At 57.5% G+C, this 53710-nt stretch carries 45 protein-coding genes (1 of these 45 running past the window's edge); 31 read left to right on the top strand and 14 right to left on the bottom strand.

The features are described 5' to 3' along the window. The first annotated feature begins 189 nt into the window (after positions 1 to 189). The 3 genes from E8K88_RS04875 (at position 190) to E8K88_RS04865 (ending at position 3086) form a co-directional block, all read left to right on the top strand. Positions 190 to 1632, top strand: coding sequence for an NAD-dependent succinate-semialdehyde dehydrogenase (locus E8K88_RS04875; RefSeq protein WP_136405520.1), 1443 nt, complete (start codon positions 190 to 192; stop codon positions 1630 to 1632). A 208-nt stretch (positions 1633 to 1840) separates the two neighbouring features. Further along, entirely contained in the window at positions 1841 to 2419 is a 579-nt protein-coding gene (locus E8K88_RS04870) for an NAD(P)H-dependent oxidoreductase (protein ID WP_136405519.1), read from the top strand. A 118-nt stretch (positions 2420 to 2537) separates the two neighbouring features. Continuing rightward, complete coding sequence (locus E8K88_RS04865) at positions 2538 to 3086, top strand: YaeQ family protein (protein WP_136405518.1); 549 nt, start codon at positions 2538 to 2540, stop codon at positions 3084 to 3086. Positions 3087 to 3235: 149 nt separating this feature from the next. Here the strand turns inward: E8K88_RS04865 and E8K88_RS04860 are convergent, their stop codons facing one another. Both E8K88_RS04860 and E8K88_RS04855 read right to left on the bottom strand, forming a co-directional pair. Then, positions 3236 to 4147 (bottom strand): phosphoribosylaminoimidazolesuccinocarboxamide synthase, encoded by a 912-nt coding sequence (locus tag E8K88_RS04860; protein WP_136405517.1) that lies wholly within the window; start codon positions 4145 to 4147, stop codon positions 3236 to 3238. A gap of 251 nt (positions 4148 to 4398) precedes the next feature. Beyond that, complete coding sequence (locus tag E8K88_RS04855) at positions 4399 to 5247, bottom strand: 3-hydroxybutyryl-CoA dehydrogenase (protein WP_136405516.1); 849 nt, start codon at positions 5245 to 5247, stop codon at positions 4399 to 4401. 253 nt (positions 5248 to 5500) lie between these two features. Here E8K88_RS04855 and E8K88_RS04850 point away from each other — a divergent pair, with 253 nt between their 5' ends. Then, entirely contained in the window at positions 5501 to 6067 is a 567-nt protein-coding gene (locus E8K88_RS04850) for an adenine phosphoribosyltransferase (protein ID WP_136405544.1), read from the top strand. Between the two features lie 123 nt (positions 6068 to 6190). Here the strand turns inward: E8K88_RS04850 and mltA are convergent, their stop codons facing one another. Next, positions 6191 to 7363 carry a murein transglycosylase A gene (gene mltA / locus E8K88_RS04845; RefSeq protein ID WP_136405515.1) on the bottom strand — a complete coding sequence of 391 codons (1173 nt, stop codon included), beginning with the start codon at positions 7361 to 7363 and terminating at the stop codon, positions 6191 to 6193. A gap of 464 nt (positions 7364 to 7827) precedes the next feature. Here mltA and E8K88_RS04840 point away from each other — a divergent pair, with 464 nt between their 5' ends. After that, a complete protein-coding gene (locus E8K88_RS04840; RefSeq protein WP_136405514.1) occupies positions 7828 to 8505 on the top strand; it encodes a YiaD family glycine zipper/OmpA-like lipoprotein in 678 nt (225 codons plus the stop codon). A gap of 139 nt (positions 8506 to 8644) precedes the next feature. Here the strand turns inward: E8K88_RS04840 and E8K88_RS04835 are convergent, their stop codons facing one another. Beyond that, the gene (locus tag E8K88_RS04835) at positions 8645 to 13285 is read right to left on the bottom strand and encodes a YhdP family phospholipid transporter (RefSeq protein ID WP_136405513.1); all 4641 of its coding nucleotides are present in this window, start codon (positions 13283 to 13285) and stop codon (positions 8645 to 8647) included. A 464-nt stretch (positions 13286 to 13749) separates the two neighbouring features. On the opposite strand from E8K88_RS04835, the gene glnE reads away from it, so the two are divergent. Beyond that, on the top strand, positions 13750 to 16491 hold the full coding sequence (gene glnE, locus E8K88_RS04830) for a bifunctional [glutamate--ammonia ligase]-adenylyl-L-tyrosine phosphorylase/[glutamate--ammonia-ligase] adenylyltransferase (protein WP_136405512.1): 2742 nt from the start codon (positions 13750 to 13752) through the stop codon (positions 16489 to 16491). 16 nt (positions 16492 to 16507) lie between these two features. Here glnE and E8K88_RS04825 read toward each other — a convergent pair whose 3' ends face one another. Beyond that, positions 16508 to 17389 carry an LpxL/LpxP family acyltransferase gene (locus E8K88_RS04825; RefSeq protein WP_136405511.1) on the bottom strand — a complete coding sequence of 294 codons (882 nt, stop codon included), beginning with the start codon at positions 17387 to 17389 and terminating at the stop codon, positions 16508 to 16510. Positions 17390 to 17848: 459 nt separating this feature from the next. Continuing rightward, on the bottom strand, positions 17849 to 18730 hold the full coding sequence (locus E8K88_RS04820) for a lysophospholipid acyltransferase family protein (RefSeq protein WP_136405510.1): 882 nt from the start codon (positions 18728 to 18730) through the stop codon (positions 17849 to 17851). Between the two features lie 158 nt (positions 18731 to 18888). Here E8K88_RS04820 and metK point away from each other — a divergent pair, with 158 nt between their 5' ends. The 13 genes from metK (at position 18889) to E8K88_RS04755 (ending at position 32809) form a co-directional block, all read left to right on the top strand. Beyond that, the gene (gene metK, locus E8K88_RS04815) at positions 18889 to 20076 is read left to right on the top strand and encodes a methionine adenosyltransferase (protein WP_136405509.1); all 1188 of its coding nucleotides are present in this window, start codon (positions 18889 to 18891) and stop codon (positions 20074 to 20076) included. Between the two features lie 592 nt (positions 20077 to 20668). Continuing rightward, positions 20669 to 21736 carry a Holliday junction branch migration DNA helicase RuvB gene (gene ruvB / locus E8K88_RS04810; RefSeq protein ID WP_136405508.1) on the top strand — a complete coding sequence of 356 codons (1068 nt, stop codon included), beginning with the start codon at positions 20669 to 20671 and terminating at the stop codon, positions 21734 to 21736. Positions 21737 to 21812: 76 nt separating this feature from the next. After that, positions 21813 to 22388, top strand: coding sequence for a YceD family protein (locus E8K88_RS04805; protein ID WP_136405507.1), 576 nt, complete (start codon positions 21813 to 21815; stop codon positions 22386 to 22388). A gap of 268 nt (positions 22389 to 22656) precedes the next feature. Continuing rightward, the gene (gene rpmF / locus E8K88_RS04800; protein WP_136405506.1) at positions 22657 to 22842 is read left to right on the top strand and encodes a 50S ribosomal protein L32; all 186 of its coding nucleotides are present in this window, start codon (positions 22657 to 22659) and stop codon (positions 22840 to 22842) included. 148 nt (positions 22843 to 22990) lie between these two features. After that, positions 22991 to 23995 carry a phosphate acyltransferase PlsX gene (gene plsX, locus E8K88_RS04795; protein ID WP_276606649.1) on the top strand — a complete coding sequence of 335 codons (1005 nt, stop codon included), beginning with the start codon at positions 22991 to 22993 and terminating at the stop codon, positions 23993 to 23995. 96 nt (positions 23996 to 24091) lie between these two features. Beyond that, complete coding sequence (locus tag E8K88_RS04790) at positions 24092 to 25069, top strand: beta-ketoacyl-ACP synthase III (protein ID WP_136405505.1); 978 nt, start codon at positions 24092 to 24094, stop codon at positions 25067 to 25069. Positions 25070 to 25123: 54 nt separating this feature from the next. Beyond that, entirely contained in the window at positions 25124 to 26077 is a 954-nt protein-coding gene (gene fabD, locus E8K88_RS04785; protein ID WP_136405504.1) for an ACP S-malonyltransferase, read from the top strand. Continuing rightward, a complete protein-coding gene (gene fabG, locus E8K88_RS04780) occupies positions 26074 to 26805 on the top strand; it encodes a 3-oxoacyl-ACP reductase FabG (protein ID WP_136405503.1) in 732 nt (243 codons plus the stop codon). The genes fabD and fabG overlap by 4 nt, the downstream gene beginning before the upstream one ends. Positions 26806 to 26984: 179 nt before the next feature. After that, positions 26985 to 27224: an acyl carrier protein gene (gene acpP, locus E8K88_RS04775; protein ID WP_136405502.1), complete on the top strand. Its 240-nt coding sequence runs from the start codon at positions 26985 to 26987 to the stop codon at positions 27222 to 27224. Between the two features lie 91 nt (positions 27225 to 27315). Next, positions 27316 to 28560 (top strand): beta-ketoacyl-ACP synthase II, encoded by a 1245-nt coding sequence (fabF, locus tag E8K88_RS04770; protein ID WP_136405501.1) that lies wholly within the window; start codon positions 27316 to 27318, stop codon positions 28558 to 28560. A gap of 856 nt (positions 28561 to 29416) precedes the next feature. After that, positions 29417 to 30046: an RNA polymerase sigma factor RpoE gene (rpoE, locus tag E8K88_RS04765; RefSeq protein ID WP_136405500.1), complete on the top strand. Its 630-nt coding sequence runs from the start codon at positions 29417 to 29419 to the stop codon at positions 30044 to 30046. Positions 30047 to 30198: 152 nt separating this feature from the next. Continuing rightward, positions 30199 to 30957 carry a sigma-E factor negative regulatory protein gene (locus E8K88_RS04760; RefSeq protein WP_168797247.1) on the top strand — a complete coding sequence of 253 codons (759 nt, stop codon included), beginning with the start codon at positions 30199 to 30201 and terminating at the stop codon, positions 30955 to 30957. A 286-nt stretch (positions 30958 to 31243) separates the two neighbouring features. Continuing rightward, positions 31244 to 32809, top strand: a complete 1566-nt coding sequence (locus tag E8K88_RS04755) for a DegQ family serine endoprotease (RefSeq protein WP_240754325.1) — start codon at positions 31244 to 31246, stop codon at positions 32807 to 32809. Between the two features lie 127 nt (positions 32810 to 32936). Here the strand turns inward: E8K88_RS04755 and E8K88_RS04750 are convergent, their stop codons facing one another. From E8K88_RS04750 to E8K88_RS04725, 6 genes are all read right to left on the bottom strand, one after another. Further along, positions 32937 to 34325: a GspE/PulE family protein gene (locus E8K88_RS04750; protein ID WP_136405542.1), complete on the bottom strand. Its 1389-nt coding sequence runs from the start codon at positions 34323 to 34325 to the stop codon at positions 32937 to 32939. An 8-nt stretch (positions 34326 to 34333) separates the two neighbouring features. Beyond that, positions 34334 to 36712 carry a type II secretion system secretin GspD gene (gspD, locus tag E8K88_RS04745; protein ID WP_136405497.1) on the bottom strand — a complete coding sequence of 793 codons (2379 nt, stop codon included), beginning with the start codon at positions 36710 to 36712 and terminating at the stop codon, positions 34334 to 34336. Between the two features lie 136 nt (positions 36713 to 36848). Next, on the bottom strand, positions 36849 to 37679 hold the full coding sequence (gspN, locus tag E8K88_RS04740; protein WP_240754324.1) for a type II secretion system protein N: 831 nt from the start codon (positions 37677 to 37679) through the stop codon (positions 36849 to 36851). A gap of 63 nt (positions 37680 to 37742) precedes the next feature. Further along, positions 37743 to 38321 carry a type II secretion system protein GspM gene (gene gspM / locus E8K88_RS04735; protein WP_136405496.1) on the bottom strand — a complete coding sequence of 193 codons (579 nt, stop codon included), beginning with the start codon at positions 38319 to 38321 and terminating at the stop codon, positions 37743 to 37745. A gap of 34 nt (positions 38322 to 38355) precedes the next feature. After that, positions 38356 to 39603 (bottom strand): type II secretion system protein GspL, encoded by a 1248-nt coding sequence (gspL, locus tag E8K88_RS04730; protein ID WP_136405495.1) that lies wholly within the window; start codon positions 39601 to 39603, stop codon positions 38356 to 38358. Between the two features lie 226 nt (positions 39604 to 39829). Then, entirely contained in the window at positions 39830 to 40780 is a 951-nt protein-coding gene (locus E8K88_RS04725) for a Bug family tripartite tricarboxylate transporter substrate binding protein (protein ID WP_240754323.1), read from the bottom strand. Positions 40781 to 41077: 297 nt separating this feature from the next. Between E8K88_RS04725 and E8K88_RS04720 the strand changes: the two genes are divergently transcribed. The 4 genes from E8K88_RS04720 to E8K88_RS04705 all read left to right on the top strand — a co-directional run bounded on the left by E8K88_RS04720 (position 41078) and on the right by E8K88_RS04705 (position 44169). Beyond that, entirely contained in the window at positions 41078 to 41944 is an 867-nt protein-coding gene (locus E8K88_RS04720; protein WP_136405494.1) for a M23 family metallopeptidase, read from the top strand. A gap of 66 nt (positions 41945 to 42010) precedes the next feature. Then, complete coding sequence (locus tag E8K88_RS04715; protein WP_136405493.1) at positions 42011 to 42634, top strand: LemA family protein; 624 nt, start codon at positions 42011 to 42013, stop codon at positions 42632 to 42634. Positions 42635 to 42649: 15 nt separating this feature from the next. After that, positions 42650 to 43609: a TPM domain-containing protein gene (locus E8K88_RS04710; protein ID WP_136405492.1), complete on the top strand. Its 960-nt coding sequence runs from the start codon at positions 42650 to 42652 to the stop codon at positions 43607 to 43609. Further along, positions 43603 to 44169 (top strand): TPM domain-containing protein, encoded by a 567-nt coding sequence (locus E8K88_RS04705; RefSeq protein WP_136405491.1) that lies wholly within the window; start codon positions 43603 to 43605, stop codon positions 44167 to 44169. The genes E8K88_RS04710 and E8K88_RS04705 overlap by 7 nt, the downstream gene beginning before the upstream one ends. Positions 44170 to 44191: 22 nt before the next feature. Here the strand turns inward: E8K88_RS04705 and tenA are convergent, their stop codons facing one another. Together tenA and E8K88_RS04695 are read right to left on the bottom strand one after the other, a co-directional pair. Next, positions 44192 to 44872, bottom strand: coding sequence for a thiaminase II (gene tenA / locus E8K88_RS04700; protein ID WP_136405490.1), 681 nt, complete (start codon positions 44870 to 44872; stop codon positions 44192 to 44194). Positions 44873 to 44888: 16 nt separating this feature from the next. Continuing rightward, a complete protein-coding gene (locus tag E8K88_RS04695) occupies positions 44889 to 45557 on the bottom strand; it encodes a TenA family protein (RefSeq protein ID WP_136405489.1) in 669 nt (222 codons plus the stop codon). Positions 45558 to 46338: 781 nt separating this feature from the next. On the opposite strand from E8K88_RS04695, the gene E8K88_RS04690 reads away from it, so the two are divergent. From E8K88_RS04690 to E8K88_RS04655, 8 genes are all read left to right on the top strand, one after another. Continuing rightward, positions 46339 to 48171 carry an acyl-CoA dehydrogenase gene (locus E8K88_RS04690; RefSeq protein WP_136405488.1) on the top strand — a complete coding sequence of 611 codons (1833 nt, stop codon included), beginning with the start codon at positions 46339 to 46341 and terminating at the stop codon, positions 48169 to 48171. Positions 48172 to 48176: 5 nt separating this feature from the next. Then, positions 48177 to 48497: a Dabb family protein gene (locus E8K88_RS04685; protein ID WP_136405487.1), complete on the top strand. Its 321-nt coding sequence runs from the start codon at positions 48177 to 48179 to the stop codon at positions 48495 to 48497. Positions 48498 to 48581: 84 nt separating this feature from the next. Next, positions 48582 to 49379: an SDR family oxidoreductase gene (locus tag E8K88_RS04680; RefSeq protein WP_136405486.1), complete on the top strand. Its 798-nt coding sequence runs from the start codon at positions 48582 to 48584 to the stop codon at positions 49377 to 49379. A 73-nt stretch (positions 49380 to 49452) separates the two neighbouring features. Further along, positions 49453 to 49851 carry a PaaI family thioesterase gene (locus E8K88_RS04675; protein ID WP_136405485.1) on the top strand — a complete coding sequence of 133 codons (399 nt, stop codon included), beginning with the start codon at positions 49453 to 49455 and terminating at the stop codon, positions 49849 to 49851. After that, positions 49848 to 50561: a VOC family protein gene (locus E8K88_RS04670; protein ID WP_136405484.1), complete on the top strand. Its 714-nt coding sequence runs from the start codon at positions 49848 to 49850 to the stop codon at positions 50559 to 50561. The genes E8K88_RS04675 and E8K88_RS04670 overlap by 4 nt, the downstream gene beginning before the upstream one ends. 74 nt (positions 50562 to 50635) lie before the next feature. Further along, on the top strand, positions 50636 to 51655 hold the full coding sequence (locus tag E8K88_RS04665) for an NADP-dependent oxidoreductase (RefSeq protein ID WP_136405483.1): 1020 nt from the start codon (positions 50636 to 50638) through the stop codon (positions 51653 to 51655). Positions 51656 to 51988: 333 nt separating this feature from the next. Beyond that, the gene (locus E8K88_RS04660; protein ID WP_136405482.1) at positions 51989 to 52906 is read left to right on the top strand and encodes an SDR family oxidoreductase; all 918 of its coding nucleotides are present in this window, start codon (positions 51989 to 51991) and stop codon (positions 52904 to 52906) included. A 295-nt stretch (positions 52907 to 53201) separates the two neighbouring features. Next, positions 53202 to 53710, top strand: partial view of a LysR family transcriptional regulator gene (locus E8K88_RS04655; RefSeq protein WP_136405481.1) — the 5' portion only. It continues 409 nt past the right edge of the window; 509 of the gene's 918 nt are visible here — the first part of the coding sequence; its start codon is at positions 53202 to 53204; its stop codon lies off the right edge, out of view.

Here is a 53710-nt window from a genome sequence, read left to right as displayed (position 1 = left end):
CCCCCTGTGCCATTCGGCCAGGGGGTTTTGCTTTGCGCGATCGATTGCTAATTTGATCGACTGCTAGCAGGCAAATTATTAATCTGATGTCAAAAACCTAGTTGGTTTCAGATTTCACATTCTTTGAGTGCACAGATTCGACTTAGCGGTTAAAGTCAAAGCTATTTCTTTTATTAACAGGAACGAGACATGGCCTTGCAGTATCCAGATACCCGCTTATTAATCAATAACACATGGCACGATGCAGCCGATGGTCGCACGATCGATGTGATCAACCCGGCCACAGGCAAAGCGGTGGGTAAGGTTGCCCATGCAAACAAACAGGATTTGGATGCTGCGCTGGCCGCTGCGCAAAAAGGCTTTGAGGTATGGCGTAGGACCTCAGTGGTCGAGCGTCAACGGATCATGCGCGAGGCCGCAGCGCTGCTGCGCCAACGTGCCGATGAGATCGCGACGATCATGACGATTGAGCAAGGCAAACCAGTTGCAGAAGCCAAGGCTGAAGTGCTCAATTGCGCGAATATGACGGAGTGGTTTGCTGATGAAGGCCGCCGTGTTTATGGCCGCATCGTGCCAGGCGGCAATCTTGCCAGCCACCAAATGGTGATCAAGCAGCCCATTGGTCCAGTGGCTGCGTTCACACCTTGGAACTTCCCACTTAACCAAGTCACACGCAAACTGGGGCCTGCATTGGCAACAGGCTGCTCGTTCCTCTGTAAAGCACCTGAAGAGACCCCCGCATCGCCAGCAGCGTTCCTGCAATGCTTTGTCGATGCAGGCATTCCTGAGGGTGTGATCGGTTTGGTTTATGGTGACCCTGCCGAAATTTCCGAGTACCTGATCACCAGCCCAGTGATTCGTTTTGTCACGTTCACTGGCTCTACGCCTGTGGGTAAGCAATTGGCAGCCAAAGCTGGCGAGCACATGAAGAAAGTGGTGATGGAACTGGGCGGGCATGCCCCGGTGATCGTCGCAGAAGATGCCGATGTTGAACAGGCTGTCAAAGCCATTGGCATGGCCAAATACCGCAATGCTGGTCAAATCTGTATCGCACCCACACGCTTTTTGGTGCACGAGTCTTTAACCAAAGCCTTCCAGGACGCCTATGTCAGCTACTCAGAAAGTCTGAAGGTGGGTGATGGCTTGGCAGCAGAGACCAAGATTGGCCCTCTGGCCAACGAACGCCGCTTGTTTGCCATGGAGAAAATCATTGCCGATGTCAAAACCAAAGGGGGTGATATCGTCACTGGTGGCCACCGAGTTGGCGAGGTTGGCAACTTTTTTGCCCCAACCTTGGTGGTTGATCCGGCCAAGGATTCGATGCTGTTCAATGAAGAGCCGTTTGGCCCGATTGCTGGCCTGCGCAGCTTCAAACAGCTGGATGAAGCCATCCAGGAAGCCAACCGTTTGAGCTTTGGTCTCTCGGCTTACGCGTTCACGCGTTCATTTAAGAATGTTCACACCTTGGCAGAGCAGGTTGAAACTGGCATGTTGTGGATCAACCAGCCTGCCACCCCATCGGCTGAATTCCCGTTCGGTGGTGTGAAAGATTCTGGCTTGGGTACCGAAGGCGGTCATGAGGCTTTGGAAGAGCATTTGATCAGCAAGGCTGTTGCGGTCACTGGTATTTAATAGGGCAGGTTTATGTGCTTGATCACGTTCTAAGCGGGTAGGCTCGTGTGATGGGCGCTGACCCAATCTGTGAATAATGCATACAAAGCGCCACCGGTGTACCGCCGGTGGCGTTGTCACATCTGCCATTCGATTTTCGGCTTCTGGTGAAGCGTTTTGCAGCTTGTTCTAAGATAGTGGGTTTATACAAAGATCAAAGGGAGAATCTATGGGTGAGCGCGTATTGGTGATTTTGGGCCACCCAGCAGGCGATAGTTTGTGCGCCAGTTTGGCTAAGGCCTATGTGGCTGGCGCGCAATCGGCAGGGCGCGAAGTACGCTGCCTGGAAGTAGGGAGTTTAGACTTTGATCCCATCTTGCACCACGGCTACCGCCAAGTGCAGCCATTGGAGCCGGACTTGTTGCAGGCCCAAGAGTCGATGACCTGGGCCAATCACATCGTGCTGGTCTACCCCACCTGGTGGGGCGGCATGCCAGCGATTCTTAAAGGGTTTTTTGATCGTGTATTTTTGCCAGGTTTTGCTTATCAATACCGTAAAAATTCACCATTTTGGGATAAATTGCTCAAGGGTAAGACGGCGCAATTGCTGGTTACGATGGACACGCCGCCGTGGTATTACCGGCTGATCAATCGCGCGCCAGGACACAACCAAACCCGCCGTACGATTTTGGAGTTCACCGGCATCAAGGTGAAGAAAATCACTACCTTTAGCCCGGTACGGTATGCCGATGAAGCGAAAAAGGCCAACTGGCTTGCCAAGGCCCAGCGCTTGGGACGCAATGGCTAATGCGGTTATTGCGCGCAGCTTCTTGGGGCAGGTCCTGTGATAAGCAATACACTCTTGGCCTTGTGTCTGGCATGTCCATATGCAGACCTTGGCCCCTTGATTGAAAGAAACGCGACCCATGGCTTTGAATGCCACCATTTATAAAGCACATCTGCATATCGCAGACAACGACCGCCATTACTATGGCAGCCACCAGCTGACGGTGGCCAAGCATCCGTCCGAAACCGATGAGCGCCTGATGTTGCGTTTGCTGGCATTTGCTTTGCACGCCAATGCCGATGAACGGCTGGCACTGACGAAAGGCTTGAGCGATGTGGAAGAGCCTGCGCTATGGGAAAAAGACCTGACTGGCGCAATTGATATGTGGATTGAGCTGGGCCTGCCTGAAGAGCGGCGCATCCTCAAAGCCTGTGGCAAGGCCGGCCAAGTCTGGATCTATGCCTATGGCCGTACCCAAAGTATGTGGTGGAAAGCGGTGGAGTCTAAAGTCGCCAAGGCGCGCAATTTACATGTGCTGTCCGTGGATGTGCAAGAGAGCCAAGCGCTTGCCCAATTGGCGCAAAGAAGCATGGAACTGAACTTCAATGTGCAAGATGGCACGGTCTATATCAATAGTGCGCAAGGCGATGTGGCTGTGACACTTTCCACATTGCGTGCGCAGGACTGAGCGTCTGGGCACAGCAAGGTAGTTGTGTGATTGATAACGGCCATGTAAAGCAAAAGGCAGATGCTGAACATCTGCCTTGTGTGTGAAGTCTGAGGGCTGCCGCTAAAGCCGCGCTGCGCCGCAGGCGAGCAGACTATGTTGTCCTAGGCTTAGCCTTGCAGGCGCTCGAGTGCCTCACGGTATTTGGCTGCGGTATTGTCGATCACTTCACGCGGCAGGCGCGGTGCTGGTGGCGTTTTGCCCCAAGGCTGGCCGTTGATACGCACTTGCTCTAACCAGTCGCGCACAAACTGCTTGTCATAGCTCGGAGGGTTGTCGCCGGCACGGAAGGCCGCTTCATAGCCTTCAATCGGCCAGTAGCGTGAGCTGTCGGGGGTCAGAACCTCGTCCATCAGTGTCAAGGTGCCGTCGGCATCCAGACCAAATTCAAACTTGGTGTCGGCAATGATCATGCCTTTGGTTTGGGCAAATTCGGCGGCTTTTTTGTACAGTGCAATGCTGATTTCGCGAATCTGGTTGGCCAATTCTGGGCCGACGATTTCGACGGTTTTCTCAAAGCTGATGTTCTCGTCATGCTCACCCACTTCTGCCTTGGCTGCAGGCGTGTAGATTGGCTCTGGCAAACGCGCAGCATTGCTCAAACCCGCAGGCAGGGGGACGCCGCAAACCGATTGGCTTTCTTGGTATTCCTTCCAACCGCTGCCTGCCAAATAGCCTCGCACCACGGCTTCAATCGCAATGGGCTTGAGGCGTTTGACCAGCATTGAGCGGCCTTGGATTTGCGCTTTCTCTTCAGCGCTGGAAACGGCCGACTCTGGCGCGTCGCCAGTCAGGTGGTTGGGGCAAATGCCGCCCAGCTTGTCAAACCAGAACAAGGCCATTTGCGTGAGCAAAACGCCTTTGCCAGGAATTGGCTCACCCATGATGACGTCGAATGCAGAAATACGATCGCTGGCCACCATCAGGATGCGGTCATCGCCTACGGCGTAGTTATCGCGAACTTTACCGCGTGCCAGCAGCGGCAGCGAAGAGATAGAAGAGGTGTGCAGAGCAGAGGTCATGGAGATGAGAAACACTAATCAAATATGCGCCCATACAGGCGCGGTATACAGGCGCATTGAGCATGCGCACACAAGGCCAATGCCCCGACCCTGCCGGAGTGACAAAGGCAAACGGCTGCATTATTGCCCATTTGAGCCATGCAGCCGTCTATTATCCGTCAACAGGCCGCAGGCAGCACGGCGCACGTGCAATCCAGCCCTGTACGTGGAGCATCTGTGCGTTGCAGCCTTGCTGAACGCACGCTGGATGCTTAATACGCGTAAACGCCGCGTTTGGTTTTGCGGCCCAAATAGCCTGCTGCTACCAACTCACGCAATAGCGGCGCTGGGCGGTATTTGCTGTCGCCAAACTCTTCCAAGTACACCTCCATCACGGCCAGGCAGACATCCAGACCAATCAGGTCCGCCAGTGCCAGCGGCCCAATCGGGTGGTTGGCTCCCAGTTTCATCGCCTCATCAATCGCTTCGGCCTCGGCCACGCCTTCGGCCAGCACAAAAAAGGCCTCGTTGATCATGGGCACCAGAATGCGGTTGACGACAAAGCCAGGGGCGTTTTTGACGGGAACAGGTGTTTTGGAGAGTTTTTGCGCCAGCTCAGCGACGGTGTCGTTGGTCGCATCGCTGGTTTGCAGGCCCCGAATCACTTCGACCAAGGCCATCAGCGGCACTGGGTTGAAGAAGTGCATGCCGATGAAGTTCTCTGGACGCGCGGTTTGCGCAGCCAGTTTGGTGATCGAGATGGACGAGGTGTTGGACGCCAAGATCGTGCCTGGCTTCACTGCGGCTTCGATTTGCTTGAGAATTTTGATTTTCAAATCGTAGTTCTCGGTGGCCGCTTCAATGACCAGGTCCGCTGCTTGCAGGTCGGCGTAATCGGTCGAGCCTTTGATGCGGCCCAGGATATCGGCTTTGTCACTCTCGCTGATTTTTTCTTTTTTGACCAGGCGGTCCAAGCTGCCGCTGACGGTGCTGATGCCCTTGCTGACGGCGGCCTCAGAAATATCGATCAGGATTGCTTGCAGACCTGCACCTGCAACCGCTTGGGCAATGCCATTGCCCATAGTGCCTGCGCCAATGACTCCGACTGTGTGAATACTCATGATTGGGTGGGTGTTGAAATTAAAAACAACAAGGTCTCGCTCAGGGACTTTGCCGTGCATGCGCACGCGCAGACCGCCCATGGCGCCGCCTTATGGAAGACACATCTCAATTGTCTCCTTGCGCTTTTGCGCAGCCAAGCGTAGAGAGCAGTCTGTGAAAAGACCGCAAACACGTTCTTTGCCACTTTACACTATCGGCATCTGGCCATGCGTTGCCATGGCGACTATCTCTGCCGTTTTCATCACATTTGCCATGCCCACACCGTCTAGCGCATTGAATGTTTCTGAATTTTTGCGCGAGCATATCCGCACTGTGGCTGATTGGCCCAGCGCAGGCGTGCAATTTCGTGACATCACGCCACTGCTGCAAAATCCACAAGTTTTTCGCGTCTTGATCGATGCCTTTGTGCACCACTACATGGATCCGACATTGCGCCCAGACGTGGTTGCAGGCTTGGATGCACGCGGCTTCATTATTGGAGCAGTGGTGGCTTATGAGCTGAACGTAGGCTTTGTGCCGATTCGCAAAAAAGGCAAACTGCCCTTTACCACCGTGCAAGAAACGTACGAGTTGGAATACGGCAGTGCTACCGTGGAATTGCACACCGATGCGGTCACACGCGGCCAACGCGTACTGTTGATTGACGACTTGATCGCCACCGGTGGCACGATGATTGCCGGGGTCAAATTGCTCGAGCGCTTGGGTGCCGTGGTGACGGAGTGCGCCGTGATAGTCGATTTGCCTGAGCTCGGAGGTTCCGCGCGACTCAAAGCATTGGGCAAACCGTTGCTGACCTTGGTGGATTTTGAGGGCCACTGAGGGCCACTGAAGGCCACTCAAAGGTGAGGCATTGCCCTCATTGTCATTGGTTGCCAATACGGCGATGACCGAAGGTCAAATTTGGCCTGTCGATGAGCGCAGCGTCACACTGCGCTGAGGGCTTTATGGCAGCGCCGCCCCTTTAGGCCAGAACGTCCACAAATACAAATCTTGTTTGACGCGGCCAGCCAGATCACCGGCTTCATGGCCCCAGCCCGCAAAATAGTCAGCCCGTACCGCGCCAATGATCGCGCTGCCGGTGTCTTGCGCCAGCACCAGCTTTTGCACATTCAAAGTCGGCCCTGCAGTCATCATCCACACCGGCGTGCCGTAAGGAATGCTGCGGCGGTCTACCGCAATGGAGCGCCCTGGTGTCAGCGGTACGCCTTGCGCGCCACGCGGGCCGACATTCTGGTCTTGTGGGGCAATCGCTTCTTCTTTGAAAAAGACATAGCGCGGATTGCTCCACAGCATCTCCTTGACGCGCGCCGGGTTGGCATCGACCCAGGCTTTGATGCCTGGCCAGCTGGCATCGCGGATCAGGCGTCGATCGAGCAGCCAGCGGCCAATGCTTTTGTACGGGTGGTTGTTGGTTGCGGCATAGGCCACGCGCACCTGGCGCACGCTGCCGTCAGGCTCTTGCAGGTTGACCCGGCCAGAGCCCTGGATATGCAAGACCATCGCATCGACAGGATCGTTGAGCCAGGCAATTTCTTTGCCGCGCAAGGCCGTGGCAGCACTGGGGTGGCCCGATTCAATCTGCTCGCGGCTAAACCATGTGCCTTGACCAGAGTAACCAGATGGCATCGCAAACAGCGGCACGTTAAAGCCATCGACTGGTTGGCGCTTGCCATCCATGACCGGCTCGTAGTAGGAGGTCAGCATGCCAATGTCCTTGCCCGCTGTGGAGCGGACCAGATAGGGCTGCAGGGCCCGGCGCATCCAGGCGCGGCGGGTCGCATCGTCAGCAATTTGCAGGCCCGCGACTTCTGTGCAGACTTTGCGCCAGCTGGGATGGGGTTTTTCACAGCTGAGCAACCAGGCGTGCCAAGCATCGGTGAGATCGTCTTGTTCAAAGCCTGGTAAATCACTCCAAGGCACAGGTGTCCATAGCGCATTTTCGCGCTGGAAACTCGGCCCAATCGGATGCGGCATCAAGACTGGCAGCGCACTGGGGGTGACGATGGCGCCATTGTCAGGTACGTCCGTGCTGGGAGACTGGGGGGGACTAGAGCAAGCGGCGATGAATGCGGCGGCAAAGACAGCCAGTGCGCAGCGGATCAAAGAGTGGGACATGTTTTCAAAAAAGACTAAGTGCTTTAATCATGCCAGTGTTGCAGATCCTCAAGGTTTCTGGCCTTAGGTGGCACCGGGCATTTGTTTCAAAATTCACAAGATCAGATAAAACGTGGTTGGTACAGCAGATCGCTTGAGACCGCGCTCAGACTGCAACAGGCAGTTGTGCTGAATTTCCCTTAGAACGTAAACACGTTCTAAGGGCCTCAAGCCAAAACGTCTGCTCTACAACGCCGCTGCTGGCTGCTTTGCTGACAACGGTTTGCATGGCTGGTGCGTTGAGATGCCGTGGTTGCGCTTGCAGTGCTGCGGTGGCAGGATTGACACACGCCAGTGTTGTCTTTGCTGTAGCCTGCGTTGCTCTCGCATGGCATTATCCACACTTGTGGATCGTAATCTATGTGCAATGGATTGACTGAGAGAAAACTTGTTACGAGTCGCTAGACTCAAAAAGGAGAACCAAGATGGCATTTTTAACTTCTAAGCGTTTGAGCAAGTTGCAACGCCCATTGCTGCTGCTGACAGCAGCGTCAGTGTTTGCGCTTGCGGGTTGTGCCAATATGAGCGAATCGCAGCGCAGTACGGCCACAGGCGTGGGCGTGGGCACTGCAGCTGGTGCGGTTATTGGTGCGATCGCCGGTGATGGCAAAGGTGCAGCCATCGGCGCGACCTTGGGTGGACTGGGCGGTTATGTGTGGTCACAGCGCATGGAGCGCCAAAAAGCCGATATGGAAAATGCGATGGCCAGCAGCGGCGTGGTGGTCACACAAACCCAAGACAACCGCTTGAAGCTGGATATTCCAAGCGATATTTCGTTTGATACAGGTCGCTCCGACATCAAATCGCAGTTCGCGCCGCTGCTTGACCAGTTTGCCAATAGCTTGCGCAACAACCCAAATACCGATGTGGTGATCGTTGGCCACACTGACAATACTGGCACCGATGCGATTAATAATCCGCTGTCTGTGAACCGCGCAGCCAGTACACGCCAGTACCTGGCCTCTCGCGGGGTGAATGCCAGCCGCATTCAAATTGATGGCCGTGGCTCTTACCAGCCGGTGGCCAGCAATGCCACGGCCGATGGGCGTGCACGCAATCGCCGAGTGGAAATTTTCGTTGGCGAGCCGTCACAAGCGCGTTAAGCGGTGACGGCATTGTGCTGGCGCTGACCGTCAAAAACCTGCCTTTTGGCAGGTTTTTTTGTACCTTGCATAGCCCCTTGCACAGCCCTTGGGCGGCGCTGTGAGCCGCTTGCTTTAGGCCACTTGTTACGCCCAGTTGTTATTCCAGCGCTGCGGGCTTGGCGGCCCGCGTGGAGCTGCGCTCCACAATCGGGTCACTCCAGGAGCCTCTGATAAGAAACTCTTGGGCCGCGGCTTCTGCCAGTGGCTTGCTGAAGAAAAACTGTGCCAGGAACGTGCCAGCGCCAATGGCGGGGTTGATGGCCGTGGCCACTAAAGAGGCGGTCATCGCATCCAGCTCTGGCACGACCACGGCGGTGATGTTTTGGGTTTCCTGCAGGATGTTGGCGCTGCCTTCGAGTACGACACCCGCATTCACGCCTTTCATTTGCAAATTATTGGTCGAGGCGACACCGGTCGCCAAATGGATGTCGCCGCGCACAAAATCAAACGCAAAGCCTTCGCTGAAGATATCGCGAAAGTCCAGTGTCAGCCTTCTGGGCAGCGCCTGCAAGCTCATTACGCCCAGCAGCCTGCCAGCGCCCGCATTGACTTTGAGGAACTGGCCTTTGGCGACATCCAGGCTGAAGTCACCATTCAGGGATGGAATATCCAAGTGCAATGGCGAGCCGTGCCAGGACAGTCGGCCATTGAGCTTGCCATTGCCTGCGGAGAGCACACCGGGCATGCCCATGCGTGCGAGCAAGCGGCCTGCATCGAGCATCTCCAGCGTGAATTGCATGTCCATTTTTTTGCGCCCGCTCAGCAGGTGGTAGATGCCATTGTGGGTCCGCACGTCCTGCCAACTGCCTTTGGCCGTCAAACGTGCTTCAGGCACTTCAATGGTCAAGTAGTTGATGATCCATTCGCTGGGATGGCCATTGACGACACGGTTCATGGCTTGCATGGCCACTTTGCCCCAGTCGCGGTTGGCAAACAATAGCCGGCCGATTTCAATGTCCACCGTAGGCAGATGGCGCACATTCGCAAGCGCTGAGGACTCGGCCTGCGTATCTGTGGTGTCCAGCCCTTCCAGGGCCGGGGGCGTGTCTGCCTCGGCTGCAGCGCCAGGGGCTTGTGCATCGTCCTGGCCGAAATGGGCCGGCAGCTCTAAGTAGTCGATATTGCCCCGCAGCAAGCCGGTGCCCTCTAAATACTGGGGGTGGTATTCCAATGTGCCTTGCGTTTCAGTGGCTTTGAAATGCGTGGTCCAAATTGAGGCATTGCTGCTAATGCCTTGATAGGCTTGGATTTGTGCATCGTGCAGGCGCAGCTTGCCCCATTGCAGCAGATCAAAGTGGCCATACCACACGTCGGGCATGAGTTGCTCGATCCAGCTCTGGCTGTCGCTGTCGGGTGAGGCTGCTGCATGCTTGGTCTGCGTGCTCTGCGCTTGCATCAGCCAAGGCAGCCACTCGGCAGCATCCCACTGGTCTTTTGCGACAATGGCCTGCACTCGGGTGTCTCCTGGTGCAGCGGCGAAGGTGTTGGGGATAAAGCCAGGCAGGCGTTTTTCATCTGCACTGAATTGGCCGATCAGGAGCTGACCGGACAGCACGGCCAGCTCGGGAGTGGCCACAGTGGTGGACTGTGGTTGCCTTGAGTCGGCAGCTTGTGGGTCGCTTGCCGCTGGTGCTGCGCGCAATTGGTAGCGTGCATCGATGCGCTCGCCCAGTGTGAGTTGAATCTGCTCAAGACCGGTGCTGTCAGGGCTGCTATGGCTCAGGCGCAGTGGTTGTGCTGCATCGGCTGCTTTGTCCAATGGGTAGGGCAAGCTGCTGGCCAAGCCTTGCAAGGAGCTGTCAAACGAGACAAAAGGCCGCTGGCCAATCGTGTTGACTTGCAGCGTGTAATTGGTTTGGCCACTCAGCGCGGCCAGCCATTGGTCGGCGCGTGCGCTGCCCAGTGCTTGCTGGGCATATTGCTGCAGGCCTTGTGCACTCAATTGGCCTTGCGCGTCGATGCGCACTTGTGTGGGCGCGCCGTTGACGTGGTCTGCCATGGCCACATCCAGCGTGACCGGTCCGCCCAAAGCCTGGGCTTGAATGCCATTGGCTGCAAAGCCCTTGTCGGTAAAGCGCACACGGCCTTGTACAGCGCTGAGCCTTGGCACCTGGGGCCACCATTGCAGTGCGTTGTCCTTGAGTTGCACATCACCAGTCACCTGTATCTGATTGGCTTGTGCGGACTCCAGCGGAATGTCCAGCTGCAGGCGGAATGCGGCATTGCCTGTGCCTTGCAAGTTGTCCATTGCATGGTCGGTCATACGCGCTACCGGGGTGCTGCTTAGAACCCGCAGTTGATCGGCCAGCGGCCCAGCGGCGCGCACATCTACGCCCACTTGCGCATGCATCAAGTCATCAATCCAAGCCTTGCCGTTGCTCACCCGCACCTTGGGAGCAGCTTGCAATTGTGCCGATTGCACGGCCAGGTCCATGCGGTTGCCAATAAATTCCAGACGCGCATTGACGCCCTGCAAATCAGGCCAGCTCAGTGCGGGTGTGACAGATCCCAACAGGTAATGGGGCACATAACGAAACTGGACTTGCTCTAAGTCGGCACTGATGCGAAACAATTCGCGCGGCGGTGTGGCTGCTTCAGTCTGGTTGCTGGCTGGGGTCTTGCCCGGCTCAGCGGCTGTGGCGGGGTAGCGCTGCGTGGCTGGGTCACGCGCGCGCGCATCAAACGGGAAGTGCGTCAGATCACCACGCACCTCAAATTCTGCGCGTTTGGCCCGCCCGCCCAGAATGGCCTCTTGCACATAATGGCGTACATCAGCTGGAATGCTGTGGGGCAGGTAACGCCAGACGGCTGTTGCGTCAGCACGTGCCAATTCGGCATTCAAGTCCAAAAAGCCGGGCAATGCATGGGCAGGCCGGCCTGTTTGCTCTGTGAGGGTTTGGATTTCGGCCGGGCTGGACGTGCGCCACAAGATGGTGGCCGAACCTGCCGCATCTGGGGTGGCCAGTTCTGGTAGCTCGATCTTGACGGCAACACCGCCATCCTGGGCCAGCGTCCATTGCAGTTCGGTGCGCAAGCGGTCAATCTCGATTGGGCCTGCGTCAAAAACGGTCGGCAGTTGCACGCTGCCGTTGTCGATTTGCAGCGCAGCGCTGCCGCCTGCCGGGCTACTGTCGATTTGGCCACTGAGGTTGTGGATGCCCAATGGCACAGCTGTCGTATTGCTGGTGGATGTATGAGCCGCGCCGATACTCAGTTGCTTCAAGCGGGCCGAGACAGTCCATGGCCAAGTTGGGCCAGCTGCTGCATCGCGCTCTTGGGCGGGCTTCTCAGGGGCTTGCCAGCCGATGTGAATGTCTTGCAATTGGCCTGATGGTTGCCAGTTGGCCAACTGTTGCTGCCATTGACCGAGCCGCTGCGCGGTGGCCATGGGCCAAGTGCTTGCGGCTACATTGTCTTCTAGGTTCGCCTCTTGTGGCGCTGCTGAGGTGCTGCCAAAACTGGCTTGCAGTAGTGCGCTGAGGGCACCCAGATCCAAGCCTGGACTGGTCAGGGAGGCGGCGAGCACCTCTATGCCTTGCTCGGGCCAAGCCATACCAGGCTGTGCCTTTGTTCCGGTGTGGCTGGGCCGTGCGGCGCTGGTGAGTGCCAACTGCAGCGCTTCACTGCGCCACGTGCTTGTGCCAGTCTTGAATTGGCTCGGTTGCAGTTCGAGTTGCCAGCGCGTTCGTGGCAGAGCTGAAACTGGGCTGAGGCCTTGCGTTTGCAGCGAGCCAGCTAAGCGCATTTGCGTCAACTCCAGAGGGGTCTGCTCGTTCAATGGCCACAGCAGCTTGTCTGCATCGATCTCAAATGTGGCTGGACGTAGGTCGCCATTTGTGAGTTGGCCTTGTGAGCGCAGGCTCAGCAAGCCTTGTTGGATTGTTGGCCAAGCTTGCAGCGTTGGGAACTGCACTAGCAGTTGAGAGAGGGCGGCCAGATCCAGCTGCTCCAGCTTCAAACGCCAGCTGCCTGAGGCGCTAGACAAGGCAGGCCAGCCTTCGGCCCAACGCCCCCAGTCCTGGCCCTCCAGTTGCAGCTCCACTGGTGCGGCCATCAACTGCGGTGCTTGCATTTGCAGCTCCAGCCGGTGGAGGTCGCGTAGTGGGGAGTAGCTCAGCTCAAGATCTATCTGGCTAATTTGCCAACTGGATTCTGTTTCTTGGGTGGACTCGGTGGGAGAGGGGCTTGTGCTGTGCCATTGCACGCTGCCGTTGGCGATGCGAATCGAGGGCTGTTCGAGCAGCCATTGCCACGTTTGAGCCAGAGCAGCGTGGTCCGCTGTGGGGGCGTTGGTGCTTGTGGGGGTGGCACTTGCTGGCGCTGCTTGGTCGAGTGCGCCGCGCCATTGCAGCTGCGGCTGATCAATCAGGATATTGCCCAGTGGCTGGCCGCGCAGCAACTGCCAAGACAAGCCCAACTGGGCTTTGGCCATTGAGACCTGCCATGGTGCCTGGGCACGAGTGATGCGGGCGTTCTGAATTTCAAGCACCGGCAAGCCATTGGGGCTATGGCTGGCTTGCAAGGCCTCGATCTGAATCTCTAGTCCGGTCTTTTGCTGCAAATACGCAACCAATTCGGGACGCCACTCGTCCAGTCGTGGCACTACCCAGGCGTACAACACCCCGATGCAGATGAGGACCAAGATCACCAGCGCCAAGACAAGGCGCCACAGCCATCGCAGGGCCGTGCGAATAGGGCGGTGTGTCTGTGGTGGGGCGGTGAGCTGGGATGAAGGCATCACGCACCATTATCCTTGTGCAGACAGCCGTCTTGCGCAGCGCAGCGCGCAATATGTGTCACTGTCCTGCGGTGGTAACCAATTGGTGACAAATAAAGTGTCAGGAGCGTGGGGGTTATTGCCATTCTCTTAATGGAGCTGTAGACGCCTTTGTGTGTGACTGCGCAACTGCGCGCACCCATAGCGATCGCCACAGCCCGAGCCGGCCTTGCAGCCAAGGCCGAGTGCCAAGGCAATGCCAACGCGGTCTGCGACAAGATCGCAAACAGGTTCTTAACCGTTTCTTTAGGTTGGGTATCGTTAGCGCGCATTCCATGGTGTGCGTGACTGCGACAAAATCAATGATTACGCGATTCTTCCTTGTATTTGGCCACAGGCACCAGGCCCTGGCTAGAGGCATGATGGGCTTTGGCTCATTGGAGTCGGGAAAGTTTCCTTTTACTGCTTTGTGTTGGCCCTGCAAGATGTTGTCCTCTTCTACAGAATGTTCTGATAGTTCGTTTGACCGGACTTGGGTGCATGCGGCTGAGTATTCACGCTATTACCAGCGCGTACAGCGTCGCTATGCTGATGAGCTGGCTTTGCTGCCAGAGGGGGCCGTTAACCGGGCATCGATGGAGCAGGCGTTGCAAGCCTTGCTCTTGCAGCATGGGCTGAGCGCGGCGCTGAGGATTTTGCGGCAACTGGTGATGAGTCGCCTGATTGAGCGCGATGTGCAGCTGTTTGTTCCGATGCAAGAGGTAACTCTGGCCATGACCGAGCTGGCTGAGCTGGCGTTGGACCAGGCCTGTGCACACGGCCATGCACAATTGCAGCAGCGCTATGGCGCGCCGCTTGACGAACAGGGCCAGCCAGTGCAGTTCTGGGTGATTGGCATGGGCAAGCTGGGCGCCAGAGAGCTCAACGTCTCAAGCGACATTGACCTCATTTATGTGTTCGAGAGCGACGGTGAGACCAGCGGCAATGCTTCAGGCCGAGGCATTGTCAGCAACCAAGAGTATTTTGCGCAACTGGTGCGGCATATCCAAGTGGTTGTGGGTGACACCACCGAGCATGGCTTTGTATTTCGCATGGATTTGGCGCTGCGACCCCATGGCAAGTCTGGGCCTGCTGCGATCTCGCTGGGAGCGCTCAACCAGTACTTCTTAATGCATGGCCGGGAGTGGGAGCGCTTTGCCTGGCTCAAGAGCCGTGTGGTTGCACCTGCGGCTGTGGTGCGCAGCAGCAACGTGCAGAAATTGCGCGAGGCCGTGCTGCCGTTTGTGTTTCGCCGTTATCTGGATTATTCGGTGTTTGATGCGCTGCGTGATTTGCACCGCCAAATTCGTGAACACGCCAATATCCGTTGTGCAGGCCGCCCGGAGCGGGCCAATGACGTGAAAATTTCGCGTGGCGGCATTCGAGAAATTGAATTCACCGTGCAGTTGCTGCAAGTTGTGCGGGGCGGCAACTTCCCTGAGCTGCGTTGCCGGCCCACATTAGAGGCTTTGAGCCGTCTGGCAAGGGCGGACTTGATGCCGGAGGCCACTGCACAAAAATTGCACGATGCGTACGTTTTTTTGCGCCAGACCGAGCACCGTATTCAATACTTGGATGACCAGCAAACCCATGTGCTGCCGACGGCAGACGAGGATTTGCACTGGATTGCCCTGACCATGCAGTTTGACGATGTGTGTGGTTTTTTGCGTGCCTTGGACCAGCACCGTGAATTGGTAGCGCAAGAATTTGATGCCTTGCTGGGCAGCTCAAAAAGCCCCACCTGCCACAAAGGCAAGTGCAGCAAATCGCCCTCGCACCCCGCGTCGTTTGAGAAGCTGCTTGAGCAAGTGCCGCCTGCGATGGTCGAAAAACTGGACAAGTGGCCCGAGCTGACACGCTTTCAGGCGCTGCGCGAGGATGCGATGGCGCGTGTTTTGACGCTGTTACATACCACGGCGCAGAAGTTGGGTCGAGACGAAATTTCAGAGGCCTCCGCAACGGGTTTTTGTGAATGGATGGAGTCTTTGCTGGGGCGTGACAGCTATTTTGCGCTGTTGATTGAGCGGCCTGCGATCTTCTCTCGCTTGCTTAATTTGCTCGGTGCGACAAAATGGCCTTTGCGCTATATGCGCAGACACCCAGGTGTGGTCGATGAGCTCGCCAGCGGCAGCATGCTGTATGAGCGCTTTGACGCCCTGGCGTTTGCTGAGGAGTTGACGCTGCGCTACGAGGCCTTGAACCACACCCGTGAGGACGATGACGAAAACTTGATGAATGTGCTGCGCCGTGGCCAGCATGCCGAGACCTTTCGCACCTTGGCACGTGATGTGGAGAGAAAAATCAGCGTTGAAGACGTTGCCGATGATTTGAGCGCCCTGGCCGATACGATTTTGCTCACAACGACCCAGTGGTGCTGGTCGCGCTTGCGCAAGCGCCATCGTGAATTGCCTGAATTTGCCATCATTGGCTATGGCAAGCTGGGTGGCAAAGAGCTCGGTTACGGCAGCGACCTGGATATTGTCTTTGTCTATGATGACGACCATGACGATGCCCCCGAGGTCTATGCCAGCCTGGTGCGCAAGCTGATCACTTGGTTGACAGCCAAAACGGCCGAGGGCGACTTGTACGAAATTGATACCGCCCTGCGCCCCAATGGCAATTCCGGCTTGCTGGTGACCAGCTTCAAGGCCTATGCCGACTACCAACAGCAACGCGGCAGTAATACGGCCTGGACCTGGGAGCACCAAGCGATGACACGGGCACGTTTTGTCATGGGTTCTGAGCATTTGCGCGCCCAGTTCGACAAAGTGCGCGAGGCGGTGATTCAAGCGCCGCGTGATAAGGCGGCACTCAGGCAAGAAATCTGGGCTATGCGTGTGCGCATGCGCCAGGCGCATGCGGTCGCGCCCGATCGTTTTGATCTCAAACACAGTCCGGGTGGCATGATCGACATTGAATTTGCCACGCAGTTCTTGGTCTTGGCCTATTCAGGTGCGCATCCTGAGCTGCTGCGCAATGCGGGCAACATTGCGCTCTTGCGCATTGCGCAAGAGCTGCAATTGCTGCCAGACGGTGTGGGTACGGCGGCCGCCGATGCGTACCGTGAAATGCGGCGCCTGCAGCACATTGCCCGTTTGAATGAAGACAATGGCCAAATTGCGATGGCGCAGGCAAATGCATTGAAAGAAGCGGGTTTGGCGCTGTGGGCTGCGCTAGAGCACAGCTGAATCCAGGCGCAGGCCTTTAATAAATCGGCGGCTCACCCGGTGGGCGTGATTTGAAGCGCTTGTGCACCCAAAAATATTGGGTGGGCATGGTGCGAATCCATGCTTCGACCTCTTGGCTCATGCGGGTTGTGTCGTGCACCACATCGTCTGTCGGGAAGTCCTGCCAGTGCGGCAGCAGTTCAATTTCATAGCCGTTTTTGGTCACCCGTGACAGCAAAGGCACAACTCTTGCATGGCCCATTTCGGCAAAGCGTGACAAGGACGAGACGGTGGCAGCCTGTATGCCGAAAAAGGGCACAAAAATGGACTCACGTTCGCCAAAGTTCATGTCTGGCAATAAAAACAGGCCGCCGCCTGCGCGCAAAGCTTTGATGATGGGGCGCAATCCCTCGGCACGATTGAATAGCAGCACCTCTCCAAAACGCGCCCGGCGCTCCTTGATCCAGGCATCGAGGACGGGGTTGGGCTGCTTGGTGTAGATGCTGACGGCAGTGCGTGTACTGCCCAGCGCCATAGCCACGCCGGCTGCGTCCAAACCATAAAAGTGAGGCGCGAGCAAAATCATGGGGCTTGGATTGTCGAGCTCTTGCAGCGCGCCTGTCAGGCGCAGGCGTTTGTTGATTTTTTCAGGCTTTGAGGTCCACAGCCAGCTGCGGTCCAGCCATGTTTGGCAGAAATAAATGAAAGTTTGCTGCGCCCACTGCTCGCGCGTGGCTTCGTCTAGCTCAGGAAAGCACAGGCGCAAGTTTGTCAAGGCGATTTCGCGTCTTGGCTTGGCAGTTTTGAATAGTATTTTGCCAAGCAAAGAGCCAAGGCCGCGTAACAGTGGCAAAGGCAGTAGCGCCAACCCGTGCATCAGCGCAATGACTGCACGTCCGGTCAGTTTGTGGGCAGCCATCCGAGCTTTCGAGTATTTGAGAGGTAAGTGAACAGTTGGGACAGAGGCAGCGGTGCGCAACACGCAACGCACAAGTATGCATTGCAGCGCAGGCCAATTGTGTGTGGCCGGGATTTTGAACCAAACTACGCACTTTGTCTGTTTCAAGACTGAACAAAGAGCGTTTTATGAGGGAATTAATCACGAAAAGGCTTTGCAGGGCAGGTATTGGCCGCGGCATTGCATCGCGGATACCAGCGTTCAGAGCCTGCACCTCGTCTCGACGCAGGCTGTGTTGCAGCCCAAAAGCAGAAGCGGCACAACCCGCAGTCGGGTTAAATGTCCAGCGAGGGGTTTTCAAACAGAGGGACTGCGAACCTCAACACCAAAAGAAGCTGTAAGACGCAAAAAGCGCATGGCGGCGCTGCCCATTTTGCGCATGCAGACATATGGGCTGCTACAGCTGTCTTGGGCAAGCAGTCAGGAAGACTCTAAATCTGCCAGGCTTTTGGGGTGGGGGTAATTTTGCGGCATTCCTCTGGGGACTTTGTAGCGGCCATATCCCCACATATATTGTTCCGGGCAAGTGCGTATTTGCTCTTCGACTGCGTGGTTGATCAGATGGATCAACTCGCGTTGCCCTGCTGTGGGATCGAGCTCTAATACCTGTAGATAGAGTTGATAGCCTTGACCAATTGCTTTGCGCTCACAGCGTGCCATGATGACTTGCGGTTTGGTTTGTGCAATCATGCGTGCTGCAATCGTCATGGTGTAGGCTGGTTTGCCGAAAAAAGGTGCCCACTCGCCCATGCCCCAAGGCGGCACCTGGTCTGGCAGCATACCCACCGAGCCACCATTACGCAGACTTTTGAGCATGGCGCGCACGCCGCTCATATCGGTCGGGACGGCTTCTTGGCCATTGCGATTGCGCACCGATTTGAGCATTTTGGCCAAAGCCGGTTGGCGTGCAGGACGGTACAGTACGGTTAAAGGCCCACGCGCATCACCCCAATACTGCGCAACAGTTTGTGAGGCCAGCTCAAAACAGCCCATATGCGGTGTGATGAACAACACGCCTTGCTGCGATTGAGAGGCACGGTCAAGCAGTTCGCGCGTGGCCTGGTCCATATCCACGTGCACGGCAGGGCCACACCAGACCTTGGGGAGTTCTGCAACCATGCGACCGGCGTGGCCAATGGCTGGGCGTACTTGGGCAAATGTAAAGCCTGCTTGCTTGGCGTTGTTGATGAAGCGTTTACGGTACGTGGGCGAGAGGAGAAAGACAAGCCAGCCGAGCAGCCCTCCCAGCGCTTGCAGCAAGGCACTGGGAAACACAGAAAAAAAACGCAGTATTAAGAACATTGGTGAAAAGGGATAGAATTTGGCTACAGTCGCTGAGTTAAAGAGCAACTTGCAGGGCGACTCTAAACATATCTGCTAAAGCGTTCGCCAGAGCTTCTTTTGTTAGGTGGTTTCGGGCAACGCCTCTAAACAGTACTTAATGGAAGGAGCTTTTTTTCGTGGCTAACGATTATTTATTCACTTCGGAATCCGTTTCTGAGGGGCATCCAGACAAGGTGGCCGACCAGATCTCGGACGCTATTTTAGATGCCTTGCTTCGCCAGGACCCCATGAGCCGCGTTGCGGCAGAAACTTTAACAAATACGGGTTTGGTCGTTTTGGCCGGCGAGATCACCTCCGGCGGCACGGTGGACTATATCCAAGTTGCGCGTGACACCATCAAGCGCATTGGTTACGACAATACCGAGTACGGTATCGACTACAAAGGCTGTGCGGTGTTGGTGGCCTATGACAAGCAAAGCCAGGAAATTGCCCAAGGCGTTGACCGAGCCAGTGACGACGAGCTCAATATTGGCGCGGGCGATCAGGGTTTGATGTTTGGCTATGCCTGCGATGAAACCCCGGAATTGATGCCTGCTGCGATCTATTACGCGCACCGCTTGGTCGAACGCCAAAGCCAATTGCGCCGTGATGGACGGTTGCCATTTTTACGTCCTGATGCCAAAAGCCAAGTGACCTTGCGCTACGTGGACGGCAAACCCCACAGCGTGGACACGGTGGTGCTGTCCACGCAACACAGCCCTGACCAAAGCGAATCCGCGACCAAACTCAAGTCCAGCTTCATTGAGGCAGTGGTTGAAGAGATCATCAAGCCGGTATTGCCAAAAGAATGGCTGCAAAACACCAAGTATTTGGTGAACCCGACTGGCCGTTTTGTGATTGGCGGGCCGCAAGGCGATGCCGGTCTGACAGGGCGAAAAATCATTGTTGATACCTATGGTGGCGCTTGCCCGCACGGCGGCGGTGCTTTCAGTGGTAAGGACCCAACCAAAGTGGACCGCTCTGCGGCATACGCAGCGCGTTATGTGGCCAAGAACATTGTGGCTGCTGGCCTGGCCAGACAAGCGCAGATTCAGCTCTCTTACGCCATTGGTGTGGCCAAGCCGATCAACATCACTGTCTATACCGAAGGCACGGGCGTGATTCCTGACGAGCAAATTGCACAATTGGTGCAGCAGCATTTTGATTTGCGTCCACGCGGCATCATTGAGATGCTGGATTTGCGCCGTCCGATCTATGAGAAAACAGCCGCCTATGGCCACTTCGGCCGTGACGAGCCTGAATTCACTTGGGAGGCGACAGACAAAGCGCAGTTGTTGCGTGCTGCGGCAGGCTTGAAGGACTGAGCATCACCGCCAATTTGGGCTGCGCGCAGGCGCAGTCCAGAAAAGTTACATTTCACGCGACTTGACTGCAGGCAATCATGGTTTTCGAGCTTTTGACAGCAGGGCTATTCTGAATAAAATGATTGAAAATCAGGGTGTTTTGTTAGCATAAGCGACAAGAAACAATTGGATGCTAATGAAACGCTTTGTCTGTTAAAAGTTGGTGAACTTTTGGGATGCATGGCTGTCATACCCACTGTATTTGAGAAATACATGAATTTTCGGTTGCGAGGCTTTTAGGCCATGCCTGATTGACGACTCCTTGGGTGCTTCTCCTCCCTCACTCTCTATCTTCACCCTAGGTAGCCTCGCAGCCTTTTCTTTTTGCTTCTCATCCTGCGCGCATCGGTGTCGATAGCGCGTTTTTTTTGTGCCCTAGAGAAGGCGCTGCACAGACCCTTATATCTTGGATCTTGCTCGTCTGTTCAACGCAGCGGATGATCGCGTGGCAAAATGCCCCGCTGAGAGTGGCGCTCTGACTGTGTAGCGTGGGGCGCTATGATTTACCCTTGATTTGCGTGTGAGCGAGCGCGTTCTTCTCTTTGCCAATTGCATGAGCATTCATACCGATAGCTGGGCAACTGATGTGCCAGCACCGCCACCGCGCGTGATGAGCGCGGATGCCACCTCGTCAAGAGAAGAGGCGTTGGAGCGGGCGCTGCGCCCCAAAGCCCTGCAAGAATATGTCGGGCAGGCCAAGGCCAGGGAGCAGTTGGAGATCTTTATTGGCGCGGCGCGCAAGCGCGGCGAGGCGCTTGACCATGTATTGCTGTTTGGCCCGCCAGGCCTTGGCAAAACAACGCTCTCGCATATTGTTGCCACCGAGTTGGGCGTGAACCTGCGCCAAACCAGCGGTCCGGTGCTCGAGAAGCCGCGTGATTTGGCAGCCTTGCTCACCAATCTGGAGCGCAACGATGTGTTGTTTATCGATGAGATCCACCGCTTGTCGCCGGTGGTCGAGGAGATTCTGTATCCGGCGCTGGAGGATTACCAGATCGACATCATGATCGGTGAAGGGCCTGCAGCGCGTTCGATCAAACTCGATTTGCAGCCCTTTACCTTGGTGGGCGCGACCACCCGTGCCGGCATGCTGACCAACCCGCTGCGCGACCGTTTCGGCATTGTCGCGCGGCTGGAGTTTTATTCGCCTGAAGAGCTGGCATTGATTGTGACGCGCAGTGCGGGCTTGTTGGCGGCGCCCATTGATGCCGATGCCAGCCTTGAAGTGGCCAAGCGCTCACGCGGCACGCCGCGTATTGCCAATCGCTTGTTGCGCCGCATCAGGGACTATGCGGATGTCAAGGGCGATGGCCGCATTACGCTGCAGATGGCACAAAAAGCACTGGCGCTATTGGATGTAGATCCTGTCGGTTTTGATGTCATGGACCGCAAATTGTTGGAGGCAGTGTTGCACCGTTTTGACGGTGGCCCGGTCGGCTTGGACAACGTCGCTGCCAGCATTGGTGAGGAGCGCGATACGATCGAAGACGTGATCGAGCCCTATTTGATTCAGCAAGGCTTTTTGCAGCGTACACCACGCGGGCGCATTGCCACGGCAGCAGCCTATCGGCATTTTGGTTTGATGCCGCCGCAGTCAAAAGCGACAGACTTGTTTGACTAAACTGGCGGGCGCGCAAACAATCAAGAGGCTGCACAGAGCCTGTTCTTGGGCATGAAGAAAACGGTTGATTCGATATATGGAAAAAAAATACCAATTTGAGCGTTTGGATGTACTGGCCTTTGCCAAAGCGCAGGGCGTGATTGAGCAGTCCATGACTTTGGCTGAGATGCCGCGTTTGGCCCTGGAGGCCGCTGCAGGCACTGAGGCAAGCCGCATCGAGGTCGATTGGCGTGCGGCGGGCGTGATGCGCAGTGATGCAGCGACAGGCGATGTGCCGTGGCTATTGTGCGAGGCCCAAGTCGAGCTGCCCATGCAATGCCAGCGTTGTTTGCAGCCAGTGGATGTGGCCGTCGAAACCAGCCAATGGTTTCGCTTTGTTGCGACTGAAGAAGAGGCCGATAAGGAAGACGAGGAGGCACTCGAAGATGTGATGTCTTTGGAAGAGCCCCTGAATGTGCTGCGTCTGGTAGAGGATGATTTGCTGATGGCTCTGCCATCGGTGGTGATGCATGAAGACTGCCAGCCACCGGTGGTGCTGCAAGCGCGCACGCCAGACTTTACGCTCACACGCAGCGGCAGGCCCAATCCGTTTGCCAAGCTGGCTGAGCTGGCGGTCACGCGGCTGGCAAAAGGTGGCGAAAAAGCGGATTAATGGGTGCTGATCAGCGCTTTGGTGTGCTGGCTATTGCATGTTTTGCCATGCATGGCATATAATCGTTAGCTTTTGCGCAAAAAGAGCCCTGCATTTTTGGCTTGTAGCTTAGCTTTTGGGGCGGCTAGCCGGCAGCGTTTTTGATGCCTTTGCGTTGTTGTATTTGCCAGTTTGTCCATTGAATGGCGTAGATTTGGTGAATTCAACTGAGAATTTTTTATTGTGGCGCAGATTGTTATCCTGCGCATTTGACTTTCAGGAGCCCATCATGGCAGTTCAGCAAAACAAAAAATCGCCATCCAAGCGTGGCATGCACCGTTCACACAATGCCTTGACAACTCCAGGCATTGCGATTGAGTCCACCACAGGTGAAGTGCACCTGCGTCACCACATCACTCCAGATGGCTTCTACCGTGGCCGTCGCGTGTTGAAAAACAAATCTGCTGAAGTTTAAGTTTGACGCGTGCCAGCGCCTGCAGCTATTGCACGGCGCTGCGGCCATGAACGGGCGTGCAGAGCCTGCTGGCAGTGTGCTGGCAGCTTTGCGTGCTTGAGGTCGCGCTGGCGCACAAGTGAAGTCTGACACTTTGTCAAACACTGCTATTACGATTGCCGTCGACTGCATGGGCGGGGATGCCGGGCCTCAGGTCACGGTGCCAGCTTGTTTGAGTTTGCTTGGCAAGCATGCCCATTTGCGCATGCTGTTGGTGGGGCATCAGGATGCCTTGCAATCTGCGGCCAGTCATGAGCGCGTTGAAATCGTCCACACTGACGAAGTGGTGGCGATGGATGATCCTGTCGAAGTGGCGATGCGCCATAAGAAGCAGTCGTCGATGCGTTTGACCATTGAGGCCGTGAAGGCCGGGCGCGCGCAAGCAGCAGTCTCTGCTGGCAATACCGGTGCTTTGATGGCCATTGCGCGCTATGTGCTCAAAACCATGGATGGTATTGAGCGCCCTGCAATTGCCTACCCAATGCCCAATGTGACTGGCGGTGCCACCACAGTGCTGGATCTGGGGGCCAATGTCGATTGCACTGAGCACCATCTGCTGCAGTTCGCCGTGCTCGGCTCAGCGCTGGATATGGCGCTGAAGGCACGTGACAACCCAACAGTGGGTCTGCTCAATATTGGCTCTGAGGCGATCAAGGGTAATGAGATGATCAAGCGCGCTGCAGAACTGCTGCGCGAGGCAGGTCAAAAATCCTTGATCAACTACTTTGGCAATGTCGAGGGCAATGACATCTTCAAAGGCACAACGGATATCGTCGTGTGCGATGGATTCGTTGGCAACGTCACGCTCAAGGCCTCTGAAGGGCTCGCTTCCATGGTCTCCAACGTCCTTAAGGAAGAGTTCTCGCGCAATGCCTTGACCAAGCTGGCCGCGATTGCTGCCATGCCTGTCTTGAATGCCTTCAAAAAGCGCCTGGACCACCGCCGCCACAATGGTGCTGCGCTGCTTGGTCTGCGTGGGCTGGTGTTTAAAAGCCATGGCTCTGCTGATCAACTGGCGTTTGAGTGCGCGTTGATGAAGGCGGTGGATGCGTCAGAGAATCAGTTGCTGCAGAAAATACAAACGCGTGTGCAACAAGCCAGCGTGTTGTTCTGATTGGCATGACGACTCCATCGGGCTACTGGATTTTGATGGGCTTATGCGGGCAGTGGCTCTGCATGCGCATCAAATGATTGATGGATCGCTTTCCCTATGCAAATCTATTCAAAAATAACAGGTACTGGCAGTTATTTGCCGCCTAACAAGGTAGACAACCAGACTTTGGCTGCGCAATTGGCCAAAGAAGGCGTGGAGACATCAGACCAATGGATTGTGGAGCGCACCGGTATCCATGCGCGCCATTTTGCCGAACGTGATGTGCCAAGCAGCGAGCTGGGTTTGCATGCGGCAACGCGCGCGCTCGAAGCCGCAGGCAAGCAGGCGCAAGACATTGACTTGATCATTGTTGCGACCTCGACGCCCGATATGGTGTTTCCATCGACGGCAACCATTTTGCAAAACAAGCTGGGCGTGCACGGCTGCCCAGCATTTGATGTGCAGGCGGTTTGCAGTGGCTTTATTTATGCGCTGACCGTGGCCGATGCGATGATCCGTGCCGGTACTGCCAAAACGGCCTTGGTCGTTGGCGCTGAAGTATTTAGCCGCATTTTGAACTTCAAGGACAGAACCACCTGCGTGTTGTTCGGTGACGGTGCGGGCGCCGTGGTCTTGGAGGCTTCTGAGACACCAGGCGTGCTGTCCAGCGATATCCATGCCGATGGCCGCTACCGCGACATTCTGTGTGTGCCGGGCAACGTGTATGGCGGTGAGATCATCGGTGATCCTACTTTGAAAATGGATGGCCAGGCGGTCTTTAAACTCGCCGTTGGCCTGCTCGACAAGGCCGCGCGTGCTGCTTTGGAAAAAGCCGGGCTGCAGTTGGAGGACATCGATTGGCTGGTGCCACACCAGGCTAATATCCGCATCATGCAGAGCACGGCGCGCAAATTGCATGTGCCTGCCGAGCGCGTGGTCGTGACCGTCGATCAGCATGGCAATACCTCGGCCGCGTCGATTCCGCTGGCGCTGGACCATGCGGTGCGCAATGGCCAAATTCAACCAGGTCAACGCGTCTTGATGGAAGGCGTGGGCGGCGGCTTCACCTGGGGCGCCGTGGTCGTGCAAATGTAATTTGCCGCGTGGCATGGGCAATGCCGCTCGATCTCTCAATCACTAATCACAATCATGACGACATTTGCTTTTGTTTTTCCAGGCCAAGGCTCGCAATCCGTGGGCATGTTGGATGCGTGGGAGCAGCACCCTGTGGTGGTGCAGACCCTGCAAGAAGCTTCAGACGCTTTGCACGAAGACGTGGCGAAATTGATTCATGAAGGCCCGAAAGAAGCCCTGGCGCTGACCACCAACACCCAGCCTGTGATGCTGGTCGCTGGTGTGGCCGCATGGCGTGTCTGGCAAGCCGAAGTGGGCACCCAGCCCGTGGCCTTGGCCGGTCACTCGCTGGGCGAGTATTCGGCACTGGTTGCCGCGGGTGTGTTGACACTGGCCCAAGCCGCGCCATTGGTGCGCTTGCGCGCAGCTGCGATGCAAGAAGCCGTGCCGGTGGGTGTCGGTGCAATGGCCGCTGTGCTGGCCTTGCCGGCTGAGCAGGTCAAAGCCATTTGTGTGCAAGTCACCGAGCAATTGCGTGCCCAAGGCACACAAGAGGTGGTCGAAGCCGTGAACTTCAACGACCCAGGTCAAACCGTGATTGCCGGCACCAAATTGGGCGTGGAAACTGCTGCCACTGAGCTGAAAGCGGCAGGTGCCAAGCGCGTGTTGCCATTGCCCGTCTCGGCGCCATTCCATTCCAGCTTGATGAAGCCAGCTGCAGAAAAACTGCGTGTGGCACTCGAAGCTTTGGATTTGGCTGCGCCACAGATCCCGGTGATCAACAACATCGACGTGTTGGTGCAGCAAGAGCCTGCCGCTATTCGCGATGCACTGTACCGCCAAGCCTTTGGCCCGGTGCGTTGGGTCGAGTGCGTGCAAGCCATGCAGCAACAAGGCGTCACCCATGTGGTCGAATGCGGTCCTGGCAAAGTCCTGGCGGGCATGACCAAACGCATTGCAGCGCAGCTGGAAGCAGCCTCTATTTATGATTTAGCTTCTTTGCAAGCAACCAAGGAATTACTGGCATGACAACAAGCACCCAGATTGCGCTGGTCACCGGCGCCTCCCGCGGCATTGGCGCTGCGATTGCCAAAGAATTGACCGCGCAAGGCTATACCGTAATCGGTACTGCCACGACTGAAGCGGGCGCGGAAAAAATCACTGCTGCATTGGGCGGAGCCTCCAAAGGCGCGGTGCTGAATGTGAACGATGTTGGCGCAGGTGAAGCCTTGATCGAGAGCATCGTTAAAGAGCATGGCGCCTTGCACGTGCTGGTCAACAATGCAGGCATTACCCGCGATACCTTGGCCATGCGCATGAAGGACGACGATTGGGATGCGGTGCTGGACACCAACCTCAATGCCGTTTTTCGTATCAGCCGCGCCGCGATCAAGCCGATGATGAAGCAGCGTTATGGCCGCATCATCAGCATCACCAGCGTGGTCGGTGCAATGGGCAACGCAGGCCAGGCCAATTACGCAGCGGCCAAAGCCGGAGTGGCTGGCATGACACGCGCCTTGGCGCGTGAGCTCGGCAGCCGTGGTATTACCGTCAACTGCATTGCCCCTGGCTTTATTGCTACGGACATGACAGAGGCGCTGCCAGAGGCCCAGCACGCCGCTTTGAAAACCCAAATTCCTTTGGGCCGCCTAGGGGCTCCAGAGGATATCGCTGCGGCGACTGTGTACTTGGCTTCGGCCGGTGCAGGGTATGTCACAGGACAGGAATTACACGTCAACGGTGGCATGTTGATGTAAAGTACACCATGGGCTTGCATGGCCGTGCCACGATATGGCCTGCAATTCTGTGTGTTCATCGGTGGCTTTTGAGCTGCTATAACCCTATGCCGCATTGCCCGGGCGGTCAGTTTTTCTCACAAGTGCTGTGAGAGCGACTAAAATTCCGGGTTCATTGACTACCCTCAGAGGGACCATACATGAGCGATATCGAAGCACGCGTTAAGAAAATCATTGCAGAGCAGCTGGGCGTTGAAGAGTCCCAGGTGACCAATGAAAAGTCATTCGTGACTGATCTGGGCGCGGATTCCCTGGACACCGTGGAACTGGTCATGGCATTGGAAGACGAATTTGAAATCGAAATTCCAGACGAGGACGCTGAGAAAATCACGACCGTCCAAGCTGCCATTGATTACGCCAATTCCAACCACAAGGCCTGATTGGTTGCCTGTCCTAGGCAGCAGCTGCGCCTCTTCTTCGGCGCCATCTCCGATGTGAGCGGCGCTATTTACAATTGAAAGATTGCACCGCATGAGTCGACGCAGAGTCGTTGTCACAGGTCTGGGATGTGTCAGTCCTGTCGGCAATACCGTATCTGAGGCTTGGTCCAATGTCTTGGCTGGAAAGTCAGGGATTGGCCCGATCACAAGATTTGATGTTTCTGATTTCTCCGCCAAGATTGCCGGAGAAGTGAGAAACCTTGATATCAGCCCATATATCAATGCCAAAGAAGCACGCTCCATGGATACCTTTATCCATTACGGTATCGTTGCTGCACACCAGGCATACGCTGACGCAGGTTTGCCGGCCAAAGACGCACTCTCCGAAGAGTTGGCTGAGCGCTGCGGCGTAGTCATCGGCTCAGGCATTGGGGGCTTGCCACTGATTGAATCCAATCACGGCGAATTCATGAATCGTGGCGCACGCCGCATTTCTCCATTCTTTGTCCCATCGACCATCATCAACCTGGTGGCTGGTCAAGTCTCGATCCGTCTGGGCCTCAAAGGTCCGAACCTGTCGCTGGTGACAGCCTGTACAACAGGCCTGCACAGCATTGGTGAAGCCGGACGTCTGATTGAGTACGGTGATGCGGATGTGATCCTTGCCGGTGGCGCCGAATCAACCGTATGCCCATTGGGCGTTGGTGGCTTCGCTGCGATGAAGGCATTGTCCACACGCAACGACGATCCAGAGGCCGCTTCCCGTCCATGGGACAGAGACCGCGATGGATTTGTGCTGGGCGAAGGCGCAGGTGTGATGGTGCTCGAAGAGTACGAACACGCCAAAGCACGTGGTGCGCGCATTTATGCCGAATTGGCCGGTTTTGGCATGAGTGCCGATGCCAGCCACATCACTGCTCCGAATATTGATGGCCCACGCCGCTCAATGCTCAACGCATTGCGCAATGCCGGCGTCAATGCCGATCAGGTCAATTACCTCAACGCGCACGGCACCTCCACGCCACTGGGCGATGTCAACGAAAGCAATGCCATCAAGGCCGCTTTGGGTGACCACGCCAAGAACATCGTGGTGAGCTCGACCAAGTCGATGACCGGTCACTTGCTCGGTGGCGCGGGTGGTTTGGAGAGCGTCTTCACTGTGATGGCGCTCTACGACCAGAAAATTCCGCCCACGATCAACTTGCACAATCCCGATCCTGAATGTGATCTGGACTACTGCGCCAACACCGCCCGTGATGCGAAGCTCGATGTTGCTGTGAAAAACAACTTCGGTTTCGGCGGCACCAACGGCACTTTGGTGTTCAAGCGCGTTTAAGCCTGTATGGCCCATAGACCGTGCTTTGTTATTCGGGCACGGGCCATGGGCGCGTTTGCATGCTGGGTATAGCCCATGCTGCATGACACGCCAACTGCCTTCCAATTCCCCGTCTCACGCAGCGTGAGAGCGGGGTTTTTTGTGGCTGTTGTTTGCTTGGCTGCGGCGCTTGTGATTGTCTGCTGGAGCTGGTCTGTGTGGCCAACTGGATTTGTTTGGCAGCGCATGGTGTCAGTAGCGGCCACGTGTGTATGGGCGCTTGCCAGTGTTCATGCGTTCAGGCAATGGCAATGTTCTGCGAGCGGGCGCTTGCAATGGCAGCGCCATGGATGGGCATGGCAAGATGCAGCAGGGCAGCCACCACAAGCCAGCCATGTTCATACACTCGATTGTGTCTGGGATGGTCAATCGTTTCTTGTACTGCGCCTGCAATGGATGCAGCCACAGACAGCACAAGGCGCGCAGCAGCCGCGCGTGCATTGGTTATGGCTTGAGCAGCGCATGTCCCCAGAGCTGTGGGGTGATATACGGCGTGCTGTGCTGTATTGGAGGCAGCGATCGCAGCACTAAATTCCGCGTGTTTGCGCTTTCCTGTACTATTGCTTGCAGAACTGTTTAAGGATTTTGATATCCAACACTGTTAGGGCAAATTCCACGTATTCTTTGCTGCTGGACTGAAAGCCAATCGCCCAAGGCTGCTGTCAGACCAAAGCATGAACTTGTGTAAAGTACCTCTCAGTTGATGCATCAGCCTGAGCTGACAGATCTTTTTGAATTCCAATAAAGCATTGGCCAGTGGTGCACATCCATGTGTGGTGGGTGTAGCGAGCTGCTTACAACAACAACGATATTTCGCATGACAGATACAACTCAGGCAAATCCGGACGATCAAAGCGATTTGCGTCTTGTAGAGCGTACTTTGGCGGGTGAACAAAGAGCGTTTGAGCTGTTGGTGGTCAAATACCAACGGCGAATCGAACGTTTGATTGGGCGCATGGTGCGCGATAGCGACATAGTCGAAGACATTGCACAGGAAACCTTTATCCGTGCTTATCGGGCTCTGCACCAATTTCGTGGCGACGCGCAGTTCTATACATGGCTATATCGGATTGCAGTCAACACCGCGAAGAAGACGCTGAGCGACATGAAGCGCAATCCGACTATTTCGGAAAGTGCACTGCGGAGTCGGGATGACGATGACGAAAATTCTACAAATTTAATGGAACTTACTTCAGAGGAAACACCCGAAACAGTATTAGCAGCCAAAGAAGTGGCGCAGGCCGTCAATGCGGCCATGGAAGATTTGCCTGAGGATTTAAGGCAAGCCGTTACATTGCGTGAGATCGATGGCCTCAGTTATGAGGCGATTGCTGAAGCCATGGATTGTCCAATCGGCACTGTGCGATCTCGCATTTTTCGTGCACGCGAGGCCATCTCTGCACGGGTTAAGCCTTTGCTGGAAAAGCGCACAGGCAAACGTTGGTAAACGTTCGTGAGCTGCTGCGGCAGCCCTTTTGAGTCCATATTGGTGATTGAAATTGACGTGACTTCTTGCTAGGAGTTTCGCAAGCACATTTGAGGTTTATTATGCAGACGCAGCATCTCTCTTCTACATCCTCCCTTCAGGGAGCTGCCGGCTTGCAAGACGGAACAGACAATATCAACGTGCTGTTGTCTGCTCTGGCCGATGGTGAATTGTCAGAGCACGAGTTTGAGCAGCTCATGCAGCACTGGGACGCCCATGAGGCACAAACGGGCTTGTCCGCGCAGGTCTACCAAGTCTGGGAGCAATACCATGTCGTCGGTCAGAGCATGCGTGTGCCAGAGCTGAATCCGGCGGCCAACAATAGCATGGCCTTTTTATATGCTTTCCGTGAGCGATTGGCGGTTGAGCAAATGCAAAGCACACCGCAGTCGAGCGTGAATGAGTTTCTGCAGCCAGCTCCTGTGGTGTCGCCAGTCGAAGTCGCAACGCATGGCAAAGCGGCCAATGCCTCGGTGTTCCGCTGGAAAATGGTAGCTGGTTTTGCGTCCCTGGCGGCGGTGGCTGCGATTGGGTGGAATACGGTGGCAGATTTGTCAGGCCGCAGCCAAGGCCAGTCAATGCAGCTGGCCTCCAACGCAGAAGTGCCTGCGGTGTTGGCGGCCGCTGCTCAAGACGCTGCTGCTGTCCCTGAGGCCGTGCAAGAGGTATTGCCCTCACGCAGTGTGCTGGCGGTGGCCAATCGTGCCGCGACTCCAACCTTTAGTCGCGATACCGATGGTGTGACTGGCATTGTGATCCGTGACCCTAAACTCGATGAGATTTTGAATCGCCAGTACGGCAGCTCAGTGGCCATGCAAAGTCCTGGTCCCTTTGTTCGCAATGCCAGTGTCAATGGTGTGATTAGCCATTGAGCCGAAGCGGCAGCGCGATGCCGCTGCATAGAGCGGGCATCGCAGCAATCGATGCATCAACAAGAGCCTGGTACCACCAGGCTCTTTTACGTTTGAATCATGCAACAACGCCATGAAAAAAATCACGTGAGTAAAATATTTGGCAAGTTGTGTGTTATGCAGGGAACAAATTTGTGCTTTCGGCTTCTTACGAGCAATTGCTAAAAAAGCGAGAAACAAACATCGATCGACCATGATTGGTAAGACTCAAACTAGGAATGATGTGATGAAGAAGAAGGATTTAACAATGGCGAACAAGACTCCATTGCATGCGCGTCAATGGTTAACTGCGAGTGCTGCGGCTTTGGCTTTGGCAGGTGTGGGTGTCGTGGCTCTTTCCCCTTCGGACAGCCAAGCGCAGTCCGGTAACGCAATCGCCACCGCCACTATTGGCCCGGCCAATGCTACGCCAGCGGCGCAGCCGATAGTCAAAGGTTTGCCGGACTTCACCGAATTGGTCGAGCATGTCGGCCCCTCGGTGGTCAATATCCGAACCACCGAGCGTGTGACCCAGCGTGGGGGGCGCAATCGTGGTGGCGCAATGGATGAAGAGATGATGGAGTTTTTCCGTCAGTTTGGTCTGCCTGTACCAGGAGTTCCGCGTCAGCATCAGGGGCCTGGCAATGCGCCAGCGGAGCCTCAGTCACGCACCGTTCCCAGCGGTGTTGGCTCGGGCTTTATTCTGAGTAAAGACGGCTATATTTTGACGAACCACCACGTGGTCGCTGGCGCTGAAGATGTGATCGTGACTTTGACGGATCGCAGGGAATTCAATGCCAAAGTGATTGGCTCGGATGAGCGCACCGATGTGGCCTTGATCAAGATTGAGGCAGATGATTTGTCGCCTGTCAAAATTGGCAACGTCGACCAACTCAAGGTCGGTGGTTGGGTGATGGCCATTGGCTCGCCGTTTGGTCTGGAAAATACGGTCACAGCGGGTATTGTCAGCGCCAAGCAGCGCGATACCGGCAGCTATTTGCCTTTCATTCAAACCGATGTCGCCGTCAACCCTGGCAACTCCGGTGGCCCGCTGTTGAACATGAATGGTGAAGTCGTGGGGATCAACAGCCAGATCTATTCACGCTCTGGCGGCTTCATGGGCATTTCCTTCGCCATTCCGATTGATGAGGCCATCAAGGTCAGCGACCAACTCAAAGACAAGGGCCGCGTTGTGCGTGGCCGCATTGGTGTGCGCATCGGTCCCGTTAACCCTGATGTGGCCGAGTCGCTGGGCTTAGAGCGCCGCAACAACGGTGCCTTGGTCTCGTCTGTGGAGCGAGATTCGCCTGCAGCCAAGGCTGGTATTCAAGCGGGAGACATCATCACAGGCTTTAATGGCAAGGTGCTGGAGAGCGTCTCTGATTTGCCCCGTTTGGTGGGCAGTACCACGCCAGGCAGCAAAGGCACTTTGCAAGTGTTCCGCCATGGCAAGAGCATCGATGTGCCCATTGTGGTCGAAGAGATTCCAGACGATGGCACGCAAGCTGCTGATGCCAAAGGTGGTGCTGAAGGAGGCGCTGCACAGGAGCAAGCCAAGGCCAATGAATTCGGTTTAGCCGTGCAAGCTGTGTCAGAGGCTGACGCCAAAAGCTTGGGCGTGCGAGGCGGTGTGCGTGTGGTGAGCGTTGAAGGCGCTGCCGCACAGGCGGGTATTCGAGCCGGTGACGTGATCTTGGCGGTGGGCCAGCGCGAAGTCTTGGACGTCAAGGCTTTCAACGATGCAATGGCCAAGTCCAATGCCAAACGCCCAGTCAGCGTCTTGGTTCACCGTGACGACTTTGCACAATACGTGTTGATTCGCCCTGAGAAGTAAGCTGAGAAATAAGCCTTTGGCTTGTTAACAACAACACCGACGCATGCGTCGGTGTTGTTGTTTGGGGGCTTGGCTGTTGGGTGGCACCACGTCGATTAATCAAGACGCAAGCCTGGTATGCGCCAGGCTAATCGCGGGTGACGCGCACAATCTCTTCGAGGCTGGTGATCTTGGCCTCAACCAAACGCTCGCCGTCTTCGCGCATCAAATGCATGCCCCCGGCCAGCGCATGTTCTCGAATCACCGACTCCGGCGCGCCACTGTGGATGTCTTCACGAATCGCATCGTCGACCACCAGCATTTCAAACACGCCGGTACGGCCTTGGTAGCCATTCTGGTTGCAGCTCTCGCACCCCTGGCCACCACAGTGCTTGCAGTATTTGCGCACCAAGCGCTGGGCCAGCACGCCGAGCAAGGACGAGGACAGCAAGAATGGCTCCACTCCCATGTCAACCAAACGCGTGACGGCGCTGGAGGCGTCATTGGTGTGCAGCGTGGCTAATACCAAGTGGCCGGTGAGCGAGGCTTGAATGGCGATTTGGGCGGTTTCAAAGTCGCGAATCTCACCAATCATGATGACATCGGGGTCTTGGCGCAAAATGGCCCGTAAAGCAGTGGCAAAGCTCAAATCGATCTTGCTGTTGACCTGGGTTTGGCCCACGCCTGAGAGCTCGTATTCGATCGGGTCCTCCACCGTCATGATGTTTTGCTGGCGTGCATCCAGACGGTGCAGCGCCGCATACAAGGTGGTGGTCTTGCCAGAACCGGTAGGCCCTGTGACCAGCAAGATGCCGTGGGGCTGGTGAATCAGCTTGTCAAAGCGCTGCAAGGTCGCACCTTGCATGCCAACAGCTTCAAGGCTCAGCCGCCCTTCGCTTTTATCCAGCAAACGCAATACGGCACGCTCGCCATGTGCACTGGGCAGGGTAGAGACACGCACATCGATTGCCCGCGTGCCCAAACGCAGCGCAATGCGGCCATCTTGTGGCAGGCGTTTTTCGGCAATGTCCAAATCAGCCATGATTTTCAGGCGCGAAATCAAGGCGCTGTGCAAAGCCCGGTTGGGCTGCACAATCTCGCGCAAGCTGCCATCCACCCGCAGACGCACGCTGGAGTGGCGCTCGTACGGCTCAATATGGATATCGCTGGCACCATCTCTGGCCGCTTGGGTCAGCAAGGCGTTCAGCATGCGGATGATGGGCGCATCATCGGCCGATTCCAGTAAGTCTTCCACGGCAGGCAGCTCTTGCATCATGCGCGTCAGATCAGCGACGCCCTCGACCTCGCTGACCACCAGCGCGGCGCTGGAATCACCGCCTGAATACGCAGTGCTGATGCGCTGCGCCAAGGAGGGCGCATCCAGTATCTGGGTCTCCTGCACCTCGAAGTTGCGCAGTACCTCGCTCAATGCGCTGGCATTGGGCACAGGGCCATGCCAGAGGGTCAGCTTGGCGCCATCGTCCTCAAGCAGCAACTGGGCGGTGCGCGAGAACGCATAAGGCAGAGGGTAATGCACAGATGCCATCAGTTCTCTACCCAGCCGGAGGACTCGCCGGTGCGCAAATCGCTGGCATCGACACCGCTATTGCCCCATCTAGTGCGTTCTTCTTGAGGGTAGCGCGAGAGCTCGGCCAGTGGCGGGCGGCGGCGTTTGCTGTTGGCTTGGCGTTCTTTGTCAGACAGTGCTGCACGCGAGAGTTCGGGCAATTGTGGCGCGCTAGGTACACTGTCAAGCAGCAAGTGGCGGCCTGGCTGCACAGTGCCCTGGTCTTGACGCATCATGTTGTAGCGCTCCATCGCCAAGGCGTCGGTGCCAGCGGCGTCGTAGACCACGGTCGGGCGTAGAAACACCATCAAATTGACCTTTTCACGCGAGCGACTTTCGCTGCGAAACGCGTTGCCCAGCAGCGGAATATCGCCTAACAGTGGCACTTTTTCCTGGTTTTGTGCGTAGCGGTCTTCCAGCAAGCCGCCCAGCACAATGATGCCCCCGTCATCGACCAGTACATTGGTCTCAATCAGGCGTTTGGAGGTCGTTGGGCCATTGGTACTATTGAGCGTGCCAGCAACCACATCCGATACCTCTTGCACTACGGCCAGCTTGACCGAGCCGTGCTCATTGATTTGTGGCTTCACACGCAAAGATATACCGACATCCTGACGCTCGATGGTCGTGAATGGGTTGACGCTGCCATTCAAGGAGTTATTGCCGGTGTACTGGCCGGTTGGAAATGGCACGTTGGAGCCAATTAAGATCCGCGCCTCTTCATTGTCCAGCGTCAAAATATTGGGTGTGGACAAGACGTTGGCATCACCAGTGCCTTCTAAGAAGCGCGCTAAAAATCCCAGCACAAAGGTGCCGCCGTAATTGTGAGCGGCGCCAAAATTGATGCCGTTGCCAATCGAGCTGGAGCTAGGAGCGCTGACGCCAGGAGGCAAGGGCTTGCCACTGGCCAATGCTGCCGCTGAGATTGCCAGGTCAATAATGTTGCCTGTGCCTGAGTAATTGGTGCCAATCGCCCCGACATTGGAGCTGCCGCTATTGCCAAAGCCTGCTTGCCATTGAATGCCGAACTCGGCGGCCTTATCGGCGCGCACCTCTACCACCATGCTTTCAATCAGCACTTGAGCACGGCGGCTGTCGAGCTTGTCGATGACCGGGCGCAATTGCCGGTACAAAGCATCCGGTGCAGTGATGATCAAGGAGTTGGTTGATGGGTCTGCTTGGATAATGCCGCCAGTCGATGGTGCTTGGACTTGGCCCAGGTCGCCGCTGGATTCACCAAAATTGCTGCCAGAAGAACTCAGGCCACTGCTGTTACCTGTGCTGCTGCTGTCATTGCCGAAGCTGCTGGTACTCGTGCTGATGCCCGTGCTGCCAGTGCCTATGCCGCCGGCACCCGCGCCAGCAGCACCGCTGCCAATATTGCCTGCTGCAATCGCCGCGCGCAATGTCTGCGCCAGTTGCGTGGCATTGGCGTTCTTTAAGAACACCACATGCATATTGCCAAACTCGGACGAGCTGCCAGGCGCAGGGGCGCGGTCGAGTTGGCTGACCAGGCTGCGAATTTGCGACACTCTGGCCGGGTTGGCCGCGCGCACTATGACGGCATTGCTACGTACATCGGCCAGGATTGTCGTGCGAAAGCTTTGGCCGCTAGCCGCTTGTCCAGCATTGCCGCCAGGAGCGGCAGCACCAACGGCCGAGTTGTCACCGCCCACCAAGCGAGTGAGCAAGGGCACGATTTCGCTGGCAATCGCGTAATGCAGCGGAATGATCTCGATGTCGCTGGCCTCTGAGACGTCCAGTGCCGCAATGATCTTGGCCATGCGCGCGAGGTTGTCGGCGTAGTCGGTGATGACCAGCGAGTTCGTCGCTGGGTTGACGTTGATGGTGTTATTGGGACTAATCAGTGGGCGCAATGTGGGAATCAGGTTGGACGCGTTTTCGTAGTTGAGGCGAAAAATCTGCGTGACAATCTGCCCGCCTTGCGGCGCTCTTTTGGGGAAGGCGCCTTCAGACACATACACACTGCCGCTTTGCAGCTTGGCATCGGCCTCGGGCAGGACTTTGTACAGGCCTGCAGCCTCGACCATCGTAAAGCCTTGCAGGCGCAACGCGACGAGGAATTGGTCAAACGCGCTTTGGGGCGAGACCGGACCTTCTGTGACCAGGTTGATCGTGCCGCGCACACGCGGATCCACCACTACGTTGCGCCCGGTGATGGTGGCCATAGTGCGGGCCACGGCTTCGATTTCGGCATTCTCGAAGTTCAGTGTAATGGGCTCACCGCGCTGCACACTGGAAGGGTTAGGGGCGCTGTTCTGCGCAGGTTGTGCGATCGCTGCACCACTGCTGGCCTGCACCAGCAACAGCGCTGCCAGTGCGGTATTGGCCAGCATGGGCCGCCATGCTGCAGTGGCTGGGCCAGCGGCCCTTGAGCGACGCTGGCGTGGGAGCGGGACAGACATTGGCATGGATGAGTTCGAATCTGGAAAAAACATGCAAGCAATCAGCAGTGACTAGGGAGTCACCAGGTTATAGACTCAAGATAGCGCGATCACCCTGCCGGCGACCCAGCAGACTGAGTAAGTTCGATAAAGCGGGTAAATGTTCCGGCGCTGCAGTAGCTTCGCCATGAAAGCGCAAATGCTGGCCTTGCCACTGGCCTTGGCCGGTCAAAAGCAGGGGGCCTTGCTCCGTTTTCAATTCAAGCTCTACCCTGTCACCGCCCTGCATGATAAGTCGATAGCTTCCCATTGGGCGAATTGTGGTCAAGCGCGAGCTGGTGTTGCGCAAGGCCGCCTCAATCGAGCCTTGCATTGTGGTGCGTCCTTGCACCCACTGCAGGCGGTAATGGTCGAATTTCAATGACAGTTGCCCATCGAGCTGCAGTGTATTCCAAGGCGCACCCAGGCCCTGCAGCAAGCTCGCCGGCCATTGGCTTTGGTGCTGGTTGACAGCTACGTCAACGCGCTGCCAGCCCAGCCGCAGCTGCACTTGAGCTGGCTGGCTGGCACAGCAATCGGGCAAGATGTCCACATTCGCGCCCAGCCAAGCCGGGCGAATACGCCATTGCATGCGCCCAGGCAGGGCCATTTGGTCGCGGCTATTGCGCCCGCCGGTCAAGCTGACCAGGGCGGAGCCACTCCAGACCGAGCCTTGGGCAGACAGCAGCTGCACTTGGCCTTGGCTGGCCCAGGCAATGCCTGAGACCAGCCAGCGCGCTGGCGCAAACCACAGCGTTGCAACCAACAGGCCGATCACCGCCCCCAGCACAGCCCAGCGGCCCATGCGTGGCTGTGGCGTGCGCTGGCGGCGTTGGGTGGCGGGCTGGTCGCTGCCACGTCGTCCAAGATAAATCTTCATAGCGCTAGCATGCAGCGTCTGTGGCTGCAGCAAAGAGGCTGGAATTGGCTGATCCGCATGGGCTTAACGGGCGGCATCGATTGGCAAAGCCAGCACCACCTGGCCGCTCCACAAGGCGGTGTTGGCCGCGCCTGCTGCTGGCGTGCCACCATTGGCTGCGCGGCTGAGCTGTACTTGCGCGGCTTGGGCTCTGGTACTTTCACGCACTTGCTGCAACCATTGCAATAACTGCGGTGCAGCGACGTTTTGAAAGCGCACCGTCACGCGGTCGCCGACCAGGGGAATCGGGGTTTTGGTGTCGAGCAAACGCTGCGCACTGGTCTCAATCGCTTTGGCCATGGCCGTGGGCGAGGCCGCGCCGCCCGCCGTGCTGCTGGCCAGCTCGGCTTGCATTTGCAGCGCGTATTGGCGCATCGCCTGCATTTGTTGCACCTGGCGCTCCAGCGCCTGGCTGCTGCTGGCATAGCTGGTATAGACGCGCCAAGCCGGCGCAATCGCCACCAGCCAGACCACAGCCAGCAGTACCACGCTGGTTGCGATTGCGACCAGCGTGCGTTCGCGTTTTTGCAGGCTCTGCCACTTGGCACTGAGCTGCGCTTGCGCGGCGCGCCAAGAAGAAGGAGGAGAATGTCGTGCGTTCATGCTGAAAAAGAAGAGGGCCTGTACTGCGCCTGCCTTAGGGGATGAGCTGGGGATTGGCCGACTCAAGAATGAGCGCGCCGTCTTCCCAATGCGAGAGAATGCCCTGCGATTGCAGCGTGCCTTGCCACTCGGTCACTGCGGCTTGGTCGGGCGCCAGGCCCAGCAGGCTCAGGCGGGCATCGTCATAGCGGATTTCGGTGGGTTGCACCGCCGTCGGCAGCCGGCTGCCCACCTGCGCTGCCAGCACATCGAATGAGGCCGGGGTCAGGCTGCCGCTGGCTTGCTGCAGGCGTTGTAGTTGCTGGCGCATTTGCAGTGGCGCATCGACTACGACAGGCACTTGCGGAAACGTGGTGGTGAACAAGGTATTGATCTGCGCGCGCTGCGCAGCCAGCGCTTGTTTGGCTTGCCAGGCCCAGGCATTCAAACCAATGATATTGAGCGCGACGAATGCGGCCAAGCCCCAGCGCAGCCAGCGCCACTGCGGCGCGCGCAGCAAGGCTTGCACGCTGGCGCTGGCGCCCTGGGCGAGTTTGTCGCGGTTGGTATTGGCAAATTGGAATTGCGCCAGGTTCCATTCACTTTGGCCAGCCAGCAGCAGGCGCTGGCTGGTTTGTGTGAGTTCGGCCGAGCGGCCCAGGCGTTGCTGGGCCAGCTGGTAGACCGCGGGCTCGGCCAGCAAGGGTGTATCTGGCGCGGCATAGGCCACGGCATCCAGGGACTGCAGGTTGGCGCTCAATGGCAGTGCCAAAACCGGGTTGAGTGAGTCTTGCACACTGGCGCCGGTGATGACCAGCCAGGGCGCTTCTTCGGAGCCAATCGCAAACCAGCTGGTGGGGGCATCAGCACTGCTGGGGCAAAACGCGGGTGTGATGCGCTGCACCACCAAACCCTGGTTGGCCAAGACCTGCAGCCAGTGCTGTAAATAGCTGGTGCGGCAGGCCGCAACCCAGCATGCCTGGCCTGCCACGGCGTCAGGCGCGAGCGCCAAATGCAGATTGCCAGGGTCTTCTAGCAACTGGTCTTCAAGCAAGCCCTGCAACACGGCGCGCACGCGTGGCCGGTCTTTGAGCGACATCGCCGGCAGTACCACCCGGTGCCAAGAGACCTCTTGCACGGGCAATACCAAGGTGACGACCGTGCCTTTGCCAGGTTTGGGAAGCAAGGCGGCGCTGCTGCTGCCGCCATGGCTGAGGGTTTGGCCGTCGACGCTTTGGGCAAACGCCAGCGGACCGTTGGCATCGGTGCTGCGAGAGGGAACTTCAATGAATAAGAAGGGCATGTGCGCTTTCGGGAATGCCCGCTATTGTAGAAGCACGAATCCGAGGTTCTTTGAGATGGTGATGGTAGAGGAAGCGCGGCGGGCTTTGGGGCACGCGGCTCAATCACGCAGGCCAGCATCAAAGCATGAGTTTGTGACGGTAGTGTGACATTGGTCGGCTAGGCAAAGCCCCGGCGCATCACCAGCGCATCCACGAGTCCCATCTTAGCGTGAACTGGTAAAAAAATTAATTGGGGCGAATGCCGATGCGCTCAATCTGAGGTCCCCAAGTCTGGCGTTCGTGGTCGATGCGATGGGCAAAGTCGCTGGCGCTTTCATGCAAAGGAATTGAGCCATTGGCTTGCATGATCGATGCAAAGCGCGGATTGGCCAGCGCCTTGGCAATTGCGGTGTTGAGCGTATTGACCACCACATCGGAGGTGTCGGCCGGCGCTACCACCCCCAACCACACGGCACTCTCATAACCAGGAAAGCCAGCTTGCTCCATGGTCGGTGCCGCAGCGAAAGTACTGCTATTGACGCAGGGGCTAACGGCCAGCACTTTGAGCTTGTTGTCGCGCACCATCGCCTCGACCAAGGCTGTGCCTGCAAAATAGACCTGCGTGTCGCCTGCGACCGTCGAGGTCAGCGCATCAGGGCCGGTTTTAAAGGGAATGTGCTCGACCTCTAAACCGGCTTGGTTGCGCCAGACTTCGAACAGCACATGGGGTGGGCTGCCATTGCCTGAGCTGGCGTAGTTGAGCTTGCCAGGCTCAGCCTTGGCCTTGGCCACCAGCTCTGGCACGCTGTGAACGCCTAGCTGCGGGTTGACCACCAGCGCCATTGGCAAAATAGCAATCGGGCTGACGGGCTTCAGGTCCGCGCTGGGACTGTATGTCAGGTGCGGGAAGACATAAGGATTCCAGACCGCATGGGCATTGGTGATGATGGCCAACGTATGGCCGTCGGCCTTGGCGTCTTTGAGCTGTTGCATCGCCACCATGCCGCCTGCACCGGGGCGGTTGTCGACGACCACCGTTTGGCCCAGGCTTTGGCGCAGGTTGTCAGCCAAAGGGCGCGCAAAAATATCAGGCAATGAACCTGGCCCGCCATTGACCAGCAAGGTGATGGTCTTGTTCGGAAAAGTCCGGGCCGCCTCGCTGGCTTCGGACTGTGCATAGGCGGGGGCATTGAACATGGTCACTGCCGCCACTGCCAATAAGCAGCAGTCCAAAGAGGCAGCGGCCTTGCTAGTCGCCCTATCGGCTACAAGGGCCTTGGTCTGATGCAATACACTCGCAGACCAAGCGGAGTCGTTGCCCAAACGGTGCGTGCGGCAAGCAAAGGGCCGCATCTGCTGGTCTGCACTGATAAACATGAGGCAAAGACTCCTGGTGGTTGGATTTTGAATGAATGTAAATAAATGATACGCAAAATCATTCCTGTTGGCGCGCAGAAGCAATGTAAAGTTGCTGCCCAGGGGCAAGCAAATGGCATGCCTGCTGCATGCCATTTATTGGCCGGTCTGGGTTTAGGGCTGAGTGTGGCCGTCGCGGCGGTGTTTCTCACCCTACCAAGCCGGGCGCAAGCGCAAGCCAGTGTTGCCCAGGCGCCAATCGTGTTTCCGTCCAGCGTGCAACAAGGCTCGATGGTGATTGGCCGGGTGCCACCAGGCAGCCAGGTGCGTTATGGCGACCGCACGTTGCGCACGACCGGCTATGGCACGGTGGTGTTTGGCGTGGGGCGCAATGAGGCCGGCCCCGCGGTGGTGCAGATTCGTACGCCCGATGGTGTTCAGCACACGGCCCAAGTGCAGGTGACGGCGCGTGACTGGCCGGTCGAGCGTGTCAATGGCGTGCCGCCGCAAACCGCCAGCCCTAAAGGCGAGATTGCCGAGCGCATCAAGCGTGAGCAAGCGCAGGTGACGGCTGCGCGCAGCCGCGATGATGACCGCGCCGATTTTGCGCAAAAATTCATCTGGCCGGTGCAGGGCCGCATCAGTGGCCGTTTTGGCAATGCACGTGTCTATAACGGCCAGCCCAGCCCGGCTGGTCACTCGGGCATGGACATTGCCGCGCCTACCGGTACGGCCGTGAAGGCGCCAGCGGCTGGCATCGTCACCTTTGCGAACCCGAACCTGTACTTGACAGGTGGTACCTTGCTGCTTGACCACGGTTTTGGCATCAGCTCGAATTTTCTGCACCTCTCGCGCATTGATGTCAAAGTCGGCGACCGGGTTGAACAGGGCCAGGAGATTGCTGCCGTCGGCGCCACTGGGCGAGTGACAGGGCCGCATCTGCACTGGGGCATGAACTGGTTTGATGTGCGCATCGACCCATTGCTGGTGCTGGAGCGTCAATAATTCACAGCAGCAACCGCTGCTTGCGGTAGGATTTGCTCCATTGATGTGGGCAAACAGGAGAAATACATGCGACGTTTTGGATGGTTGGTGGCGCTGGGTTTGGCGCTGGCGCTCAGCGGCTGTGGTTATAACGACTACCAGCGCCTGGATGAAAAATCCAAGGCTGCCTGGAGCGAGGTCGTCAACCAATACCAGCGCCGCGCCGACTTGATCCCCAACCTGGAGGCGGTGGTTGAGCGGCAAGCCAATTTTGAGCGCAATACCCTCACGGACGTGATCGAGGCCAGAGCCAAGGCCACCTCGATCCAGGTCACGCCTGAGACCTTGAACAATCCCGAGGCCTTGGCCGCTTACCAGCAGGCCCAAAGCCAACTGGGCGGTGCCTTGTCGCGCCTGATGGCAGTGGCTGAAGCCTATCCGCAATTGCAGGCCAACCAGGCTTTCAGAGACTTGGCCGTGAGCCTGGAAGGCACGGAAAACCGCATCACGGTTGCGCGCAACCAGTACATCCAAACCGTGCAGGAATACAACGTGCTGCGCCGCAGCTTCCCCACGAACCTGACTGGCATGGTCATGGGCTACCAAGAAAAGCCGGCCTTCACTGTGGCCAATGAGGCGGAAATCTCCACCGCCCCGCGCATTGGCATGCCGGCCAATACCGCGACCGAAGGTCGTCCAGCCAACCGCTGATTGAGAGGGGCTGTGATGGCGTTGAACTTGCGTGGCCAGCGGCCAGCTCTGGCGCTGACAGGCCAGAGCTGGGCCAGTTGGCGTAGCCTCTGCCTGGGCCTCTTGCTGGTTGTGCTTGGCAGTTTGGGCTGGGCACAAAAAGGCCTGCCTCCGGTGCCGGCTTTGACTGCCCAGCTGATGGACCAGACCGGCACGCTGTCGCCTGCGCAGCGCCAGCAAATTACCGCCAAGCTCGAAGCGATTGAGCGCCAGTATGGCTCGCAGGTGGTGGTGCTGATGGTCAATAGCACGGCGCCTGAAGACATCGCGGCCTATGCCAACCGCGTTGCCAGCAGCTGGAAAATTGGCCGCAAAGACGCTGGTGATGGCTTGCTTTTCATCATCGCCAAAAACGACCGCAGCCTGCGTTTGGAGGTTGCGCGTGGCCTGGAAGGCACGATTCCCGATATTGTGGCTGGCCGCATCATTCAAAACATCGTCGTGCCGCAGCTGCGCAGTGGCGATTTTGCTGCGGCGATTGAAGCCGGGCTGACTGCGATTGAAGCGCGGCTCGCTGGCGATGAAAGCCTGCCTGCACCCGCGCCAGTGGCGCCTGCCACGCCTGACAATAGTGGCTGGTCCAGCACGCTCGACAATTTGTTCCCGATCCTGTTTTTTGCCGTGCCGGTGGTGTGCTCTTTGTTGGCACGGGCCATTGGGCGGCCTTTGACGATGCTGCTGATTGGCAGCGGTGTGGGCGTGGGCACGTTTTTCACCACGGGGTCTTGGCTGCAAGCGCTGGTGTTTGCTGCGGTGGCTGCCTTTATTGCGCTATGCGCATCAGGCGGCGGCGGAATCAGCTCGGGCGGCTCGGGCCGCTCGGGCAGGTCAGGGGGCTGGAGCTCGGGCAGCTCTTCGGGCCGCTCCTCTGGCGGCGGCTTTCGCTCTGGTGGTGGCGGCAGCTTTGGCGGTGGGGGCGCATCGGGCAAATGGTAGAGCCAAGTCACAAGCAAGCATCCCAGGGCCGGGCACAACGCACCTGGCTGCAGCGCTGGCAGCGCCGTATCGGCCAGCGCTGGTACGCACTGACTCAGCCGCGCCTGATGCAGGCCGCGATGCAACAGGAGCTGGCGGCACAAATTATTGCCAGCGAAGCGCAGCACCAAGGCCAAATTGCCGTCTACGTCGAGCGTGAGCTGCCTGGCCATTACGTGCTCGCTGACCAAACCGCACGTGAGCGCGCCGTCGTGTTGTTTGGTAAATTGGGCGTGTGGGACACCGAGTTCAACAACGGCGTGCTGATTTACCTGTTGGAAGCTGAACACGCCATTGAAATCGTTGCGGACCGCGGCGTGCTGGCTTGCACGCACGAGGCCGATTGGGCGGCGATTGCCGACAAACTAGGCCAGTTGCTGCAAACAGGCCAGGTGGCCCTGGGCTTGCAACTGGCCATTGCCGAAGTCAGCGCTTTGCTGCGCCTGCATTTCCCGCGTGCAGCCGATGCGCCGGCAGGTTTGGGCAATGAGGTGCCCGATCTGCCTGGCGCATGGGATTGAGTCGCCGATTCAAGGCCTGCGTTTAGACTCTCGTTTGGCCTAAATCCAGGCCCATTTGCCAAAAATCGGCCTCTAGTCTGGAGGCCTTGGCGAAAATCGCCACGGCGTCGGCCCAGCGCGCAGGTGCCATCACCCGTTCGGCCAACTGGTGCAGGTGCAAGGCCGAATGGCGCGCGGCTTCTTGAAACCCGGCGCTGGCGTATTCGCTGATCCATTCGCGGTACGGGTGATCAGGGTTGGCGGCTACAGCTGGAGCCAAGCGCAAGCCAATTTCGGCGTAGCCCATCAAGCAGGGCGAGAGCGCAATCAGCAAATCGAGCAGATCGCCGCGCTGGCCGCAGTCCAGCACATAGCGGGTATAGGCAATTGTTGCCGAGTGCTCGGGCGCAGCCTCTAAATCGGCTTGGCTCAGGCCCCAACGCTGGCACAGCCGCACATGCAAATGCATCTCGCCCAAGATGGTGTTCAACCCCGCTTGGATGGTATGCATGTCTGAGAGCTGCGGGCTTTTATAAATTGCCAGCGCATAGGCGCGTGCATATTGAATCAGGAATAAATAATCCTGCTCCAGGTACTGGCGAAACACCGCCTGGGGCAGCGTGCCTGCCTCCATTTGGCGGATAAAGTCGTGGTCCACATAGCTTTGCCATTCGGTCTGGGCAGCGGCTTTGAGGCGGTCAAAAAATGGGGTGGTATCGGCCATAAAAGGTACCTTTTCTTTAAGCTGCTACTTGGTAGGCTTGGTCGAAAAACGCCAGCTCAAGACCAATCGCACGTTGGAAAAAATCATGCGCCAGCGCTGCATTGCCAGGACCCACACGGTCGAGTTCGCTGCGCAGGAATGCCACGAATTCATTGAAGAACGGGTTGTCGTGCAACGTCACCCACTCGGTATAGACAAAGCTCTCTGGCAATTGTGCCGGTGCACGCGTGGCCCAGTCTTGGTAGAGCCATTCGGCCACATTGAGCACTGCCAGAATCGCCGTGTAGTCGCGGCTGGCAGCGGCTTCGCGCATGATCGCTGAGAAGCCCTTGGTGGATGTGGCGTCCGGTGTTTGCTGGCGCTGCGCTTCAGTCACGCCCAAGGCTTCAAAGGCGCGCAAAAAATAGGTGTTTTCATCACCAGACACCATGCCGGCAAAACGGCCAAAGCGCAGGCGCGCTTCAAACGTGTCGGCGGTGGCAATTGCACCGCCCAGCAAGGTCAGGAAGCTGTCCAGAAAACGGTGGTCCTGAATCAGGTACTGCTTCATCACTGCATCAGGCACCGTGCCTGTGAACAGCTCTTGCACAAAGCGGTGTCCGACGGCCTGCTCCCACTGGGTCAGATTGGCTTGGCGTAATTGCTCAGTAAAGCGCTGGGCAGTCGAAGATGCGGCATCGGTCATGGTTGGCTCCTAGTGTCTTGCAATGAAAGAGGGCGAACCTGAGCGGAAGCGGTGAGGGCAAGCTGGCGTGCACATCGATTGTGAGCGCAGTGCTTTGGCAAGAGGGCCGGCGCACAGCACGGTCATGCAAGCAAAAATCCCGNGTGAGCGCAGTGCTTTGGCAAGAGGGCCGGCGCACAGCACGGTCATGCAAGCAAAAATCCCGTCCCTTCGCCGGCATGATCCGGATCAGGTTCTAAGAGCCTGTTCACAGTCTCCACGCAGACCGCGTTGGCGCCCAAAAGGATACGATGCGCGGCAAAAACCGCAGTCGGGCTATCTGCCCGGCGAGGATTTTTAACAAGGCAGCGTGCCTTTTGGGCGCCAACCCGAAGGGCAAGGCACAAAAAAGCGCATGACTGCGTTGCCCGTTTTGCTCATACAGACGTATGAGCTGCAACAGGCGTCTTGTACTGCCACTTTTTTGTGCCTTGCGCGACTGCGTCGAGACTTTGAACAGGCTCTAAGGGTCACTGTGCTGCCTGGCATCTTGCGCGTGGCGTAACAGTCTCTCAGCCCCTGGGCGGGACTCCCCTCGGTGTGGCCGCGTGAACGCAGGCGTCTTGGCAACCACAGCGGCGATCATACAGCGCTTTGGTGGGCGTGCTCGACGGTGGGGCGGGTAGCCAAGGTGACTGATGCCACAACCGCTTGCCGCTACGATGGATTCCTGCATTAAAAAGCTGGGCACTCAGGCGCTATGCGCGGTGCTGGCACGATCGTTTGAACGGAATACCCCACCATGAGCTTGCGCAATACCTTGGACTTTCTTCTCTATGACTGGCTGCAGGTGCAGCAGTTGTCTGAGCGTAGCCGCTATGCCGACCACGGCCGCGAGACCTTTGATGCGGTGTTGGATACCTGCGAGCGCATTGCTGCCGACAAATTTGCACCTTTTAACCGTTTGGTTGATACCCAGGAGCCGCATTTTGACGGTGAGAAAGTCGTGCTGCCGCAAGCGACCTACGATGCCCGCCAAGCCTATGCCGACTCGGGCATGCTCAGCGCTGCGCAGGACTATGCACTGGGCGGCATGCAGCTGCCGTTTGTCGTTGAGTCGGCCGCCAACACCTTTTTTGCCAAGGCCTCGATCAGCATTGGCTCCAATATGCTGACCACCGGCAATGCCAATCTATTGATGGCCCATGGCACGCCGCTGCAGCAGCAGGTGTTTGCGCACAACGAATTCAATGGCCGCTTTACCGGCACCATGTGTTTGTCCGAGCCGCAGGCTGGTTCATCGCTGAGCGATGTGGCCACCCGCGCCGTGCCCGATGGCGCAGATTTCGAAGCCGATCCGCTGGGCGCACGCTACCGCCTGCGAGGCAACAAAATGTGGATTTCCTCGGGCGATCATGAACTGTCCGAGAACATCGTGCACCTGGTCTTGGCCAAAGTGCCTGATGCATCGGGCAAGCTGGTGCCTGGCGTCAAAGGCATTTCCTTGTTCATCGTGCCCAAAAAACTGGTCGATAGCCAAGGCCAGTTGACCGGCGAGCGCAATGATGTGGCCTTGGCCGGTTTGAACCACAAACTCGGCTGGCGCGGCACCACCAACACCTTGCTCAACTTCGGCGAAGGCCAGTACCCGGTGCGCGGCAGCGCCGGCGCCATCGGCTATTTGGTCGGCCAGGTCGGGGACGGCCTGCGTTGCATGTTCCACATGATGAACGAAGCCCGCATTGCGATTGGCATGGCCGCAACCATGCTGGGCCAGGCCGGTTATGAGGCCAGCTTGGAATACGCCAAAAACCGTCCACAAGGCAGGCCGCTGGGCGCTGGCGGCAAAGACGCTGCTGCCCCGCAGGTCGCCATTTTTGGCCATGCCGATGTGCGCCGCATGCTGCTGGCGCAAAAAACCTATTGCGAAGGCGCGCTGGCGCTGAATTTGTTGGCCGCGCGTTTGGTTGATGAGCAGCATACGGGTGGCGAGGGCAGTGCCGCCGAAGCCAAGCTGCTCTTGGAAGTGCTGACGCCGATTGCCAAAAGCTGGCCCAGCGAATGGTGCCTGGAGGCCAACTCGCTGGCCATTCAAATCCATGGCGGTTATGGCTATACGCGTGACTTTCCGGTAGAGCAGTACTGGCGCGACAACCGCCTTAATATGATCCATGAAGGCACGCACGGCATCCAGGCCAATGATTTGCTGGGCCGCAAAGTGCGCATGCAAGACGGAGCTGGCCTGAAACTGCTGACGCAACGCATTGAGGCCACCGCGGCCCAAGCCCAGCAACAGCCGGAATTGGCCGGCTTGGCCCAGCAGTTGCAAGCGGCCTGGCAAGTCGTGCTCAGCACCACCGAGCAGGCCTGGCAATGGGGCGATGCCAACCGCACGCTGGCCAATGCCGTGCCGTATATGCAAGGCTTTGGCCATGTGGTGCTGGCCTGGATCTGGCTGGATGTGGCCAGTGCGGTGGTGGCGTCAAGCGGCGCAGCGCTGGACGCCAAAGCGCAAGGGCGGCTGGCCTGCGCACAATTTTTCTTCCGTTATGAGCTGCCTAAGATTGGCGCTTGGCTACAAGTGGTACAAACGGGTGACACAACTTGTGTAGATCTCATAGACGAAGGATTTTGAATACCATGAGCACCCTCAAACACATCGTGATGTGGAAACTGCTGGACCAGGCCGAAGGCGCTGACAAAGCCACCAATCTGCGATTGATGAAAGACAAACTGCTGGCTTGTGCCCAGCTCTCGCCCGGCACCTTGCGCTTTGAAGTGGTGACCGGCGCAGAAGCCCAGGCCCAAGGCCTGGAAGCGACCTACGACATCGTGCTGTTTAGCGAGTTCACCGACAAGGCCGCCTTGGATGCGTACGCCGACCACCCCCAGCATGTGGCCTTGAAAGGCTTTATTGGCGCGATTCGCGAAGCGCGCCAGTGCATGGACTGGGTGTCCTAAATACGCAAGTGCAGGGCTTGCCCAAGCAAACAGCCAAGTGGCAAGCCCGGCCAGACAGATCAACAACACCAGGAGACACACCCTATGACACACCGCCGCATCCAGCAATTGTTTGACCTCTCTGGCAAGACTGCCTTGGTGACCGGAGGCTCGCGTGGCCTGGGTCTGCAAATGGCCCACGCGCTGGGCGAAGCTGGTGCCAAAGTGCTGCTGAGCTCGCGCAAAGCCGCCGACTTGGAAGAAGCGGCGGCCGAGCTCAAAGCCGCTGGCATCGACGCCCAGTGGCTGGCCGCCGATGCTGCCAACCCGCAAGACATTGCGCGTTTGGCCGAGCACGCGAACAAGCAGCTCGGCCAGATCGATATTCTGGTCAACAACGCTGGCGCCACCTGGGGCGCGCCCGCTGAAGACCACCCGCTGGAAGCCTGGGACAAGGTGATGAACCTCAACATCCGAGGGTACTTCCTGCTGAGCCAGCACGTGGCCAAACACGGCATGATTGCGCGCCAATCGGGCAGCATCATCAACCTGGCATCGATTGCAGGTCTGGGCGGCAACCCGCCCGAGATGCAAACCATTGCCTACAACACCTCCAAGGGCGCAGTCCTCAATTTCACCCGCGCCCTGGCGACTGAATGGGGCCATTACGGCATCCGTGTCAATGCCATTTGTCCCGGCTTTTTCCCCAGCAAAATGACCCTGGGTACACTCAAGGCCATGGGGGGTGGTGACGCTGTGGCAGCAAAAGCCCCGCTTAAACGCCTGGGCGACGACGAGGATTTGAAAGGCATTACGCTGCTGTTTGCTTCCGATGCGGGCAAGCACATTACCGGTCAACATCTGGCCGTTGATGGCGGTGTCAGCGTGCTCTCGGGTGGCTAAGCCCTGTAGCAGCGGCTGCGCACCGTTGGCAGGCTGTACAGTCGCTGTTTTCCATTTTTAAGAGAGTTCCACCATGAGCACTGTGCGCGGATTTACCGTTCCTTTTATCGACCACCTGGGCATTGAGTTTGTGTCCTACGGCCAAGGCCGCTCGCACTTGCGCTTGACGCCGCGGCCTGAGCACAACAACGCGTATGACATGGCACATGGCGGCGTGGTGATGACCTTGCTCGATGTGACCATGGCCTTTGCTGCGCTGGAGCCTGAGCAGCCCGATATGGGCGCGATCACCGTGGAGATGAAAACCAGTTTCATGCGCCCCTCGCGTGGCACCTTGAACGGCCATGGCGTGGTCTTGCAGCGCACTAAAAAGCTGGTGTTCATTGAGGCCTCTATCATCGCCGATGACGGAGAAATTTGCGCCAAGGCCAGTGGCACTTTTGTCATCAAGCAGCGTCCAGCCCAAGCATGAGTACCGCGACAACCACTCCACAGCAGCAAGGTGCGCTTGTGACAGGCACCGGTGTGTATCTCGACCATTTGGCCGTCGTCTGCCAGGATTTGCAGCAAGGCGTGACCTGGCTGGAATCGGTGCTCGGCGTGCGCGCCACGCCCGGCGGCCAGCATCCGCGCATGGCCACGCACAATGCGCTGCTGCGCCTGGGCGAAGGTCTGTATCTGGAAGTCATCGCCCCGCAAGCCGGTGTGCCGCTACCAGCCCAGCCGCGCTGGTTTGCGCTGGACAATTTGCAGCCAGGCAGCCTGCCGCATTTGGCGATGTGGGTGCTGCGCAATGAAGGCGCGCCGGGCATTGCCGCGCGCGTTGAGCAAGCCAGCGAAGCCCTAGGGCCGGTGCAAACCATGAGTCGTGGCGAGCGCCAGTGGCAAATCACCATTCCCAGCGATGGCTCGATCCCCGTTGATGGTGCTGGCCCCGCTTTGATTGAATGGCAGGCTGGGCCTGCGCATCCAGCGCAGACACTGCCCGAGCAAGGCCTGTCGCTGCAGCGTCTGCGCATTGGCCACCCGCAGCCCGAGCGCCTGCAGCGCTTGGCCGACAGCTTGCAGTGGCGCTATGCACAGGCTGGGCCAGAGATCGTGTTTGTGCAGACGCTAAGTCCGAGCGTGAGCGCCGAGATCATGACCCCGTCGGGTCTGCGTGTGCTGCCTGGACGAGGCTGACAGGGCGTGCGCGCCAGCCATGCGATGGCCGTGTATGCATTGGATCTTATTTGTGTTTTTATAAGGAGACAGCGATGACCAAGAACCACCAAATCGTGCTGGACAACCGCCCTAAAGGCGAAGCCACGGCCGCTAACTTCAAACTGGTCGAGACCGATATTGCGCCCTTGCAAGACGGCCAGGTGCTGGTGCGCCACCACTACCTGAGTCTGGACCCGTATATGCGCGGGCGCATGAATGACTCCAAAAGCTATGCGGCGTCCCAGCCGCTGGGCGAGGTCATGATTGGCGGCACCGTCGGCGAAGTGGTCGAGAGCCGCCACCCCGATTATGCCGCTGGCGACCAGGTCGTGGGCATGGGCGGCTGGCAGAACTACAGCGTTGTGACGGCCACGCAACCGGGCGTGCTGCGCAAGGTCGATACGACGCATGTGCCGCTGTCGGCTTATTTGGGCGCGGTCGGCATGCCGGGCGTGACCGCTTATTACGGACTGGTGCACATCATCGACCCTAAACCGGGTCAGACTGTCACGGTCACCGCCGCGTCGGGCGCAGTCGGCAGTGCCTATGCGGCATTGGCCAAAGCACGTGGTTGCCGTGTAGTTGGCATTGCCGGCGGCCCTGACAAGTGCCGCTATGCAGTCGAGGAATTGGGCTTTGATGCCTGTCTGGATTACCGCGAGTACAACCAGGATACTTATGCGTTGGCTAAAGCCTTGAAAGAAGCCTGCCCAGATGGCATTGATGGCCATTTTGAGAACGTGGGTGGCTGGATCATGGATGCGGTCATGCTGCGCGCCAATGCGTTTTCCCGCATGGCCGTGTGCGGCATGATTGCTGGCTACGATGGCCAGCCGCTGTCGATGGCTAACCCGGCCTTGATCCTGATCAACCGCATGCGCGTTGAAGGCTTTATTGTCAGCGAGCACATGCAGGTCTGGCCTGCTGCCCTCAAAGAGCTGGGCAGTTTGGTGGCCAGCGGCAAGCTGCGCGCGCGTGAGTCGGTCGCAGAAGGTTTGTCTGCCGCGCCCGAAGCCTTTTTGGGCATGCTCAAAGGCCAGAACTTTGGCAAGCAATTGGTCAAGTTGGTCTGACAAGCGTTGGGCGATCTCGCACCAGAGATCGCCAACACTTAGAACGTGTTTACGATCTTTTTACAGACCGCGTTGGAGCCCAAAAGGATACGATGCGCGGCAAAAACCGCAGTCGGGCTAGCTGCCCGGCGAGGATTTTTAACAAAGCAGCGTGCCTTTTGGGCTCCAACCCAGAGGGCAAGGCACAAAAAAGCGCATTGCGGCGTTGCCCGTTTTGTTCATACAGACGTATGAGCGGCAACAGGCGCCTTGCACTGCCACTTTTTTGTGCCTTGCGCGACTGCAAAAAGATCGTAAACACGTTCTTAAACAATAACAGCCAGGAGACAAGCAGTGATTCAAACATTTGCAGGAAAAACAGCGGTATTGACCGGCGCAGGTTCAGGTTTTGGTTTGGAGTGCGCGCGCATTGGCGCCGCGCGCGGCATGCATTTGGTGCTGGTCGATGTGCAGCAAGACGCGCTGGACCGTGCGGTGGCCGAGCTCAAGCCCATGGTGGACAAGTACCAGGGCCAGATCATTGCGCGCGTGGTCGATGTCTCGAATGCCGAGGCGATGGCGCAGCTGGCGCAAGATGTGCAGCAGCAATTGGGCGCGCCGCATTTTGTTTTCAACAACGCCGGTGTGTCCGCTGGTGGTCTGGTGTGGGAGAGCACGCCAGCCGAGTGGGCCTGGGTGATGGGTGTGAACGTGATGGGCGTGGTGCACGGCGTGCATTACTTCACCCCGATGATGCTGGCAGCAGCCAAAACCGATCCGAACTGGCAAGGCCATATCGTCAACACCGCCAGCATGGCCGGTTTGCTGACGCCGCCGAATATGGGCATTTACAACGTCAGCAAGCATGCGGTCGTGGCTTTGACCGAAACCTTGTACCAAGACTTGAAGCTGGTCAGCGACCAAATCTCGGCCAGCGTGCTATGCCCGTTCTTCGTGCCGACTGGCATCGCCAATAGCGAGCGCAACCGCCCTGGCAATTTGGCCGAGCAAAAACCCACACAAAGCCAGCTGGTGGGCGATGCGATGGGCAAAAAAGCCGTGCAATCGGGCAAGGTCACCGCCGCAGAAGTCGCACAGAAAGTCTTTGATGCGATTGAGTCCGACCAGTTCTACATCTACAGCCACCCGCAAGCCTTGGGCTCGGTGCAGCAACGCCTCGAAGATGTGGTGCAAGGCCGCAACCCCAGCGATCCATTTGCGCACAAGCCAGAGTTGCGTGAACAGCTGATTGCGCAGTTGCGCGCAGCCTGATGCACGGATAGTTGGCTAAAGACAAAGCCAACAACCAAAGTTCGTACAGAGCCAGCCCCTTACCAGCGCTGGCTTTTTTCTTGAATAGGCGCTGAGAGCGCCAGCGCGCGCTTGCACGAATCGGCAGTCGCTTGTTGCGTTATGAAACAGGATAATCCTTCTAGGTGGTGCAGGCTCTAAGATCGTAAACACGTTCTTATAGGATGCGCAGGTTTTCGTGCGAAACATACGCTGAAAACCTGTGTCAACTGTTGCGCCAGCATAGGCGATTTCTTTTCAATCAGACTGTGGTGCGATGAAGCAATTACCGGATCTAGAGGCCTGGGCCATTTTTGCCCGCGTGGTGCAGTTGGGCTCGTTTTCCAAAGCCTCACAAGACTTGGGCGTGGCGCAAGCGACGATCTCCAAGGCGATTTCACGCTTGGAGGCGCGTTTGAAAACGGCCTTGTTTCACCGCACCTCTCGGCAGCTGACGTTGACTGAGAGTGGCCAGATTGCGCTTGAGCGGGCTGAACGGATCTTGCTGGAGGGCCAGACCGTCGAGCAAGAAATGACCGAGCAGTCGAGCCGTTTGCGTGGGCCGATTCGCATCACGATGCCCATGTCCTTTGGCATTGCCTGTGTGGCCCCGCTGCTGCCTGATTTCATGCGTGAGCACCCTGAGGTCAGCCTGGACATCCAGTTCAGCGACCAGCAGGTTGACCTGGTGGGCAACCGACTGGATTTGGCCTTGCGCATCTCACAGTTACAGGATTCGAGCTTGCTGGCGCGCAAGCTGGCCACGGTGCGCATTTTGCTGGTGGG

Origin of the sequence: Lampropedia aestuarii, from assembly GCF_004803635.1 — a bacterium.
In the GTDB taxonomy this organism is placed as follows: domain Bacteria; phylum Pseudomonadota; class Gammaproteobacteria; order Burkholderiales; family Burkholderiaceae_C; genus Lampropedia; species Lampropedia aestuarii.
Note: the sequence above shows the minus strand (reverse complement) of the source record. Positions and strands in the feature narration are given on the sequence as shown.

Excerpts from the sequence above, each read along its gene's own strand:
- E8K88_RS04875 (WP_136405520.1), top strand. The coding sequence starts at position 190 with ATGGCCTTGCAGTATCCAGATACCCGCTTATTAATCAATAACACATGG.
- E8K88_RS04870 (WP_136405519.1), top strand. The coding sequence starts at position 1,841 with ATGGGTGAGCGCGTATTGGTGATTTTGGGCCACCCAGCAGGCGATAGT.
- E8K88_RS04865 (WP_136405518.1), top strand. The coding sequence starts at position 2,538 with ATGGCTTTGAATGCCACCATTTATAAAGCACATCTGCATATCGCAGAC.
- E8K88_RS04860 (WP_136405517.1), bottom strand. The coding sequence starts at position 4,147 with ATGACCTCTGCTCTGCACACCTCTTCTATCTCTTCGCTGCCGCTGCTG.
- E8K88_RS04855 (WP_136405516.1), bottom strand. The coding sequence starts at position 5,247 with ATGAGTATTCACACAGTCGGAGTCATTGGCGCAGGCACTATGGGCAAT.
- E8K88_RS04850 (WP_136405544.1), top strand. The coding sequence starts at position 5,501 with ATGCCCACACCGTCTAGCGCATTGAATGTTTCTGAATTTTTGCGCGAG.
- mltA (WP_136405515.1), bottom strand. The coding sequence starts at position 7,363 with ATGTCCCACTCTTTGATCCGCTGCGCACTGGCTGTCTTTGCCGCCGCA.
- E8K88_RS04840 (WP_136405514.1), top strand. The coding sequence starts at position 7,828 with ATGGCATTTTTAACTTCTAAGCGTTTGAGCAAGTTGCAACGCCCATTG.
- E8K88_RS04835 (WP_136405513.1), bottom strand. The coding sequence starts at position 13,285 with ATGCCTTCATCCCAGCTCACCGCCCCACCACAGACACACCGCCCTATT.
- glnE (WP_136405512.1), top strand. The coding sequence starts at position 13,750 with ATGTTGTCCTCTTCTACAGAATGTTCTGATAGTTCGTTTGACCGGACT.
- E8K88_RS04825 (WP_136405511.1), bottom strand. The coding sequence starts at position 17,389 with ATGGCTGCCCACAAACTGACCGGACGTGCAGTCATTGCGCTGATGCAC.
- E8K88_RS04820 (WP_136405510.1), bottom strand. The coding sequence starts at position 18,730 with ATGTTCTTAATACTGCGTTTTTTTTCTGTGTTTCCCAGTGCCTTGCTG.
- ruvB (WP_136405508.1), top strand. The coding sequence starts at position 20,669 with ATGAGCATTCATACCGATAGCTGGGCAACTGATGTGCCAGCACCGCCA.
- E8K88_RS04805 (WP_136405507.1), top strand. The coding sequence starts at position 21,813 with ATGGAAAAAAAATACCAATTTGAGCGTTTGGATGTACTGGCCTTTGCC.
- rpmF (WP_136405506.1), top strand. The coding sequence starts at position 22,657 with ATGGCAGTTCAGCAAAACAAAAAATCGCCATCCAAGCGTGGCATGCAC.
- E8K88_RS04790 (WP_136405505.1), top strand. The coding sequence starts at position 24,092 with ATGCAAATCTATTCAAAAATAACAGGTACTGGCAGTTATTTGCCGCCT.
- fabD (WP_136405504.1), top strand. The coding sequence starts at position 25,124 with ATGACGACATTTGCTTTTGTTTTTCCAGGCCAAGGCTCGCAATCCGTG.
- fabG (WP_136405503.1), top strand. The coding sequence starts at position 26,074 with ATGACAACAAGCACCCAGATTGCGCTGGTCACCGGCGCCTCCCGCGGC.
- acpP (WP_136405502.1), top strand. The coding sequence starts at position 26,985 with ATGAGCGATATCGAAGCACGCGTTAAGAAAATCATTGCAGAGCAGCTG.
- fabF (WP_136405501.1), top strand. The coding sequence starts at position 27,316 with ATGAGTCGACGCAGAGTCGTTGTCACAGGTCTGGGATGTGTCAGTCCT.
- rpoE (WP_136405500.1), top strand. The coding sequence starts at position 29,417 with ATGACAGATACAACTCAGGCAAATCCGGACGATCAAAGCGATTTGCGT.
- E8K88_RS04755 (WP_240754325.1), top strand. The coding sequence starts at position 31,244 with ATGGCGAACAAGACTCCATTGCATGCGCGTCAATGGTTAACTGCGAGT.
- gspD (WP_136405497.1), bottom strand. The coding sequence starts at position 36,712 with ATGCTGGCCAATACCGCACTGGCAGCGCTGTTGCTGGTGCAGGCCAGC.
- gspN (WP_240754324.1), bottom strand. The coding sequence starts at position 37,679 with ATGAAGATTTATCTTGGACGACGTGGCAGCGACCAGCCCGCCACCCAA.
- gspM (WP_136405496.1), bottom strand. The coding sequence starts at position 38,321 with ATGAACGCACGACATTCTCCTCCTTCTTCTTGGCGCGCCGCGCAAGCG.
- gspL (WP_136405495.1), bottom strand. The coding sequence starts at position 39,603 with ATGCCCTTCTTATTCATTGAAGTTCCCTCTCGCAGCACCGATGCCAAC.
- E8K88_RS04725 (WP_240754323.1), bottom strand. The coding sequence starts at position 40,780 with ATGTTCAATGCCCCCGCCTATGCACAGTCCGAAGCCAGCGAGGCGGCC.
- E8K88_RS04720 (WP_136405494.1), top strand. The coding sequence starts at position 41,078 with ATGCCTGCTGCATGCCATTTATTGGCCGGTCTGGGTTTAGGGCTGAGT.
- E8K88_RS04715 (WP_136405493.1), top strand. The coding sequence starts at position 42,011 with ATGCGACGTTTTGGATGGTTGGTGGCGCTGGGTTTGGCGCTGGCGCTC.
- E8K88_RS04710 (WP_136405492.1), top strand. The coding sequence starts at position 42,650 with ATGGCGTTGAACTTGCGTGGCCAGCGGCCAGCTCTGGCGCTGACAGGC.
- E8K88_RS04705 (WP_136405491.1), top strand. The coding sequence starts at position 43,603 with ATGGTAGAGCCAAGTCACAAGCAAGCATCCCAGGGCCGGGCACAACGC.
- tenA (WP_136405490.1), bottom strand. The coding sequence starts at position 44,872 with ATGGCCGATACCACCCCATTTTTTGACCGCCTCAAAGCCGCTGCCCAG.
- E8K88_RS04695 (WP_136405489.1), bottom strand. The coding sequence starts at position 45,557 with ATGACCGATGCCGCATCTTCGACTGCCCAGCGCTTTACTGAGCAATTA.
- E8K88_RS04690 (WP_136405488.1), top strand. The coding sequence starts at position 46,339 with ATGAGCTTGCGCAATACCTTGGACTTTCTTCTCTATGACTGGCTGCAG.
- E8K88_RS04685 (WP_136405487.1), top strand. The coding sequence starts at position 48,177 with ATGAGCACCCTCAAACACATCGTGATGTGGAAACTGCTGGACCAGGCC.
- E8K88_RS04680 (WP_136405486.1), top strand. The coding sequence starts at position 48,582 with ATGACACACCGCCGCATCCAGCAATTGTTTGACCTCTCTGGCAAGACT.
- E8K88_RS04675 (WP_136405485.1), top strand. The coding sequence starts at position 49,453 with ATGAGCACTGTGCGCGGATTTACCGTTCCTTTTATCGACCACCTGGGC.
- E8K88_RS04670 (WP_136405484.1), top strand. The coding sequence starts at position 49,848 with ATGAGTACCGCGACAACCACTCCACAGCAGCAAGGTGCGCTTGTGACA.
- E8K88_RS04665 (WP_136405483.1), top strand. The coding sequence starts at position 50,636 with ATGACCAAGAACCACCAAATCGTGCTGGACAACCGCCCTAAAGGCGAA.